The sequence below is a fragment of the Ekhidna sp. ABH4_415 genome (genome assembly GCF_056161305.1).
The window spans coordinates 1-57671 of the sequence record NZ_JBSWYW010000008.1 but is presented as its reverse complement, the minus strand read 5'-3'; the positions used below and the strand labels follow the sequence as shown (position 1 = coordinate 57671).

The 57671-nt window shown below is 41.3% G+C and carries 54 protein-coding genes (1 of these 54 running past the window's edge); 28 read left to right on the top strand and 26 right to left on the bottom strand.

What is annotated here, in order from left to right:
* Nucleotides 1-119: the 5' end (the start) of a hypothetical protein gene (locus ACXAH9_RS14830; protein WP_474895637.1), read on the bottom strand. It extends 310 nt beyond the left edge of the window; only the first 119 of its 429 coding nucleotides appear in the window; its start codon is at nt 117-119; its stop codon lies off the left edge, out of view.
* Between the two features lie 40 nt (nt 120-159).
* Between ACXAH9_RS14830 and hisS the strand changes: the two genes are divergently transcribed.
* The 4 genes from hisS to ACXAH9_RS14810 all read left to right on the top strand — a co-directional run bounded on the left by hisS (nt 160) and on the right by ACXAH9_RS14810 (nt 4496).
* Nucleotides 160-1515: a histidine--tRNA ligase gene (hisS, locus tag ACXAH9_RS14825; protein WP_474895636.1), complete on the top strand. Its 1356-nt coding sequence runs from the start codon at nt 160-162 to the stop codon at nt 1513-1515.
* Nucleotides 1516-1576: 61 nt separating this feature from the next.
* Nucleotides 1577-3169 (top strand): gliding motility-associated C-terminal domain-containing protein, encoded by a 1593-nt coding sequence (locus tag ACXAH9_RS14820; RefSeq protein ID WP_474895635.1) that lies wholly within the window; start codon nt 1577-1579, stop codon nt 3167-3169.
* A 7-nt stretch (nt 3170-3176) separates the two neighbouring features.
* Nucleotides 3177-3509, top strand: a complete 333-nt coding sequence (locus ACXAH9_RS14815; RefSeq protein ID WP_474895634.1) for a YbaB/EbfC family nucleoid-associated protein — start codon at nt 3177-3179, stop codon at nt 3507-3509.
* Nucleotides 3510-4496, top strand: a complete 987-nt coding sequence (locus tag ACXAH9_RS14810; RefSeq protein ID WP_474895633.1) for a glycosyltransferase family 2 protein — start codon at nt 3510-3512, stop codon at nt 4494-4496.
* Here ACXAH9_RS14810 and ACXAH9_RS14805 read toward each other — a convergent pair.
* Nucleotides 4493-4702 carry a PspC domain-containing protein gene (locus ACXAH9_RS14805; RefSeq protein WP_424961243.1) on the bottom strand — a complete coding sequence of 70 codons (210 nt, stop codon included), beginning with the start codon at nt 4700-4702 and terminating at the stop codon, nt 4493-4495. The genes ACXAH9_RS14810 and ACXAH9_RS14805 overlap by 4 nt on opposite strands.
* Nucleotides 4703-4854: 152 nt before the next feature.
* On the opposite strand from ACXAH9_RS14805, the gene ACXAH9_RS14800 reads away from it, so the two are divergent.
* Both ACXAH9_RS14800 and ACXAH9_RS14795 read left to right on the top strand, forming a co-directional pair.
* Nucleotides 4855-6618: a tetratricopeptide repeat protein gene (locus ACXAH9_RS14800; protein ID WP_474895632.1), complete on the top strand. Its 1764-nt coding sequence runs from the start codon at nt 4855-4857 to the stop codon at nt 6616-6618.
* 151 nt (nt 6619-6769) lie between these two features.
* Nucleotides 6770-7750, top strand: coding sequence for a pyruvate dehydrogenase complex E1 component subunit beta (locus tag ACXAH9_RS14795; protein WP_474895631.1), 981 nt, complete (start codon nt 6770-6772; stop codon nt 7748-7750).
* On the opposite strand, the gene ACXAH9_RS14790 is transcribed toward ACXAH9_RS14795, so the two are convergent.
* From ACXAH9_RS14790 to ffh, 3 genes are all read right to left on the bottom strand, one after another.
* Nucleotides 7751-11011 (bottom strand): two-component regulator propeller domain-containing protein, encoded by a 3261-nt coding sequence (locus ACXAH9_RS14790; protein ID WP_474895630.1) that lies wholly within the window; start codon nt 11009-11011, stop codon nt 7751-7753.
* 167 nt (nt 11012-11178) lie between these two features.
* On the bottom strand, nt 11179-12030 hold the full coding sequence (locus ACXAH9_RS14785) for a universal stress protein (protein WP_474895629.1): 852 nt from the start codon (nt 12028-12030) through the stop codon (nt 11179-11181).
* A 98-nt stretch (nt 12031-12128) separates the two neighbouring features.
* Nucleotides 12129-13457, bottom strand: coding sequence for a signal recognition particle protein (ffh, locus tag ACXAH9_RS14780; RefSeq protein WP_474895628.1), 1329 nt, complete (start codon nt 13455-13457; stop codon nt 12129-12131).
* Nucleotides 13458-13584: 127 nt separating this feature from the next.
* Between ffh and ACXAH9_RS14775 the strand changes: the two genes are divergently transcribed.
* A complete protein-coding gene (locus ACXAH9_RS14775; RefSeq protein WP_474895627.1) occupies nt 13585-14049 on the top strand; it encodes a hypothetical protein in 465 nt (154 codons plus the stop codon).
* Between the two features lie 36 nt (nt 14050-14085).
* On the opposite strand, the gene ACXAH9_RS14770 is transcribed toward ACXAH9_RS14775, so the two are convergent.
* The 7 genes from ACXAH9_RS14770 to ACXAH9_RS14740 form a co-directional block, all read right to left on the bottom strand.
* Nucleotides 14086-14490, bottom strand: coding sequence for a DoxX family protein (locus ACXAH9_RS14770; protein WP_474895626.1), 405 nt, complete (start codon nt 14488-14490; stop codon nt 14086-14088).
* Nucleotides 14483-15082, bottom strand: a complete 600-nt coding sequence (locus tag ACXAH9_RS14765; protein WP_474895625.1) for an SGNH/GDSL hydrolase family protein — start codon at nt 15080-15082, stop codon at nt 14483-14485. Before ACXAH9_RS14765 ends, ACXAH9_RS14770 begins: the two co-directional genes overlap by 8 nt.
* Nucleotides 15083-15115: 33 nt before the next feature.
* Nucleotides 15116-15586, bottom strand: a complete 471-nt coding sequence (locus ACXAH9_RS14760) for a pyrophosphohydrolase domain-containing protein (RefSeq protein ID WP_474895624.1) — start codon at nt 15584-15586, stop codon at nt 15116-15118.
* Nucleotides 15579-15689, bottom strand: coding sequence for a MetS family NSS transporter small subunit (locus ACXAH9_RS14755; RefSeq protein WP_349562734.1), 111 nt, complete (start codon nt 15687-15689; stop codon nt 15579-15581). The genes ACXAH9_RS14760 and ACXAH9_RS14755 overlap by 8 nt, the downstream gene beginning before the upstream one ends.
* Nucleotides 15686-17170: a sodium-dependent transporter gene (locus ACXAH9_RS14750; RefSeq protein ID WP_474895623.1), complete on the bottom strand. Its 1485-nt coding sequence runs from the start codon at nt 17168-17170 to the stop codon at nt 15686-15688. Before ACXAH9_RS14750 ends, ACXAH9_RS14755 begins: the two co-directional genes overlap by 4 nt.
* Before the next feature lie 125 nt (nt 17171-17295).
* A complete protein-coding gene (locus ACXAH9_RS14745) occupies nt 17296-19722 on the bottom strand; it encodes an ABC transporter permease (RefSeq protein ID WP_474895622.1) in 2427 nt (808 codons plus the stop codon).
* 138 nt (nt 19723-19860) lie between these two features.
* Nucleotides 19861-21840 carry an OPT family oligopeptide transporter gene (locus tag ACXAH9_RS14740; RefSeq protein ID WP_474895621.1) on the bottom strand — a complete coding sequence of 660 codons (1980 nt, stop codon included), beginning with the start codon at nt 21838-21840 and terminating at the stop codon, nt 19861-19863.
* Nucleotides 21841-22074: 234 nt separating this feature from the next.
* On the opposite strand from ACXAH9_RS14740, the gene ACXAH9_RS14735 reads away from it, so the two are divergent.
* On the top strand, nt 22075-22620 hold the full coding sequence (locus tag ACXAH9_RS14735) for a carboxymuconolactone decarboxylase family protein (protein ID WP_474895620.1): 546 nt from the start codon (nt 22075-22077) through the stop codon (nt 22618-22620).
* A gap of 47 nt (nt 22621-22667) precedes the next feature.
* Here the strand turns inward: ACXAH9_RS14735 and ACXAH9_RS14730 are convergent, their stop codons facing one another.
* Both ACXAH9_RS14730 and ACXAH9_RS14725 read right to left on the bottom strand, forming a co-directional pair.
* Nucleotides 22668-23576, bottom strand: a complete 909-nt coding sequence (locus ACXAH9_RS14730) for a DUF4097 family beta strand repeat-containing protein (protein ID WP_474895619.1) — start codon at nt 23574-23576, stop codon at nt 22668-22670.
* Nucleotides 23577-23631: 55 nt separating this feature from the next.
* Complete coding sequence (locus tag ACXAH9_RS14725; RefSeq protein WP_474895618.1) at nt 23632-25686, bottom strand: carboxy terminal-processing peptidase; 2055 nt, start codon at nt 25684-25686, stop codon at nt 23632-23634.
* 225 nt (nt 25687-25911) lie between these two features.
* On the opposite strand from ACXAH9_RS14725, the gene ACXAH9_RS14720 reads away from it, so the two are divergent.
* The 5 genes from ACXAH9_RS14720 (at nt 25912) to ACXAH9_RS14700 (ending at nt 27863) form a co-directional block, all read left to right on the top strand.
* The gene (locus tag ACXAH9_RS14720; protein WP_474895617.1) at nt 25912-26622 is read left to right on the top strand and encodes a hypothetical protein; all 711 of its coding nucleotides are present in this window, start codon (nt 25912-25914) and stop codon (nt 26620-26622) included.
* Between the two features lie 7 nt (nt 26623-26629).
* Entirely contained in the window at nt 26630-26872 is a 243-nt protein-coding gene (locus tag ACXAH9_RS14715; RefSeq protein ID WP_474895616.1) for a hypothetical protein, read from the top strand.
* A 7-nt stretch (nt 26873-26879) separates the two neighbouring features.
* On the top strand, nt 26880-27125 hold the full coding sequence (locus ACXAH9_RS14710; protein ID WP_474895615.1) for a hypothetical protein: 246 nt from the start codon (nt 26880-26882) through the stop codon (nt 27123-27125).
* Nucleotides 27126-27132: 7 nt separating this feature from the next.
* Complete coding sequence (locus tag ACXAH9_RS14705) at nt 27133-27366, top strand: hypothetical protein (RefSeq protein WP_474895614.1); 234 nt, start codon at nt 27133-27135, stop codon at nt 27364-27366.
* 104 nt (nt 27367-27470) lie between these two features.
* A complete protein-coding gene (locus tag ACXAH9_RS14700) occupies nt 27471-27863 on the top strand; it encodes a VOC family protein (RefSeq protein ID WP_474895613.1) in 393 nt (130 codons plus the stop codon).
* A 3-nt stretch (nt 27864-27866) separates the two neighbouring features.
* On the opposite strand, the gene ACXAH9_RS14695 is transcribed toward ACXAH9_RS14700, so the two are convergent.
* Nucleotides 27867-28208 (bottom strand): hypothetical protein, encoded by a 342-nt coding sequence (locus ACXAH9_RS14695; protein WP_474895612.1) that lies wholly within the window; start codon nt 28206-28208, stop codon nt 27867-27869.
* The gene (locus ACXAH9_RS14690) at nt 28205-28750 is read right to left on the bottom strand and encodes an RNA polymerase sigma factor (protein ID WP_474895611.1); all 546 of its coding nucleotides are present in this window, start codon (nt 28748-28750) and stop codon (nt 28205-28207) included. Before ACXAH9_RS14690 ends, ACXAH9_RS14695 begins: the two co-directional genes overlap by 4 nt.
* A gap of 131 nt (nt 28751-28881) precedes the next feature.
* On the opposite strand from ACXAH9_RS14690, the gene ACXAH9_RS14685 reads away from it, so the two are divergent.
* The 4 genes from ACXAH9_RS14685 (at nt 28882) to ACXAH9_RS14670 (ending at nt 31664) form a co-directional block, all read left to right on the top strand.
* Nucleotides 28882-29214 (top strand): DUF6249 domain-containing protein, encoded by a 333-nt coding sequence (locus tag ACXAH9_RS14685; protein ID WP_474895610.1) that lies wholly within the window; start codon nt 28882-28884, stop codon nt 29212-29214.
* 159 nt (nt 29215-29373) lie between these two features.
* Nucleotides 29374-29520, top strand: coding sequence for a hypothetical protein (locus ACXAH9_RS14680; RefSeq protein WP_474895609.1), 147 nt, complete (start codon nt 29374-29376; stop codon nt 29518-29520).
* Nucleotides 29521-29598: 78 nt separating this feature from the next.
* The gene (gene fbaA, locus ACXAH9_RS14675) at nt 29599-30663 is read left to right on the top strand and encodes a class II fructose-bisphosphate aldolase (protein ID WP_474895608.1); all 1065 of its coding nucleotides are present in this window, start codon (nt 29599-29601) and stop codon (nt 30661-30663) included.
* 113 nt (nt 30664-30776) lie between these two features.
* Nucleotides 30777-31664 (top strand): 3-hydroxybutyryl-CoA dehydrogenase, encoded by an 888-nt coding sequence (locus tag ACXAH9_RS14670; protein WP_474895607.1) that lies wholly within the window; start codon nt 30777-30779, stop codon nt 31662-31664.
* A 75-nt stretch (nt 31665-31739) separates the two neighbouring features.
* Here ACXAH9_RS14670 and ACXAH9_RS14665 read toward each other — a convergent pair whose 3' ends face one another.
* Nucleotides 31740-33686 carry a tail fiber domain-containing protein gene (locus tag ACXAH9_RS14665; protein ID WP_474895606.1) on the bottom strand — a complete coding sequence of 649 codons (1947 nt, stop codon included), beginning with the start codon at nt 33684-33686 and terminating at the stop codon, nt 31740-31742.
* A gap of 202 nt (nt 33687-33888) precedes the next feature.
* Between ACXAH9_RS14665 and ACXAH9_RS14660 the strand changes: the two genes are divergently transcribed.
* The 6 genes from ACXAH9_RS14660 (at nt 33889) to ACXAH9_RS14635 (ending at nt 39618) form a co-directional block, all read left to right on the top strand.
* A complete protein-coding gene (locus ACXAH9_RS14660) occupies nt 33889-36057 on the top strand; it encodes a S9 family peptidase (protein WP_474895605.1) in 2169 nt (722 codons plus the stop codon).
* Between the two features lie 164 nt (nt 36058-36221).
* Nucleotides 36222-36893, top strand: coding sequence for a VOC family protein (locus ACXAH9_RS14655; protein ID WP_474895604.1), 672 nt, complete (start codon nt 36222-36224; stop codon nt 36891-36893).
* On the top strand, nt 36887-37558 hold the full coding sequence (locus ACXAH9_RS14650) for a hypothetical protein (RefSeq protein ID WP_474895603.1): 672 nt from the start codon (nt 36887-36889) through the stop codon (nt 37556-37558). Before ACXAH9_RS14655 ends, ACXAH9_RS14650 begins: the two co-directional genes overlap by 7 nt.
* Before the next feature lie 208 nt (nt 37559-37766).
* A complete protein-coding gene (locus tag ACXAH9_RS14645) occupies nt 37767-38351 on the top strand; it encodes a DUF4389 domain-containing protein (RefSeq protein WP_474895602.1) in 585 nt (194 codons plus the stop codon).
* Nucleotides 38348-38836, top strand: a complete 489-nt coding sequence (locus tag ACXAH9_RS14640) for a magnetosome magnetite crystal formation protein family (protein WP_474895601.1) — start codon at nt 38348-38350, stop codon at nt 38834-38836. Before ACXAH9_RS14645 ends, ACXAH9_RS14640 begins: the two co-directional genes overlap by 4 nt.
* Complete coding sequence (locus ACXAH9_RS14635; protein WP_474895600.1) at nt 38833-39618, top strand: M48 family metallopeptidase; 786 nt, start codon at nt 38833-38835, stop codon at nt 39616-39618. Before ACXAH9_RS14640 ends, ACXAH9_RS14635 begins: the two co-directional genes overlap by 4 nt.
* 2 nt (nt 39619-39620) lie before the next feature.
* Here ACXAH9_RS14635 and ACXAH9_RS14630 read toward each other — a convergent pair whose 3' ends face one another.
* Nucleotides 39621-40136 (bottom strand): hypothetical protein, encoded by a 516-nt coding sequence (locus ACXAH9_RS14630; RefSeq protein ID WP_474895599.1) that lies wholly within the window; start codon nt 40134-40136, stop codon nt 39621-39623.
* A 901-nt stretch (nt 40137-41037) separates the two neighbouring features.
* The gene (locus ACXAH9_RS14625; protein WP_474895598.1) at nt 41038-41643 is read right to left on the bottom strand and encodes a hypothetical protein; all 606 of its coding nucleotides are present in this window, start codon (nt 41641-41643) and stop codon (nt 41038-41040) included.
* 79 nt (nt 41644-41722) lie between these two features.
* On the opposite strand from ACXAH9_RS14625, the gene ACXAH9_RS14620 reads away from it, so the two are divergent.
* Both ACXAH9_RS14620 and ACXAH9_RS14615 read left to right on the top strand, forming a co-directional pair.
* The gene (locus ACXAH9_RS14620; RefSeq protein WP_474895597.1) at nt 41723-42514 is read left to right on the top strand and encodes a hypothetical protein; all 792 of its coding nucleotides are present in this window, start codon (nt 41723-41725) and stop codon (nt 42512-42514) included.
* Nucleotides 42515-42564: 50 nt separating this feature from the next.
* Nucleotides 42565-43515, top strand: a complete 951-nt coding sequence (locus ACXAH9_RS14615) for a hypothetical protein (protein WP_474895596.1) — start codon at nt 42565-42567, stop codon at nt 43513-43515.
* Between the two features lie 4 nt (nt 43516-43519).
* On the opposite strand, the gene ACXAH9_RS14610 is transcribed toward ACXAH9_RS14615, so the two are convergent.
* Genes ACXAH9_RS14610 through ACXAH9_RS14580 form a run of 7 tightly spaced genes read right to left on the bottom strand, consistent with a single transcriptional unit; the run spans nt 43520 to nt 55228 of the window.
* Nucleotides 43520-44785 carry an McrC family protein gene (locus tag ACXAH9_RS14610; protein WP_474895595.1) on the bottom strand — a complete coding sequence of 422 codons (1266 nt, stop codon included), beginning with the start codon at nt 44783-44785 and terminating at the stop codon, nt 43520-43522.
* On the bottom strand, nt 44778-47642 hold the full coding sequence (locus ACXAH9_RS14605) for an McrB family protein (protein ID WP_474895594.1): 2865 nt from the start codon (nt 47640-47642) through the stop codon (nt 44778-44780). Before ACXAH9_RS14605 ends, ACXAH9_RS14610 begins: the two co-directional genes overlap by 8 nt.
* 42 nt (nt 47643-47684) lie before the next feature.
* On the bottom strand, nt 47685-47894 hold the full coding sequence (locus tag ACXAH9_RS14600) for a KOW domain-containing RNA-binding protein (protein ID WP_474895593.1): 210 nt from the start codon (nt 47892-47894) through the stop codon (nt 47685-47687).
* A gap of 14 nt (nt 47895-47908) precedes the next feature.
* The gene (locus ACXAH9_RS14595) at nt 47909-49168 is read right to left on the bottom strand and encodes a hypothetical protein (protein WP_474895592.1); all 1260 of its coding nucleotides are present in this window, start codon (nt 49166-49168) and stop codon (nt 47909-47911) included.
* A 16-nt stretch (nt 49169-49184) separates the two neighbouring features.
* Nucleotides 49185-52376: a type I restriction endonuclease subunit R gene (locus tag ACXAH9_RS14590; protein ID WP_474895591.1), complete on the bottom strand. Its 3192-nt coding sequence runs from the start codon at nt 52374-52376 to the stop codon at nt 49185-49187.
* Nucleotides 52369-53682: a restriction endonuclease subunit S gene (locus tag ACXAH9_RS14585; protein ID WP_474895590.1), complete on the bottom strand. Its 1314-nt coding sequence runs from the start codon at nt 53680-53682 to the stop codon at nt 52369-52371. The genes ACXAH9_RS14590 and ACXAH9_RS14585 overlap by 8 nt, the downstream gene beginning before the upstream one ends.
* Nucleotides 53672-55228 carry a class I SAM-dependent DNA methyltransferase gene (locus ACXAH9_RS14580; RefSeq protein WP_474895589.1) on the bottom strand — a complete coding sequence of 519 codons (1557 nt, stop codon included), beginning with the start codon at nt 55226-55228 and terminating at the stop codon, nt 53672-53674. Before ACXAH9_RS14580 ends, ACXAH9_RS14585 begins: the two co-directional genes overlap by 11 nt.
* A 552-nt stretch (nt 55229-55780) precedes the next feature.
* Here ACXAH9_RS14580 and ACXAH9_RS14575 point away from each other — a divergent pair.
* The 3 genes from ACXAH9_RS14575 (at nt 55781) to ACXAH9_RS14565 (ending at nt 57238) form a co-directional block, all read left to right on the top strand.
* Entirely contained in the window at nt 55781-56209 is a 429-nt protein-coding gene (locus tag ACXAH9_RS14575) for an HU family DNA-binding protein (protein WP_474895588.1), read from the top strand.
* Between the two features lie 97 nt (nt 56210-56306).
* Nucleotides 56307-56681 carry a hypothetical protein gene (locus ACXAH9_RS14570; RefSeq protein ID WP_474895587.1) on the top strand — a complete coding sequence of 125 codons (375 nt, stop codon included), beginning with the start codon at nt 56307-56309 and terminating at the stop codon, nt 56679-56681.
* On the top strand, nt 56678-57238 hold the full coding sequence (locus tag ACXAH9_RS14565) for a hypothetical protein (protein ID WP_474895586.1): 561 nt from the start codon (nt 56678-56680) through the stop codon (nt 57236-57238). Before ACXAH9_RS14570 ends, ACXAH9_RS14565 begins: the two co-directional genes overlap by 4 nt.
* Nucleotides 57239-57671: the final 433 nt, after the last annotated feature.

Genomic DNA, 57671 nt, shown 5'->3' with positions numbered 1-57671 from the left:
GTGTTTAGTCGCTTCATTGTAGCAACTCGGTTCTTCGCGACATTTTTATTTTTCCTTCCTTTTCGTTCTAATCTTGTTACGGCCATTTTCTTGGTCTTCTTATCTGAAATGAGCCGCAAATTTAGGGGATTATGTAGTTTTGTCCAAAACGAATTCTCAATGTCTAAAAGTAAGCCAACACTTCCTCGTGGCACGCGTGATTTTGGTCCCGTAATTTCTGCTAAACGCAGCTATATCATTGATAAAATCAAGCACAACTTTATCAAATATGGTTTTAGTCAGCTGGAAACACCAGCTATCGAGAATCTCTCCACCCTCACTGGTAAATATGGCGATGAGGGTGACCAGCTACTTTATAAGATCTTAAACTCCGGGGACTATCTCAGCAAAACATCAGAAGAAGATTATTCTCAGGGAAGCAAGCACCTTACCACAAAGATTGCTGATAAGGGTCTTCGATATGATCTCACCGTTCCTTTTGCCCGTTTCGTGGTAATGAATCAGCATGAAATTTCATTCCCTTTCAAGCGCTTTCAGATTCAGCCGGTGTGGCGCGCAGACCGTCCGCAAAAAGGCCGATATCGAGAGTTTTATCAATGCGATGCGGATATTATTGGGGGTAAAGCCATCTGGAATGAGATGGAGCTTACGCTTTTAATCAATGATGTATTCAATGATCTGGGTCTCGAAGATTATGTTATTAAAGTCAATCATAGAGAAATCCTTTTCTTGCTAGCAGATTATGTTGGTTTGAAAGGTAAAGAAATTCCTTTCTGTGCTGAGATAGATAAATTGGATAAAATCGGTAGTGATAAGGTTATTGAAAATGTACTATCCCTTGGTGGAGACAAGCTGAAGCTTTCTGAAGTCATGAAGCTGCTATCTTCATCAGATAGGTCTACATTAATCAAAAAGGTAAATGAGATCAATAATGAAAACCCTGGTGTTCGTGAAGTCATTGAATACTTCGATGGTCTTGATCAGTTTGCTGAAAAGGGCCTTAAGGTAGAATTAGACCTTTCACTTGCCAGAGGCCTCTCCTACTACACCGGTATGATCTATGAAGTAAAACCTACCAGTGTGAAGATGGGGAGTATCTGTGGCGGAGGCAGGTACGACAACCTGACCGGGGTTTTTGGTCTGGATGGTATTTCCGGAATCGGTATTTCGTTCGGGCTGGATCGAATCTATGATGTAATGGAAGAGCTTGACCTGTTCCCTGATGAAATCTCCCAACGCTTAGATATCCTGATTGTGCATTTCAGTGATACAAACCTCATACACGGACAGAAGATTGTGATGAGTCTTCGTAATGCTGGTATTAAAGCAGACCTTTATCCAGCTAGCGATAAAATCAAAAAGCAATTCAATTATGCTGATAAAATTCAGACTCCCTATTCCCTCATTATTGGAGACAATGAGATGGAGACAGAGGAATACATGTTGAAGAATATGCAGACTGGAGAACAAAAACCGATGAAAGTGGATGAAATAATCCAGCTTTTTAAAGGTTAACTTTACGATACTTGTTCGTAAAAGCTGATTGATATACCGCTGGTTACATATCGTTTTTATTTTGATTGCACCAATCATTGCCGGTGCTCAGGTATTTAGTAGCAAAGGCCGATTCTCTGTCGATTTTGATCGGGGGTGTGCCCCCATGACAGTCAATATCAGTGAACACGACTCTTTTGGGAATATCACCAGGCAGTACTACTTCTTTGAGGGGGCTAGCATAACTAACAATAAAACGTTTACCTATCAGGATGCAGGAGTCTATCAAATTGTGCAGGTCATTGGTCAGGATGGAGTTGAAAAATCAGATACACTTTTTGTTGAGGCCCTGGAGCCGCTTAAACCTGAGGTTGTGTACCGGAAGTGCAATGGGTTGGAGTTGTCTGTTACATCTGAAGACACTTATTACGATAGTGTTCGTGTGTACTTCACCGTTAATGACTCTGTTACACTCCTTTCGAATGAGACTGCAACATTTGTTTTCGCTTCAAATGACTCACAAGCCATCGGGCTAAAAGGTTTCTTTAATAATGCGGATGAAATCTGTACAACCTACTTTGATGAAATCACCCCCATTCCGGTGTTGAGCGCTCCAGAAATACAAGAAGCATTAATTAAAGAATCGTGCAGAGATGTTTTTAGTCTTTACCTGGAGCTCGCAAGCTTTGATACACTTACCAATTACCGAGTAAATCTAATCCAGGGTTCAAACTCAAAAATATTTGATGGGTATTTGGAACAAAATACAATTATCCTTTCTGACATACCATTCGACAGGAATGACGACTACTGCTTAAATGTTGAGGCGTACGACCCTTGCAATAATACATCTGATTTCGGTGAGGATTATTGTGCTGAGACCACACAACTTTCACTTTCCCCCTTTGAGTCGTTATACTCGACTTATGATTCTTCCGGTATCTATATCAATGTGGACCCGGTTAATCTTGGGACCTTTAAAGTTTACCGAAAGTTAGAGGATAATGATTTTGAATTTCGTTCTGATCAGACGGCATCATTTACAGACCCCATAGGTTCTAATGGACGAAGATATGCGTATAGAATAGATTATGTAGATAGCTGCGAACAGGTGTTGTATAGCGCTGAAACAAATCCTCCACTTGTTGCTACTGAAAAAGAAGGACTCAATCAATACAGGGTTGTTTTTACACCACCCGTAAATTCACTCACTGATTCACCCACACATGAGTATCAAACGGGGAATGATTTTTCTCAAACTACAGGAGAAATCAATCAGGCAGATTTTTCGGTTCAGCTGAATGCAAAAGATGGTAGTCCAAGACAGTTCGTTACTGCTTCATCCACCTACCCTGACAATCTGGTTCTTAGGTCTAATGCAGTTACAGTACGTCATGAATTGGTCATTTACGTGCCTAATGCATTCACACCAAATGGTGATGGATTGAATGACACCTTGGAGCTTTTCGGATTACCTACTGAAACCGCCACCACGAACATTTATACACGGTGGGGTCAACTGATATATACCTCAGACGTACCAACTACTGGTTGGGACGGAACACTTAATGGCTCGTTGGTGGAAGAGGGAACTTATCTCTATGAAATTATCTTTGAAACAGCGAGTGGTGAGATGCGAACACAAAAAGGTACTTTTGCATTAATTAAAAAATAGGAAGGATATGTTTGATATGATGAAAATGATGGGCAAGGTGAAGGAGATGCAATCCAAGATGAAAGAGGCCCAGGATCAACTAAAAGATATCAAAACGGAGGGTGAATCCGGCGGTGGGATGGTCAAAGCCACTGCAAATGGCAACAAAGAGTTGATTGGTTTGGAAATTGATGAGTCACTGGTGAATACCGACGATAAAGATATGATGCGAGACCTGATCATTGCCGCAGTAAATAAGGCAGTGGCCAATGCGGATATCCAGGCCAAAGAACATATCAAGAAGTCAACAGAAGGACTCATGCCAAATATTCCAGGCATGGACCTGTCAGGCATGATGTAAATGACCAAAACAGCGGTTGTCATACTCAATTATAACGGGAGAACTTACCTTGATAAGTTTCTTCCTGGAGTCATTGAGCACTCTTGCAAGTCAGATATCTATGTCGCCGACAATGCTTCTACGGATGATTCAGTTGAGTACCTAAAACAAGCATTCCCTCAAGTAAAGCTTATTATTCTTGAAAAGAATTATGGTTTTGCAGGAGGGTACAATGAGGCGCTTAAATCAGTCGAAGCTGAATATTACTTGCTTCTGAATTCCGACGTTGAAGTCACTGAAAACTGGATCGATCCCTTAGAGCAGTTTTTAGATCAAAATCCAATGTATGCTGCATGTCAGCCAAAAATTAAAGACTACAATCATCGTGCATTATTCGAATATGCGGGTGCTTGTGGAGGTTTTATAGACTTCCTGGGTTATCCTTTCTGCAGAGGCCGAATTTTCGATTACCTGGAAGCTGACTCAGGACAGTACAATGAACCCATTGATATTTTCTGGTCATCAGGTGCATGCATGCTGATTAGAAGTAAAATATTTCTTGAAGCAGGTGGTTTTGATGAAGATTTCTTTGCCCACATGGAAGAAATCGACCTTTGCTGGCGTATTAACAGCATAGGATATAAAATCAAATCTGTTCCTAAATCAGTAGTCTACCACGTAGGAGGGGGTACATTGAATAAAACAAGCCCATTTAAAACTTACCTTAATTTTAGAAATGGCCTGAGCCTTCTGATAAAAAATTTACCTCTTAGCAAATTATTCCTGAAAGTACCCGTCAGGATTTTTCTGGACTGGGTGGCAGCCACCAAGTTTCTATTTGAGGGAAAGCCAAGGCACATGATTGCAGTTTTCAAAGCTCACTTAGCAAATGTGACACGGCTGGGGAGAAACATCCGAAAGCGAAAGTTTACATCAGCTGCACCCAAGTCTAAGCTTATGATTCTAGAGTATTATTTCAAGAGGAATAAGCGTTACAGCGACCTCTAGTAGTACCAAAGTGTATTATTTCTTCTTCTCAGTATCTTGCGAAAGTTCATAATAAACGCAAGCCCCAAATAGATAATAACCGGAGAACCGAATGTCAGGAAAGACGCATAGATGAAAAACAGTCTGATGCTCGATGTTGGTATGCGAAACTTCTCACCCAAGCGGGTGCAAACACCAAAAGCATATTTTTCTAAAAAGTCTTGCATACGATTTGCTATACTATTACAAAGATAAACAATACATCTTTTAGATAGTTGGTTTATTAGTGCATTTAAATGATAATTTCGATTAATTTTGCGAGCACTATAACTAAGAATTATACTATTTATTGTTTGTACAATTAAAAAAACTGAATCAAATGAAAAAATTTAACCTAGCCATGGCTTTTGCTGCCGGAGCAATCTTGCTTTCTGGTTGTAAGCTCGACAAAATGATAAAATTGGCTCAGGAGAATGATCTTCAGGTAGACCCTAATCCACTTGAGGTACACGGTGGAAACGTTCCGTTTGAAATGAGCGCTGTTCTACCTCCAAAAATTCTTCCAGCAAATACAAGCTTCACACTAAATACCATTTACGTATATGGTGATCAGGAAGTAAGCGTTGGGTCAATTGAATTCCAAGCTTCGGACTTCCCTAATAGCTCTAGCACAACTTCCAGAAAAGTTGAAAACTTTTCTTTCCCTTACCAGGAAGGTATGAACCCGGGTACGCTTTACGTACAAGGCGTTGCTACTGACACGAGAAATGGAAAAACCAAAGAAACCGAACGACTAGCAGTTGCTCAAGGTTTGGTTATGACTTCTCAATGGGTTAAGGACATAGCAATGGTCTCTTATGCAGAGCATGGTTACAATGACAAAGAGGAATTGATTCCTACCAATGTTAACTTCTACTTTGATCAGGGAAGATCAAACCTTAGAACATCTCTTTCTTACGATGGAAAAACAAACCGAGCTAAGAGAGATGAGCTGAGTGCTTTTATTGCTGAGAAAAACGTTACCAGAACTGTTACCATCACAGGTACTCACTCACCAGAAGGTTCTGAAACAATCAACAGCGATCTATCTGAAAATCGTGCGAAAGAAATCGAGAAATTCTACAGAAACAGAATGGATCGATACGATTATAAAGGTGCAGCTGATTCTATCGACTTTATCCTCAAGCCTGTTATCCAGGACTGGAGTGCTTTCAAAGCTGCTCTAGCTGCATATGATGGCATTAGCGATGATGAGAAAGGTCAGTACACAAACATCATCAATGGATCTGGTTCTTTCGTAGAGAAAGAGAAAGAGATGCAGAAACTTTCTACTTACAAGAAAGTATTCAAAGACATCTACCCAGGCTTAAGATCTGCTCAAACTGAAGTTTTGACAGTTAAGCCTAAGAAGTCCAATGCAGAGATTGCTGTACTAGCTAAGGCTATCGTAAATGGTGAGGCAGACGCTGATACTCTTTCTATTGAAGAGTTGATGTTCAGCGCTACGCTTACTCCTTCTCTGGAAGAAAAAGCTGCTATTTACAAGGCTGCTGCTGATAAGTCAGGCATGTGGCAAGCACACAATAACCTTGCAGCTGCTCACATTGAGATGGCTAAAAGAGGTGATGCTTCTAAGCTTGATGGTGCTGCTACTCAACTTGAAATTGCAATGAACAAAATGGGCTCTGCTCCCGAGGTTCAGTCAAACATGGCTGCTGTTCAGGTTCTTCAAGGAGATTATGCTGCTGCGTATGAAACGCTTAATGGCGTTAGCTCTTCGTCTAATGACATCAATGGAAGAGTAAATGCAATGAAAGGTGCTGTTGAAGTGAGAATGGCTGAGTATGACAAAGCAAAAGCTTCATTCGCATCTGCTACTAACAGCGATAACGTAATGGTAGACAGAGGACTTGCACATTTGCTAAGCGGAGACTACAGCATGGCTGACGCTGAATTCAAGCAAGTTGAAAGAGCTGATGCTTACTATCTACTAGCTGTTTCTGCCGCAAGACAAAACAACGCTTCTGAAGTAGGATCAAACCTTAAGAAAGCAGTTGATGCTGAACCATCTTACAAGGATATGGCATTGAACGATCTTGAGTTCACAAACTATGCAGACGCAGTAAACGAAGCGGTTAAGTAATTCAACCCTTCTTTTAAAGAATCAAACCCCGCATTTGCGGGGTTTTTTTATGCCCTATTGCGTTTAACATTCATGAAAAGCCTAAAAAAATGAGCAGATAATCGCCCGTTCATCATTAATTTAGCACACCGAAAAAACGACGGTTGACACAATGAGAGAAATCCAGTTTAGACAAGCACTTGGTGAAGCTATGAGCGAAGAAATGAGAAGAGATGAAAATATCTTCCTCATGGGTGAAGAAGTAGCTGAGTATAATGGTGCTTATAAAGTAAGCCAGGGTATGTTGGATGAATTTGGGCCTAAGCGTGTAATCGATACGCCAATTACTGAGCTTGGCTTTGCTGGTGTTGGTGTGGGAGCTGCCATGAATGGTCTTCGCCCGATTATCGAATTCATGACGTTCAACTTTTCTCTTGTTGCGATTGATCAGGTGATCAATAGTGCAGCAAAAATGCTGTCCATGTCCGGAGGACAATATAACGTACCAATCGTTTTTCGTGGACCTACCGGAAATGCCGGACAGCTAAGTCAGCAGCATTCACAAAATTTTGAAAACTGGTATGCCAATACAGCAGGACTCAAGGTAGTTGTACCATCCAATCCATACGATGCTAAAGGTCTTTTGAAGACTGCTATCAGGGACGACAATCCTGTTATCTTCATGGAATCAGAGTTGATGTATGGTGACAAGGGTGAAGTACCTGAAGAAGAATACCTACTTGAAATTGGTCAGGCCAATGTGGTAAGGGATGGGTCTGATGTTACAATCGTTTCTTTCGGTAAAATGATGAAAGTGGCCAATCAAGCTGCTGAGGAACTTGCTAAAGAAGGAACAGAAGCTGAGGTGATTGACCTGAGGTCTGTAAGACCAATCGACTATAACACCATCGTTGAGTCGGTAAAGAAAACCAATCGATTGGTGATTGTGGAGGAAGCATGGCCATTGTCTTCCATTTCTTCTGAAATCAGTCATCACGTACAGCGAAACACTTTTGATTGGTTAGACGCACCTATTCACAGAATTACAAATAAAGATGTTTCTCTACCTTATGCTCCAACCTTAATTGAGGAGGTATTACCAAACGTAGAAAGAACCATTGAAGCAGTTAAAGCCGTAACCTATCAGAAGTAATTACTTTGGTATTTCCAAAGAAAACCTAGTCAGGGTATTGCCACTTTGCACACTTAAGTTACACCCTAATCTTTGGGCTAATTTATAGCTAAGTAATAAGCCAAGACCGGTTCCTTTTTCTTTGGTAGTGCCTAAGCGATTGATGTTCCGTTCTTCATTGAATACATTGTTTACCTCTTCTTCCGTCAGGCCTATCCCATGGTCTTCAATACTCAATTTGATAGATACTGTGCCTATTTCCGATTTTATATTTATGGATGAATTAGGGTAGCTGTATTTGATTGCATTTTTAATCAGGTTATTTATGATCACCAATAGCATTTTACGATCGCTTCTTAGCTCGATTTCATCCAATGTATTTACAATTGAAATATTCTTGTCGACCAACTGCTTATCGAAATTCCTTAGTGCCTCATCAATGAGTTTTGTTAATACTATTTTTTCATTGGTGATATAAAGATCATCAAATTGCAACTTTGACCAATAGAAGGTATTGTCCAGCAGTTGGATGGATTCGGATACATTCTGATTTAGACCATCAAGAAAATCATCTAATACATTCAATCCATTATTTTTATTCGAAGTATAGTGATAGAAAAGTGCCTTTAGAGTAGTTAGTGGAGCTCGCACATTATGAGCCAATAGATAAAACATTTGATCCTTTTTCCGATTCAAATTTTTTAATCGATCGGATGATCTTTTCAGCTGTTTATTCTGCTCTGATATCTCTTTTGTATGCTTGTCTATCTGTTCTTCCAGAAACGTTTTTCTTCTCTCGACTTTATTAATTCTATTCGATATAATCATCACACTTATTCCTATTAAGAAAGCAACAAGTGAAAACCTAAACCAATAGGTTTCCCAAATACTGGGATTGATTTTAATAAAGAGTGTAATGGGCTTATGATTCCAATTTCCATCATTGTTTGATGCTTTTAGTTGAAACTCGTATGTGCCAGGTTTAAGATTCGTATAAGTAGCACTTCTTTGATCTGTTTTAGTATAAATCCAATTATCCTCAAATCCAACCAGCCGATGCGCATATCTAATGTCCTCTGGGTTCACAAAATCCAGTGCAGTGAACTCAATGGTAAATACATTGTGATAATGACTAAGAACCACATCCGTCGAATCTCGAATAAGTTGTTTAATCGGAGGCTCTCCTTTAACGATCACTTCACCGGGAGCAACGGGCATATTAAATATTAGAAGGTCAGTAAATGCAATATCAGGTGTTGATTTGCTTTCCGTAATACTATCGGGATAGAAAAACGTTAGCCCATTAATACCACCAAAGAAAATTTCACCTGAATCACTTAATAAATAAGAGTTGGTATTAAATTCATTCCCTTGAAGGCCATCAGTAACATTGTAAGTGGTAAATGTGCCTGTTGACTGATGGTACCTATTGATTCCAAAATTTGTACTAATCCACACATGCTCTTTTAAAGGAATAGCAGCATAAGTAACATTGTTGCTCAAACCATTTGACTCTGATAAAATTGAGTAGGTGAAATCCTTTATATTCAATTTGATGACACCATTTCCATACGTTCCTATCCAAAGAAAGCCTTTTTTATCTTCATTAATACTTGATAGCAATTGTGGGAACTTCGTTTTCTTCTTATTTCCTATTTGATACCATTCATCCCCTTTGTCATTTAACCAATTCAGCCCACCGCCATAAGTTGAAGCCCAGATGGTCCCACGAGAATCCTCATAAATATTCATAATATTATTACTCGAAATGGAAGTCGTGTCTTCTGAGTCATGATAATATCTAGACAACAATTGAGAATTAGCAGGATCAATAACGGATATTCCACCCCCGTAAGTACCTACCCAAATATTTCCATCACTTAAAGAACTAATACATCGAACTCGGTTTTCAAAAATCAATTGATTCAATTGCTCGTCACTTGCATAAAACCTTTGAATTTGATAATTAGGCATTGAAATTCTGTTTAGCCCGTTATTGGTGCCCGCCCAAACATTTCCAAATCGGTCGTTTTCTATAGCCTTAATGTCATCACTACTGAGGGTGTTTGGATTATTTGGATCGCTAAAAAGAGTTTTTAAATTCTCTAGGTCTCGATTAAAAATAGTTATGCCTTTAGAGCTTCCAACCCATAGGGCATCATCTTTCTCCATTAATCCTCGAATACGATTGCTCGTTAAACCTGATTCCTGATCAGACTTTGATCTAAGCAGACCAAATCTTTTACTTACTTGCTGGATTTTGAAAAGGCCCGTTTCAACTGTCCCTACCCAAATATTTCTATATGCATCTTCAAATATTTCGTTTACAGATATTCCTTTTAAAAGTCCAAGGCTATTTTGATCATCCTTTACAGGTGTGATGCTTTCTCTTTTTGGATCGAGTAGCCATACTCCTTCCAAATGTGTACCAATCCAAACTTTTCCGTAGCTATCCTGGAATACTGATTGAACATCAAATACACCTACTGGTGGTACATATCCCTTTACCTTGCTTTGAGGTATCACCACTATTTTTTCTTCTTTCAGAAAAATCTCATTTCGTGGAATAGACCAAAGCCCATTACTAGCTCCAATCCAAATCTGATTGTCAAAGACATTGATACACCCAATAGTAAGATTACGATTCCATTGCTCAATTTTTAGTCTGTAGGCGCTAGTATCGCTGATTGCATAAATATCACCACTTCCTGTTGCGATCCATAAGTATCCTGATTTATCCATGACCATATCAATGATCTCAGAATCATCAGGAATTTGATTATACACTTTGAAATCTGGATTTGTCAGGCTAGATGCATGCAACAACCCTTTTTCCGTCCCAACCCAAAGTTCATCCCCTTGCAGCATAATATCCGTAATGACCCACCTTGAGTCTTCCATTATGGAATGATCCCCTGTTAAGTAATGACGAAAAATGCCCTTTTTATTGTCGTATTTATTAAGACCTATTTGTGTACCTAACCATAAATCTTCATTTGCATCAATGGCTATCGTACGTATATAATTATTGGTCAGTTGGGTTGTGTCATCTTCTTTTGATCGAAAGACCTTAAACTCATATCCATCATATCGATTGAGGCCGTCTTGTGTGCCAACCCATAAAAATCCCTGTGAATCTTGAACGATAGCTGTAGTTGTATTCTGAGAAAGTCCACCTCTTGAAGAAACATTAAGAATATTCTGACGATATTCCTGACCAAAAGAATACGACTGAATGAGGGAAAGAAACCCATAAAAACAACACAAAATAGCCTTCTGCACGGCGGGGATTCATTAAAAAATTCAATAGGAATCGAAAATACTAAAGACTCATTAAAAGGGGATTGTAACTTCGACGAAGTACTTATATTCCAGCACATAACTACTCAGAACATATTCATTCGGTCAAACCCCCTAACAGCTTAATAGATGTCCAACCATTTCAATAATTAAATCTTTGCTTTGTTAATTGTCATCACAGGTATAGAAGACTTCTTTGTAAGCCTTGTTGCAAACGAGTGCTGTAAGAAGCGATGAAATCCGGACCTTGCCTCTGTCAGAGTGATAATTAAACTTGCATCAGTTCCATCAGCATAATTAAGAAGTGCATCGCAAGCTTTGTTATCCTCTATTACATCAACCATGTAGTTTGAAAGACCGGCGATTTTGGCAATCTTGTTCAGGCGTTGTAGTAACTGGTCATCGTTGGTTGATTTTGTTATGTCCACAATATGTAGGCATGCTCCCAAAGGATCTGTTATCACTTTGACTTGCTCAAATACTTGCTTGGTATATTTTTCATCTTCAATGTCCAGCCCAAGTACAATGTCCTCGATGTTATGAAACTGCTGGTCCTGCAATGAAATGATCGGTACACTCAAGTGCTCAATAAGTTGTTCAGTGTGATTTCCACTAAAAAACTCCTGAATACTTTCTTCACCAGTTGTTCCAATTACTACAAGATCCCCTCCATGTTTATCAATGTAATGTACCAAGCCCTTTAAAAATCCACCACCATATTGACTTGAACTTACATTTACATCTTCGGATGTATAATCTGTTTCAATCTTGCCAAGCTTTCGTCTATTTGATCTAAACAACTGAGCATTATACAATGCATCATCAGAGACGTGACTTCCCCCGGCCTCTCCAGAAAGGTGCAAGGATAAATCTCCTACAGGAATTTCTTCAAGATGCAATACTTTAACCTCTGCCCTTAGCGGTTTAGCTATCTTAAGAGCGAATTCAAGGGCATATCCTGATAGCTTCGAAAAATCAGTGGGTACTATAATCTTCTTCATGACTCAGAAAGTTGGTTATGTCCCCAAACTACCAAGTCTTAGGTACCTGAAATAGGATATATATCAGTACAGAAGGTGCTTTTGGTCAGAATGAAAAATTATTTCATGCCACCAAGCATGTTGGCTAGAGCACGCTTCCCTCCTGACTTATTCATCATTTTCATCATCTTTCGCATCTGTTCAAATTGCCTTAGTAATTGGTTTACTTCTTGAATAGAAGTACCACTACCTTTAGCAATACGTTGCTTTCGCGTGCCATTGAGAATTTCTGGCTGAGTACGTTCTTTAGGAGTCATGGACTTAATGATCGCTTCAATGGGTTTCAGTGAATCATCATCGATATCAATATCCTTGATAGCCTTACCCATCCCCGGGATCATTCCTAGCAAATCCTTCATGCTACCCATCTTCTTCATCTGCTCCATCTGAGCCAGGAAGTCATCAAATCCAAATTGATTCTTTCGGATTTTCTTATTGATACGACGTGCTTCTTCCTCGTCGTAGTTTTGTTGAGCACGTTCCACCAGACTGACCACATCACCCATACCCAAGATTCTGCTAGCCATACGATCGGGATGAAATAAGTCAATCGCATCCATTTTCTCACCAGTGGAAATGAACTTGATTGGTTTTTCTACCTCTTTTCTAATTGATAGAGCAGCACCACCACGTGTATCACCATCAAGTTTGGTAAGAACTACTCCATCAAAATCCAATCGTTCGTTGAAAGTGGCAGCTGTATTCACCGCATCCTGCCCTGTCATGGAATCAACAACGAAGAGTGTCTCTGCCGGTTTCACAGCCTCCTTGAGATCCGATATCTCATTCATCATCTGCTCATCTACCGCCAGACGACCCGCTGTATCTATGATCAGCGATTTCTTTCCATTGTCCTTGGCATATTTAATGGCATTCTTCGCGATCTTTACCGCATCCTTGTTTTCCGGCTCTGCATAAACCTCCACTCCTATCTGCTCGCCTAAGACTTTTAACTGATCGATTGCAGCCGGACGATAGATATCACATGCAGCCAGCAGGACGGTTCGCCCTTGCTTTTTGAGGTGATTAGCTAGCTTTCCACTAAAAGTGGTTTTACCCGATCCCTGAAGTCCGGATATAAGAATTGTGTTTGGATTTCCTTCTGCACTGATGGGAACGTTGGTCTCACCCATCAACTTGGTGAGCTCTTCCTGAACAATTTTTGTGAGTAATTGACCCGGTGAAACAGCAATCAATACATCACGACCAAGTGCTTCCTCTTTGATCTTATCGGTTACATCCTTCGCTACCTTATAGTTTACATCGGCATCTACCAGCGCCCTTCTGATCTCCTTAATCGTGGTAGCAATGTTGATCTCGGTGATCTGTCCTTGCCCTTTTAGCGTCTTAAACGCTCGATCCAGTTTTACACTTAAACTATCAAACATAATTCTCTTTAAAAATCCGTCTGCAAAGGTATAAAATAGTGATCAGTAGTAGATAGTTCCTGGCATACGAAACCTTTTAAAGTCATTTGAGTATAACTAGTACCTTGCATAACAAAATACAACCAAAATGAAAAAGACAATTGCATTATTTGTATTCGCTCTTTGCATCGCATTTATAGCAGATGCACAACGCGTAAAAGAGAAAGATATCATTGGAACCTGGAAGCTGGTCATTGATATTGAAGAGGAAATGGAAGAGGAGGCAGAGGATGCCGATTCGATGCTGGAAGAGATTTTTATTAAAGCGGTTTCAGGATTTGTTGGAGGAATCATGGAGGATATTGAAATCTACTTTGAGTTCCAATCAGACAATGACCTGAAAATAACTGTAAACGCCTACGGTGAAACAGAGACTGAAAGAGGTTCCTGGTACATTAACAAACGAGGGTATCTTATCATTGATGATATTGAAGACGATGATGACGATTTTCATATCACCTCAGATGATGATGAGTGGAAATTAATTGATGGCATTCTTGTTAGCGATGAACATGAGCGGGATAGAAACGTATACATGACCAAAGTAAACTAGGACTACACTAAATCACCTACTCTACAGAAGACGACTTTAGCTAGTCGTCTTTTTTTGTTTAAGCCAGTGTTCAACACTTAAATTTCCCGATCCATTTAATATAAGAAATACAGCCCCGGCCAGCATCGAGATGGCTGGGTAAACGTTCGGGTAAGGATCGGCTAAGTGTACCATCATGATGGCTACCAGAAAATTGAAAGTCATAAGAACACCTGCCTCTCTCACTTTCCACCCAACAATGAAGAGTATTCCACATATAAACTGGGCATAAACAGAGGTGACCGCCGCCACCAAGGGTAGTGGAAATCCGAATAACTCAAGAAAATCTCTAAACTCCAGCATCCTATCCCATGAAAACACATTATCCTGAGTGCCGTAGATTAGATGAAATCCAACTGCCAATCTAATTGGCAAGTCTGCAAACTTTTTCAAATTATCCATCTCCAAAAAGTGTATCTACTATGACTTGAGCGGCTAAACGACTCCCTTTGGGAGAAGGATGAAATCCATCCGCTCCATATAGAGAGTAATCGTTGTTTTTTTCAAGGTATGCTTTCCATGCCTCACCTACTGGAAAAAGAATCGCATCATTCTCCGTAGCGGCATCTCGGTGATTTTTAATTACTCCATCAAACGTGTGATAATATGTTTGGGACGGCCAGACCATAAAGTACGCCAGCTTCACATCGTATTTATCACACAGTTTTTTCAGTTTCGCTCCATCTTCTATTAGCATTTTCCGGCCCTGGGCTTGTGATGATGGCCCTTGCTGGACCACTACGTAATCATAATTTTTGCTCATGATACGTTTTTGTAACTCGCCATCGTTCCAGTGATCAATGATGGCGTAATTGGGAAACGCAAGTGATGTTGTTTTAAGCTTGAATCCTCGCTTCTTTGCCTCCTTTTCAACCAGGTTGGGTAAATTATTAGTGTAAGTCAGACTGTTGCCAACAAATAGGATCCTGATCGTTTGACAATTACCTGCAAAGACAATTAAAGATAGCAGTACAACTGTAAGTGACTTTCGCATAACGAATTATAAACAATCGTTACTGCAGACCCCCTACTTTTCTAAAATAGATTTTAGATCAGCCGGTGAATAATTGATTGATTTCAACGTTTTATTATCACCTTTTCTAAAGACCAGATACTTACCGTCTCTTTTTTCATAGTATCCTTCAGTGTCTTTTTCCTTCTTATAATATTCCACGGTTTTTTGAGCTTCCTCCTCTGTTTTGCAAGCCTTGCTCATATTAGAGCGTTGCACTTCTTCAAATAGCTCTTTGAATTTATCGCCAAGACCAAATTCAAGGACCGCACCGGAAAGTACATACTGAATATCACATAGTGCATCAGCAATTTCTACCAGGTCATTATCATCAATTGCTTCCTGCAGTTCTTTGAGTTCCTCAGCTATGAGAGACACCCTAAGTTTGCATCGGTCTGCCGAAGGAATTTGTGGATTGTCTAGAATAGGATGTCTGAATGTTCTGTGAAAATCTGCTACCTGATTTAGCGGGTCAATTTTATCCATTGATATTACGTTCTTTTTTGATTGCTCTGGTTAAAAAATAAAGGAAGCCACCTACGACTACCGTAAGTATGACGATCATACTGATGATTGCTCCTGTGCTCATTGCTTCACAAATTTCTTGTATAAATATCCATTTAAAATCAATCCTGCGATAATCACTATCCCCCACTGGGTGATGGTAGATGCATTGCTATATACTCCAAAGAGATCCCATTGACCTTCTTCATTGAACCATGTGGAACTATAATCCTGAGACAACCACCAGTAAATAAGAAAAAAGCCAACTGCGATATTTGCGAAGATTGCAAACTTAAAAAAACCGGAAGGGAGTATCATATCTGATCCGACATCAATCGTTGATTCTTTGAATTTTACTGGGCTATTCATTGCCACTCCTATCAAAATGAACAAGCCGGTAACAATTAATCCAACACCCCATACCCAATCCTGATTGGAAAAGTAATTGAGTGACCATGCCGAAGGGAAACCGAATGCAATGAAGCAAACGATCACTACAACTAGTGTTTTTCTCTTAGAAATATTTAAGTCAGCAACATTTTGCAGAAACAGCTCGATCATAGGCAACAATGAGCTAAAAGCGGCTACAAAAAGTGCCAAAAAGAATAGTGCAGACAGGTAGTCACCTCCGGGTATATTGGCGAAGAGCATTGGAATAATGGTAAATGTCAATGCTTGATTTCCGGTCTGTAAGTAAGAAATAGCTTCAGCATCTGATGCAGCTAAGGCAAATACGGCAGGCAAAATTGCCATTCCTGAAAGCAGTGATGCAGTATTATTGCCGAAGGCTCCAATGAATGTATTGAGTGTCACATCTTCATTATCTCTGGAAAAAGCTGAAAGGGTCATCATGAGCCCCCAGCCTGCTCCTGTGCTCCATGCAGATTGGGACAAAGCCTCAATCCAGATTGTCGGGTTGCTAAACAGGGTCCAATCGATCGCAAACATATATTCTAACCCACGGACACCACCCTCCATATTTAGGGAAACGATTACGATAATGATAAGCAAAATAAAGAGGCTCGGAATAAGTAGTTTATTAGCTTTTTCCAATCCATTTTTCACTCCACGTATCAAAATGAATGCTGCCAGAAATATCACACAGATATACACGATGACTGTAATCCAATCGCCATTGGAAATCCCATTCCAAAAGTTGGCCAGGTAATCGGGATTCGCCTGCAGCGACTCCTGAAGCGTTGCTTCCTTGAAGAGGTTTCCTAATGAAAAGGTCAGGTATCTAAAGGACCAGGCAGTAACGATCGAATAGTAAAAGGCAATTCCCAAAGTGCAGATGGTAATAAAAAATCCCATCCATGTATATTTCTTTCCGGCAAACTGAGCGAAGCTTCCTATAACTCCACTTTTAAATTTTTTACCAATTGCAAACTCAGAAAGTAAAAGAGGAATGGACCAAATAAACAAAAACAATATCCATAGTAGAATGAAGGAGCCACCATATTGACCGGCTAGTCTCGGAAAGCGCCAGAGGTTCCCAGCACCGATGGCCATACCTAGTGCAGCAAGCACTATGCCCCATCGGTTACTAAACTGTTCTTTACTCATATATCAGGTGTTGCAAAATTGCGAATCCGTCAAATATATGGAAAGTTTGGCAGGCCACTGTGTCAAATTTTATAAAGAGACAGCCTGATGAAATTTCATTCACCAGACTGTCCTTAAAACCTGATTTATTCGTCTTTCAATGTAGTGGCCGGATTGATTAAAGCCGTACTGATTGTACGATGACTCACAGTCAATGCTGCGATTAGCAACGTGACTAGAAATGCCAATGCAAAGAATTCAAATCCTATTTCAATCCTGAATTCATAATCGTTCAACCACTGATTTAGAATATAATAAGCGACAGGAGCTGCAATCAAAAATGCAACAATCACAAGTACAAAAACTTCTTTGGTAAACTTCCCTATGATTCCAAGCACTGAGGCCCCTAGTACTTTTCTAATACCCACTTCTTTGGTTCGGTTTGCAGATATAAAGGCAATCAGCCCGTACAATCCTAAACACCCAATGATTATGGATACTGCAGAAAAAGTAGTCATTAGTGTCGCCACACTTTGTTCTTGCTCATAGTTTTCAGCCAGCTCCTCATCATAAAACTGCCAGTTCTGCACATACTCGGGGTACACCTTCTCCCATGTATCCTCAAAATGCGTGATGGCTTGCTTGACATTGACCCCATCTTTCGTTTTAAAAGCAACCTCGTAATACACTTCGGGATCTCTCAAGAGCATCACATACTGAAACCCTTCGCTCAAATCCTGAGAGTGAAAATCCTTCATCACTCCAATAACTTTTTTATCTCCTCTCCATCCGGTAGTAAGTCGTTCTCCAATTGCTCCTTCATAATTGTCTTTAAAACCCATTAGATCAGCTATTTGCTGATTGATAATAACATAATTCGAGCTATCGTCTTTTCGAAGATCTCTACCTGCAAGAAGTTCCAATCCATAGAGAGACATATAATGCTCATCTGCTGGTTTGAAGCTGGCATTATAGTCCTCTTCAATATCCAAAGGTGGGTAGTTGAAATTTGAATGAGAATTCGAGTTCCCGGTGGGTGAGCTCAACGAAAAAGTCACATTTTGAATGGAGGGATTTTCGAGCATCATAGCCTTAAACCGAGCGTTTTTTACTTCGTCGCGTTCAGGTAGATAGCTTTTTATAATTGCCTCTTTTTCAAAACCCAGATCTTTTTCTATGAAATATCTCATCTGTGCAGAAATGATAACCGTGCCAATGATCAAAAACTGGGAAATGGTGAATTGAGCAACCACTAGGGCCTTGCGAAGATTAAGTCCTCCGGAATGCTCCCTGGCAGTGATCTTACTTTTCAAAGCTTTAACCGTATTCATCCCGCTAAGCAAGATGGATGGGTAAAACCCTGAGAGAAAACTGACCAAAACCAAAAGAATAAGTAGAAAACCGATGGTTTCAAATCCGGAAAATAAATCCAATGTTAAACGCGTGCTGATAACGTCTTCCAGTTGAACAAATAAAAACTCAGCGATTGCCAGTGAACAAAATAATGCTACCAGGGTGATCAATGTTATTTCAGTAAAAAATTGAATAACCAACTGTCTCGAGTAGCCTCCTATTGCTTTTCTAATGCCTATTTCTTTAGATCTATTGGCCGCCTGAGCGGTAGCAAGGTTGATAAAGTTGATGCATGCTGTCAACACCAGAAAGATGGCGATGATACCAAGAGCTTTTATGAGTGCCGGAGATGTGGAATATACATAGTTTCCGTATTCATCATCGAAGTGAATATCAGCCAAAGGCTGAGTGACAAACCTTCTTCTTTCAGAGGCCTCTTCTTCGTAATGTTTCTCCACAAAGTCTATTAGCTTGGTGTCGAATGCTTCCTGGTTAAAATCATCTCCTACAAGAATGTATGTATTTGTATTTGAAGCCGTTGAATTCCATCGTTTCCCTTCACCAAAATAGGGGTTGCTGGCAGCCTGCCCATTATATTCCAAAAGAACAGTAAAAGGAAAGTTAGTTGCTTCAGGAGGGTCAGCGATAACTCCTACAACCTTGTAATCAATTAGATTACCAACATTGAAAGTTACGCCCATCGCTTTGGACTCCTCGCCCTCACTTAATCCAAAAAGTTTTCGGGACTGAGATGCAGAAATCACTGCGGTGTTTGGCTCGGTAAGAGCTGTCTTGCTGTCTCCAGCCAGAAATTCAATGCTGAATATTTTGAAGAAAGCATTCTCAGTATAAACAACCCCTTCTTCAAGCAGAAATTTTTTTATATCAACCCCGTCTTTTACATTGATCTGATCTCCATAATCATAATGGGTACGAACAACATTTTCAATATCCGGATAATCCTCTCTTAAAGCAGGACCAACAGGGTGAGGTGTGCCCATACCTTTTGAAACATCACCTGCCCGAATACCCTGACCAACCACTCGATAGATGTTTTCGAAATGTTCCTGATGCTTATCAAAGCTATTTTCGTAGACAATAACTTTGTAAATCACCAGAGCGCATCCAATTCCTAGCGCTAAACCCAACACATTCAGGATACCATAGATCTTATTACGTGAAAGGTTTCTAATTGCTGTTTTAAGATAATTCTTAAGCATGGGTTATTCGGTTTACACATTCATTCAGATCAAAACCATGCCAGACTATATAAGTATCTGATTTACAAAAAAATACACCTGCCTCCACATTGTAAAGTGAAGCCAGGTGTACACTATTCTCGTTCGTTTCCGAACAGTCTAATCTTCTTCTTTAGATACTTTGATCACCACTTTATATATGAAGTATATGATCAAGCCAAAGATGATTAAGCCAGGCCAGCTGGAAACATCTTCAAATATGCGCATGGCGTTCGGGTCACCTCCGGACTTCATCACACCTACGGTAAGACCTGCGATAAGGATCCCCATCAATGCCTCTCCGGTGATCAAACCTGAGGCAAGCAGCAATCCAGCATTGTTTCCTCTTTCTACGTTTTTGTTGGACTTAGTCGCTTTTGTTAACATATAAGCAAGCACACCACCAACAAAAATGGAGGAGTCCAGCTCGAATGGTAGATAAAGTCCCACAGCAACAGCCAGTACAGGCATTCTGAAATTCGAGCCTTTCGATTTAAGGTATTGATCAAACGCAATAATAGCAGCGGCAATACCCGCGCCGATATAAATAATATTCCATGGGAGTCCTCCTCCAAAGATTCCTTGTGCGACACTCATCATCAATGTGGCCTGTGGAGCCGCTAATGCTTCAGGCTGTTCAGGAGTTGGAGCACCGATACCATTTCCAATCAAAAGTATATTCAGTACGATTGGAATCGCAAGAGCACCTGCCACTACACCAACTACCTGCATGATTTGCTGCTTATATGGAGTTGCACCCAGGATATGTCCTGCTTTAAGATCTTGCATGTTATCACCAGCAATAGCTGCTGCACAACATACCACTGCTCCGATTAAGATAGCACCTGCTGCACCCGCCATTTCATTTCCTGTACCCATTAAAGTGAGGAGAAGGATAGATGCAAAAAGAATGGTTGCAATGGTAACTCCTGAAATAGGGTTGTTGGAGCTACCTACAAGACCAGCCATATAGCCAGCCACCGCAGCGAACAAAAAACCAGCTACTACCATAATGAGTGTCATCGTAGTAGTTACCGTCACATCATCAAGTGCAGATTGATAGATCAAAAATATTGGAACGATCAAAACACCTATGGCAATAATCACCCAGGACATTGGAGTATCCATTTCGGTTCTGATTTGATCCTTCATAGAAGTGCCACCTTTCTTGAAAGCTGAAATTCCTGCTTTAAATGCCGTTCCAAGTGAGCCTGCCAGACTTAAAAGCGCCCACAATCCACCTACTACCATAGCTCCAACGCCCAGATATCTCATCTTAGCACTCCATAGCGCATTTCCCATATTATCTACATTCACATCGCTCACACTACTAAAGCTACCTAAAGCAACCAGCTCTGCTGCTACTGCTTCGAATCCTTCAGAACCAATGTAGATTGGCATGGCAATCCACCAGGTAATGACCCCACCAAAGAAGACAAGAAATGCAATATTGAGTCCTACAATGTAGCCAACTGCCACAAGTGCAGGAGAAAGATTAAGGCTGAAATAACCATAAAATTTTTGACCGATCAGCGTTGCTCGTTCAAATAAGCCGCTCCACAGATTCAGTGCAGAATCTGAAAGCTTGAAAAGCCCACCAATGACTGAGCCCCAAATAAGGTACTTGACTGCCTTGCCTCCTTCTTCACCGGTCTTGAGAACTTCCGCCGTTGCAACGCCTTCAGGGAATTTTAGATTTTCTTCAACGATCAAGGCTCTTCGGAGCGGAATGGTGAACAAGATACCCAGCACACCACCACACATGGCTATAGCCATTGTTTCAAAGTAATTAAACTCTTCCCAATAACCCATAATCACAAGGGCAGGTATGGTGAAGATCACTCCTGCAGCCAATGATTCTCCAGCTGAAGCAGCTGTTTGCACAAGGTTGTTTTCGAGGATGTTTGAATTTTTAAAGACCTTCAATAGGGCCATGGAAATAACTGCTGCTGGAATAGACGCTGAAACGGTAAGTCCTGCAAACAAACCAAAATATGCGTTAGCAGCTGAAAGTACAACAGATAAGATTGCTCCTAGAAAAACTGCCTTTACGGTGATTTCCGGTAAGCTGGTGTTAGAATCAATATATGGCTTTTCCATATGTGCTTTTGGGTTAGGTTAAAATTTCGTCACCGGCAAAAATGTCTATTTGACAGCTATTAAACAAAAGTGGATTTTCTTCCCCTACCGGTAAGTTCCGAATAGTTCACACAAATAGTGAGATCGTCAAGGGTATGACATTGCTTTCCATTTGCCCTGAATTAAGAGAACTTCACGACGGCTGCCTTGTTTATTTGATACGATTTAATATAATATCCAATAAATGAACAAAATATGAAAAATCTAGAACCTTTAACACTGGAACAGGCTAACGACGAGACCAAAGAAATCTTTGAAGGCTTAGAAGCAAAAATGGGAAATGTACCAAATGTCTATGCGACGATCGGCAACTCATCCAAAGCCCTGAAAGGTGTTTTAGACTTAAATAATACACTCTCACATGGAGAATTTAACGGAAAAGAAGTAGAAACAATAGCGCTATCCGTTGCTCAGGTTAATGAATGCGACTATTGCCTGGCCGCTCATACTACTGTGGGCAAAATGCAAGGTCTTTCAGAAGATGAAACGGTAGAAATTCGAATAGGCGACATCAATGATGAAAAACTGAAAGCATTATCAGATCTGGCAAAACAGATGACCATTACCAGAGGAAATCCAGATCAGGAGTACATTAACAAATTCTTTGGTGCGGGATACAATAAAGCTGCTTTAGCTGAGCTAATTGGCTTTATAGCTGTTAATACGATAACAAATTACACAAACCACATTGCTGAGACGGACATTGACTTTCCAGTTGCTCCGGAATTGGAGACAGCATAATTTTCAGATTGGTCAGTAAAAGAAAGGCTGGAAATTCCAGTCTTTCTTTATTCATATTCCTGGTCACCACTGGAGGTGGTTCCCGTTATTTTTATACCTCCCCGATCAATCACCAGTCGTTTCTCGCCGGATCGATTACCAACTTCAAGGTCGCCAGATGTGGCAGTCAAATCAAAACTTAGTTCATCCAGATCATTCACAAAATCTATTTCGATGTTTCCCGAAGTAGCATCAAAGTAGCAGTTATCATTCACCTCAATGCCATACCCATCAATTTCTCCTGATGAGGTTCGAATTTTCAAAGCTCCAACCCCTTTCCTGACATCCACATCTCCTGATGTTGCCTGAATTTCAATTTTTCCATTGAAGCCGGAAACGGTGATGTCACCAGAACTGGCCCTCGTTTCGATATTTCCTCTGGTATTGTAAATTTCCTGATCTCCACTGGTGGACTCTATCTCAGAATCTCCGGTTAACCCATCAATATCAATATCGCCGCTGGATGTTTCAACTTCCAAATTAGCAATGATGCTTCTTAGTGTTATATCCCCGCTAGAAGCTTCTATTCGGGATTCTGAAGCTCTAAGATTAGCTACATTCACATCGCCTGACGAATTGTCAATATCCAGCTTTACTCCATCTGTAATTGTTATGTCAATTCGGGATTCGTTGATTCGATAGTTGCGCCAGCTTCTGTTAGTTTTTCTATCCACACGAATCACCAGTGTCTTGCCAACAATGTCCGTTTCGAATCGATAATCGCCTTCATCTCCATTACCAGTAATTATCCCTTTGAAGTACAACTTGTCACCTGAATTGACATACACATCGACGAATGATCCTTCGATACGGACTTCATCAACATTTTCAGCCTCCAGCTCAGCCTTAGCAAGGGTATTTTGGGCCAAACTTGAAAAACTTATCAGGAAAAGAGTAGCTATAATTGATTTCTTCATGTATTTATAATAATTAGGTTCTGATATAATGATGAAGAAATCCTGAAATGGTTGCCTAGCCGATCTTATATTTCTTCATTGCTGCCAAAAGTCTCAAACCTTCTTTCAGGTATGGGTCTTTCTTCAACTTCTCATCGATTTCGTCTTTCTCTGCTACATCAGTATTGTCTACAGCGGTAGCCAGATCATCTTCATCATTATTGGAATTGGCCCGTCTGGTCTCCAAATTCAGAGATACTGACTTCCTACTTCTATTTTCCTTCGCCTTCTCAATATCTTGAACCAATTTTTTCAGGTCGGGATCGGTGTTTAAATCTTCTCGGTAAAGTGCATTCAGGTAATCCAGCATTTCCTCCGAAATAGAATTTGTTGGATTAAATTTCGCACTGCTGATCTCATCCCACGGAAGCGCATTTTCACGACTAGCCTCTCCAAAATCTTCTTGAGAATAAATGGATGGGAACTGTACATCCGGCGCAATGCCTACGCGTTGATTGCTGCTTCCGGTAACCCGATAGAATTTAGCAAGCGTCATTTTTAGTTGCCCTAAGTTTAATTCTGGGTTTCTGATGTATCGACTTAAATCGATGATGTTTTGAACAGTTCCTTTACCGAACGTGCTTTCACCAATAATCACCCCTCTGCGATAATCCTGGATTGCTCCTGTGAAAATCTCTGACGCAGAGGCACTTCCTCTATTCACCAAAACGGCTAGCGGTCCATCATAAAACACCTCCCCACCATCTTCGTCATCCATCTTGTCCACAGACTGATCATAATTACGTACCTGAACGACGGGTCCGTCTGGTATAAAGAGTCCGCTCATTTCGATGGCTTCCTGCAAAGAACCTCCCCCATTGAAACGGAGGTCGATGAGTAACCCATCCATCCCTTGAGCTTCTAGTTCTGTGAGCAATTTTTTAACATCTCTTGTCGTGCTCCGATAGTCTTCTTTCCCATCTCGCAATTCGTCGAAGTTGAGGTAAAAACTCGGTACAGTGATCACCCCTAAATTGTAAGTGGTATTTCCTTCTGTAATCGGGATCATTTCCGATTTAGCAGCCTGTTGCTCCAGATTGATTTTCTCCCGAACAAGTCTCAGGGTATCTGGGAGTGCATTGACACCTTCGCTGGCTTTAAGAATTTGTAGCCTAACTACCGTCCCCTTTTCACCTCGTATTTTAGCAACTACATCATCCAATCGCCATCCGATCACATCTATAAACTCTCCATCGTCTCCTTGTGCTACACCGATAATTTTATCGTCTTTGTGAAGCTGTTTGCTCTTATAGGCCGGTCCACCAGGAATGATTTCAGCCACCTGGGTATAGTCCAGATTTTGCATAAGGCGTGCGCCAATTCCCTCTAACGAAAGACTCATGTCTATCTGGAAATTTTCTGCATCCGGCGGAGAAAAGTAATCCGTGTGAGGATCGTATGCATTTGTGTAGGCATTCATGTAACTCTGAAATACATCCTCGCTATTATATTGATAGATGGCCTTTTGAATGCGTTGATATCTTTTTGTGAGACTTTCAGAAATATCATCCCATTCCCTGCCTGCCAGCTTATAGCTGAGTGCCTGATTCTTGATGATCTTTCTCCATATCTCGTTGCGCTCCTGCTGGGTTTGAGGCCAGTTGGCATCCTCACGATCAAAGATATAGTGCTCCTCCTTTGAAAAATCGAATTCTGTTTGCAGCAATTCGAAAACATAGTCAATCTGGCTCAGTGAACGCTTTCGATATATATCAAATACATCATAGGCGAATTGTAAGTCACCTTCCGGAATCTGGTCATCCAGCTTATAGCGGTAAGACTCAAACCCTTCCACATCAGAAGCATAGAAAGTAGCTTTATTGGGATCGAGTGATTCCAAATAGTTATCAAAGATGACTGATGAAATGGAATCATTGAGCGGGAGCTTACGATAATGGATACGTTTTAAAAGATTGGTGATTACATATGCTTCACTTGGGTGCTCCTCTTTTGGAGCTAGTGTCTTAAGCGTATCCCCTTCAATGAAGAACTGAATGTCTTCACTGTATTCGGTAGAAACTCCGAATGAGGTGAGAAGTGCAAACCCAACTATCAACAACAACTTATTCATTTGCTTTTAATTGATTTATAATAATCAAATGGAATTCGCATGATAGAATATCTACTTTATATGAGATTTCAATCATGCTCATTTCATGTACTTAAATTTTAGACGTATTCTTTCAACGCAATATTGAAAAGATTGATTTTAAAAATAGCAGTTTTTTTGTGAGTGGTTCAAAGAGTGCGCCAAAACCAGTATTTTTAATAAAATTTAACCTAATCACTACTGCAAATGAAAGACTTGCTCAAATATGGTCTTCCTTGGATACTATTCACAGCTCTTTTTATTCTAAGTCAGAAGATATTTAGTGATCATATCAGTGACTCGCTGATGGTCATGCTTTTGGGAGTTCTTGTTATCTATTATTTCGTGTTGGACAATCCTCACTCTCCATGGAGTAAGCAAACAGTGATTGCATTTGCTCTGTGGCTGATTTCCATCGGCCTGAGAAACGAGTATTATGAAAACATTCCTAACTGGATACCTGCATTGATGGCTGCCTTACTAGCGTTTGTCTACTTCCAGCGATTTCAGGCACGAGAAGATCGGCACTGGGTGGACTACCTAAAACTGGTGGGCGTCATTGCTTTACTCCCTGCTACCTACTTTGAATCACCATTGACCGCACTATTTGCCACGCTATTGGCATTCATATATTTACTGGACCGACTAATCATCAGAAAACAAATGAACAAGACGACTCAAATCATCACATTCTGCCTTTTGGGGCTGATCAGTATCTCATTTCTAATTTATTCCTTCGTTAAAGCGGATGAAGCAGAGAAAGCAGCAATGGAAGCGGAAATGCAACGAAACGAAGTGGTAAGGCTAATGAAAAAATCTGAGGCACTTCAAAAGGAAGCAGAAGCTGCGGCAGCAGCAGCGCGAGAGCAAGCCGCACTCGCTGCACAGGCACTTGCTGATTGCGAAGGGTCAAAATAAAATCAAAATGAAAAAGAACATACTCATTATCATTCTATCAATGACAACCCTATTCCTAATAGCTCACGCTTACATCAAATCAGATGAAGCAGAAAGATTTGCTAATGAAGCATACGAGCTCCAGGCTCAGGTAAATGAGTTGCAAACACTTGCTGATGAACTCAAACAACAAGCATTGAATGCCGCAGCTGAAGCACGAATGGTACAAGCGGAAGCAGAAAGAGCACTAAGGGATTGTCAATCAAAATAACTTATTCATGAAAAAGAACATCATTATTATTATTCTGGCATTCACTACACTTTTCTTTTTTGTCTTTGCTTTTATCAAAGCGGATGAAGCAGAGAAGGCGGCCACTGAAGCTCAAACGCAGAGAGAAATAGCTAAAAATGCTCAGGCGGAAGCTGAGAGGCAAGCTCAGCTCGCACTTGACAATGCAGCAGAGGCAAAAAGAGCAATTCAAGAAGCCGAGCAAGCTTTAGCAAATTGCAAATCATCTAAATGATACATTAATGAAAAAGAACGTTGTAATCGTTTTTCTGGCTTTCACTACCCTATTCTTTTTTGCCTATGCATTCATCAAAGCGGATGAAGCAGAGAAAGCAGCAATGGAAGTTGAGTTGGCGCGGCAAGAAGCATTGGCGGAAAAGGAAAGAGCTGATGTGCAAGCAGAGCTTGCGAGAATGAGAGCTGCTGAAGCCACTATGGCACAGGCAGAAGCGCAAGAGCGATGGAAATGTATTTGAAGTGCAAAGACGGCAAATAGCCCCTCCCCCTTTCGGGTGATTTTTGTTTTTCATTTTTTCTGGGATGTTTTTCCAACTTTATTTGACACAAACAACAATTTCTTATGAAAAAGCGAGTGACAGGAATTGGAGGCATCTTCTTCAAGACCAATGATCCGGAGAAAATGAAAAAGTGGTATAGCGACCATCTGGGTATCGAATCTGATCAATATGGAGGTCTGTTCAAGTGGCGTGATTACGAGGATAAGGAAAAGGAATGTACCACAGCCTGGGGGCCATTTTCAAAGGATACCGAATATTTCAACCCTAGCGACAAAGAGTACATGTTCAATTACCGGGTGGAAAACCTGGTGGAACTATTGGAAGCACTAAAGAAAGAAGGGGTGCAGGTAGTTGGTGAAATAGAAGAATACGAATACGGCAAGTTTGGGTGGATTATGGATCCGGAAGGTCGCAAAATTGAACTTTGGGAACCTGTAGATAAGCCGTTTCTTTAACCATCAAATGTGAAGCATCCGATCCTTTACCAGCTTCTTGTCAAGGTATTGAATGGTGAAAATAAGTACTCCGGCAAGAACCCCTATAGGAACAATCTGTTCCAGTATGCTGGTCACACCTCCGAAACGCTCCAGTACGGTTGGCATAAAGTAAGATATGGTTGCATACCCAAAACCAAATATCACCAGTGTTCCCAATGCCATCCACAGATAAAGTCTTCGCTGGCTAGCCTTCTCCTTCCTTTTGATCGCCTGCACTACCCTGTCCTTGAAATCCTTCCTTAACTGAAACGATGGCTCTGCCTTCAGTGCCTCATCAATCAAATCTTCTATTTGTTTCTTCATAGCAATGCTACCTCCTTACTTGCTTGTTCTTCTATTATTTTCTTAAGTTTCTGTCTGGCTCGATGAATATAATTTTTCACCGTTCCTTCCGGCATTCCTGTCACTTCCACTATCTCCGGATAGCTAAATCCATCTAGGTAAAAGAGTGTCAGTACCGATTTGTAATTAACCGGTAATTGATCAACCAATTTTAGAATGAATCGTTTCATATCCTGCTCTTCGGTTATCTCAGAAACGGCTCCTATTTTAAACTGCACTTCATCCAAACCTACCTGATCCATTTTCTTCTTCTTTGCAAAATTAACTGCCATGCGGTAGGCAATGGTCGCTACCCAGGTAGATAGTTTAGAATCAAAATGGAATGTACTCAGCTTGTCTATCACTTTTACAAAAACATCCTGGCACAACTCTTCCCGATCCATATCATCTGACACTACCCTGGCTACCATATGCACAACCAGTCGCTCATACTTGCCAATGAGCAACCGAATAGCGGAATCGCTTCCACTCAATACCTGACGTACCAGTTCTTTTTCTTGCATGGATACCTATATGTCAGTGAGAGTGACAAGAATGTTGCATTCAGAAAAAATATTTTTTTTAAAGTGCAACATTTCTCCGGCGCTCCCCTGTCCAACGGGAGAAGATGTTCAAACTATAAATTACATACATTATGGAAAATTTAATACCAATTATTGCAATCATCTCCGTTTTCGGATCGGTGATTCTCTTTGTAACAACACTTACAAATTATTCGCTAAAAAAGAAACTCATTGATAAAGACATGGTAAACTCTGAAAGCGCAAACCTTTTCACAAAAAAGGACAACCGACACAGTGCTTTAAAATGGGGAATCATTGTCCTATGCGGAGGGCTTGGTTTAATAATCATTGACTCAATGGGTCTGGATGGTGATGAAGCTATGACATACGGAATTGAAGCAGTAAGCATCGCAATTGGATTCCTTATTTATTATGCGATAATGAAGAAAGAAATCGACGAATAATAATGCAAGGACTAATGGCGCAACTCTAAGGTCAATAAACTCAATTTCAATAAGTTGCGCCATTTTTTATTCGTCGAAGAATATTGGCTATTCGTCCACAAACCGTCATTTTTTACAGACCCTTTAAACCTTTAGGTTCGATGCTGTGTCCAAAAGGTCATGAAGTGGAAAATCCTAATCAAACTACTTTACCTGATCATCCTATTCGCTGTAGCCGCTTACAAGTGGGACAAGGAATCTCAGCTTATTGATTCCGATCCACAGATAGATACCCAAACGATTCAGCAGGCTTACCACGAAGCGTGATCATGCGTTTTCATTCCATGAGGTAGAAGTTATATTTGCGGAACAAAATTCTGTTAATAACCTTCAAACCCTTACACAATGAAATTCAGACCTGGTGTTCTTACCGGACAGGAAGTCACAGACCTTCTCAACTATGCTAATGAAAATGATTTTGCCCTCCCCGCGGTAAACGTTACCAGTTCAAGCACCGTCAATGCGGTATTGGAAGCTGCTCGGGATATCAATTCACCTGTGATGATTCAGTTTTCTAATGGTGGAGCTGCATTTATGGCAGGAAAAGGATTGTCAAATGATGGTCAGGCTTCTGCAATCGCCGGTGGTGTTGCTGGCGCTCACCATGTACATCAAATGGCTGAGGCATATGGAGTTACGGTTATCCTGCACACGGATCATGCAGCCCGAAAACTACTTCCATGGATTGATGGACTACTGGATGCCGGAGAAAAACATTTCGAGCAAACAGGTAAGCCGCTTTACTCTTCACATATGTTAGACCTTTCTGAGGAGCCTATCGAAGAGAATATTGGAACCTGTGTGGAATACTTCAAGCGCATGGATAAAATGGGCATGACATTGGAGATAGAACTAGGTGTTACAGGCGGAGAAGAAGATGGAGTGGATAACACAGAAGTGGATAACTCGATGCTCTATACCCAGCCGGAAGAAGTTGCTTACGCTTACGAGAAATTGAAAGAAGTCAGTGATAACTTCACCATAGCAGCAGCATTTGGAAACGTGCATGGTGTATACAAACCAGGAAACGTGAAGCTCACTCCTATTATCCTTAAGAACTCTCAGGATCACATTCAAGAAAAACACAATACCGGTCACAACCCGGTCAACTTTGTTTTTCACGGTGGATCAGGTTCTTCACGTGAAGAAATCAGAGAAGCAATTTCTTACGGTGCAATTAAAATGAACATCGATACTGATCTGCAGTGGGCATACTGGGATGGCGTAAGAGGATACTACCAGGCAAACGAAGGTTACCTGCAAGGACAGATAGGTAATCCGGAAGGTGATGATAAACCAAACAAGAAAAAATACGACCCTCGTGTTTGGGTCAGAGAAGCAGAAAAATCTTTTGTGGAGCGATTAAAAATTGCCTTTGAAGACTTGAACTGCGTAGGTAAAAACGCCTAAGATTTAATTGAGCCCTGGACTTAGTCCAGGGTCTTTTTTTGTATTACATAATCTAAAGAATCAAGAACAAGATTATTCCTCATCCTGTTTAAGGACCAAATCAAAGAATTAAAATGAAAAATATATCAGTAATCGGAAGCGGCACCATGGGTAATGGTATCGCTCATGTGTTTGCTCAAAATGGATTCAATGTTGCTTTAATAGATATCAATGAAGCGGCACTTGAAAAAGCGATAGCCACCATCGCAAAAAACCTGGATCGTATGGTCCAAAAGGAAAAGATTTCGGAAGCAGACAAGGAAGCAGCATTGAAAAACATCACAACCTTCACTACTACGGAAGAAGGTGTGAAAAATGCTGACCTGGTTGTAGAAGCAGCGACTGAAAACTTCGACATCAAAAAGAAGATTTTTGAAACCATGGATGCTCATGCACCTGAAGGTGCAATCCTGGCAACCAATACCTCATCCATTTCTATCACTAAAATCGCGGCAGCTACCAAGCGACCTGATAAAGTGATCGGTATGCACTTCATGAACCCGGTTCCGGTCATGAAGCTAATTGAGGTAATCCGTGGATATGCTACTTCAAATGAGACTACCAGTACGATCATGGAAATGAGTAAGAATCTGAAGAAGGTTCCTGTAGAGGTAAACGATTACCCTGGATTCGTAGCTAATCGAATCCTTATGCCCATGATCAATGAAGCAATCATCACCCTACACGAAGGAGTTGCCGGCGTAGAAGAAATCGACACGGTAATGAAACTTGGAATGGCGCACCCGATGGGTCCATTGCAATTGGCAGATTTCATTGGACTGGATGTTTGCCTTTCTATCATGAACGTACTTTATGAAGGATTTGGCAATCCGAAATATGCACCTTGTCCCCTACTGGTAAATATGGTGACTGCCGGATACCTGGGTGCAAAAACCGGAGAAGGCTTTTACAAATACACGCCAGGATCGAAAGATCTGGTGGTGAGCGAAATGTTCAAATAAGAAAAAAGGCCCCTTGAACTGATTCAAGGGGCTACTACTAGGTAACTACTATAGACAGTAGTAAAGAAAATCGGGTCATTCAATCAGCATTTTTTTCGTCGCGATCACCTCTCCATTGGCGATCAATGCATACGTAAAGATTCCTGTACCCAATTCGCTCTTTGTGAGTTCGATCTGATTGCTTCTCATTAAGTTGCTTACCTCTTTCACCTTTTTCCCTTGAAGATCAAATACTACCAGTCGAGCATTTCCGGTAAAATCATTTGGTAAACTGTAGCGAATCGAAGTAGTCGAACTTGAAGGATTCGGGTAGTTTTGCTCTAGTCCAAAATCTTCAGAATTTAATCCTAAGTCCAGTTTATCAGATGTAAGCTGATCGAAGTTGTCATTTGAAGCAGATAGTTGATTTTCAAGACGTTCAACCTCCTTAGTCAATTCCTTGACCGCTTCGACCAACACCGGAATAAGCGCCGTATAATTCACTGAAAGCATGCCTTCCCCATCCTCTCTTACAGCATCGGGCATGATTTTTCTCAAGTCCTGTGCAATGAAGCCCACCTGCTGGCCACCTGGCATTTTTGTTGAAGCCTTTTCGTCACTTCCTCCCATTTTCACGTCCTGCTTATATTCATATGATTTCCCTTCAATTTGATTCACTAATTGAAGCGGTGATTCAATGGTTTGGATGTTTTTCTTATACCGCTTATCTGAAGGAAGGTATGTTCCGGTTGTGTACACATCTCCATTGACAAAGAGCGTATAAGCAGCTTGTTGTGCAGGGGTAGTAATGGCCGCTATAGCCACATGGTCTTCGAGAAAGTCTCCATAAATCAATGATTTACGAGAACTTGTTGAGATATGTAGTTTATTGTCATCCCTTTCATAGTGTCCCGCGCCACTACCAATGAAGATACCATTATGAGAAGTAGCATAGGCTCCAGCTCTCCTTCCCAGATAGGTATTGTTGATTCCATTTCTATTGTTTTCTCCCGCTCCTTCTCCGATAAATGTATTACTGCTTCCGTCTTCATTATGCTCACCTGCCTGGGCACCAAGAAAAGTGTTGCTATGGCCTTTGGACTTATCCAGTCCTGCATTCGCACCAATCATTGTATTCCAGCTTTCTTTGCTGTTGTGTCCGGCGGCATCACCCATGAAGGTGTTGCCAACTCCCTGGACATTATTCAATCCTGCAGAATTACCGACAAAAGTATTTTTAGCACCTGTTGAATTATTTTCTCCGGATGAGGAGCCAATGAATGTATTTGAATTGCCAGATGCATTTAACCTACCCGCACGGTTACCAACGAAAGTGTTAAAATCGGATTCATTTGTGTAACCTGCTTCAAATCCAATAAATGTCGAGCCGGAGGCAGTGTTGTTTTCACCAGCTGAAGCACCAATGATCACATTTTGATTCTTGTCAGTATGTAGTCCTGCCCGCTTTCCAATAAATACATTATCGTTTCCAATGGTATTTTTCTGTCCCGACTCTGATCCTATAAAAGTATTGTTGATTCCAGTGGTATTGAGGTTTCCGCTAACATGTCCGATAAACGTGTTGTCATTGCCCTCTGAGGTTACACCAGTGAGATACCCCATAAATACTGAATTGGACGAGCTGGAATGAAATCCAGCATTAAACCCAACGATGACGTTTGCTTCACCGACTTGATTGCTAATACCACTGTTTGTACCCAGATACACATTGTAATCCCCAGTTGTATTAGATTCTCCGCTTCCACTACCCACAAAAAGGTTGGATTTTCCTGTAGTGTTATTGTACCCAGCCATATGCCCCAGGAAAGTATTGGACTCTCCAGAGGTATTGTAATAGCCTGAAGAAAATCCAAGGAAAGTGTTTTGATTACTTAGACTGTCTAGATTAAAGCCAGATTCCCATCCAATAGCAGTGTTCTTATCGCCACTATCGTTATTGCCCGCATTGTTAGGATAACTTACGTTTTGTCCATGGAGCGAAATCCAAATTATAAAGCCAAACAAAGTGAATAAATTTTTCATGTGATTAGAATTTAATTTTCACATGAAGCTAGGCATTGACAAAATCGAATCAATCCGAAGTTAGTATTTGGGTTAATTCACTGTGTAATTCACATGAATTATAAAGTAATCGGCATACTTGGATACTCAAATACCGATCATGTAATCATATTAGGATAATTTCGCATGATATTGGAACTTAACCAGCCTAAAACTCACTCAAATGAAAAACATCCGATCACTAGTAATGCTCGCAGGACTGGTCCTGCTTGGAGCATGTAACAATCAAAAATCTGAAGAAAAAACTATGAGACCTGATGCGCCTGTTGCAGCGAAGGCTGATACCATTTTAAAAGAGCACGGACAAACAAGGGTAGACCCCTACTTCTGGATGCGGCTGACCGACGATCAAAAGCGTGCGGAAAATCCGGATGAGCACACCAAGCAAGTGCTTGACTACCTTAATGCTGAAAACGACTACACTAAAATAGTGATGTCGCACACGGAAGACCTTCAGCAAAAGCTGTATGATGAGATCGTTGGAAGAATTAAGCAAACAGATGAATCTGTCCCATATTTATCCAATGGATATTGGTACTATACCCGATATGAAGAAGGTGGTGAGTACCCGATCTATTGCAGAAAGAACGGAAGCTTAGAAGCGGAAGAAGAAATTCTTTTGAATGTAAATGAAATGGCAGAGGGCTATGGCTACTATGCTGCCGGTGGATTGAATGTAAGCCCGGATAACAAAATCCTCGCGTTTGCTGAAGACACACTGAGTAGAAGAATCTACACCATCCGATTTAAGAACCTGGAAACAGGGGAATACCTGGATGATCGTATTGAAAACACTACCGGTGGTGGTGCGTGGGCAAACGACAACAAAACATTTTTCTACACTGCCAAGAATAAGGTATCTCTCCTATCTGAAAAGATTTACAGACACGAACTGGGAACACAACCGGAAATGGATGTGATGGTGTATCATGAGAAAGATCCATCTTTCTACATTGGTGTGTACAAATCAAAATCAGATGATTATGTGATCATCTGGAACAGTAGCACGTTGGTGAGCGATTACCATGTGCTTGACGCAAATAACCCAAGAGGAGATTTTCAGCAGTTCATCCCGAGAGATGAAAATGCACATGAATACAGCATTTCGCATTTCAAAGACAAGTGGTACATCGTGACCAATCGAGATGCAACCAACTTTAAGTTAATGGAAACACCGGTAGACAACATGGATGAATCCAATTGGCAAGAAGTCATTCCTCACCGTGACAATGTACTTCTGGAAGGGGTTGAACTATTCAACGAGTACATGGTTGTAGATGAGCGTGAAAATGGGTTGACCAATCTGAGAATAATCAACCAAGAATCAGGGGATGAACATTACCTTGACTTTGGTGAGCCTGCCTACAATGCATACATCTCTACCAATGCAGAGTTTGATACCAAAATCTTGAGATTTGGATATACCTCCATGACCACACCAAACTCCACGTACGATTACAACATGGAGACAAAGGAAAAAACGCTGATGAAACGTCAGGAAGTGGTTGGGGGACATAACCCGGAAGATTATGTAACCGAACGAATCTGGGCTACCGTCAGAGATGGTGAAAAAGTGCCCATTTCCATTGTCTACAAAAAAGGATTTGAGAAAGATGGAAACGGCCCGCTTCTTCAATACGGCTATGGCTCCTATGGCGCAACCATCGATGCAAGCTTTAGCTCAGTAAGATTAAGTCTTTTGGACCGGGGATTTGCCTTTGCGATCGCACATATTCGTGGTGGCCAGTTAATGGGCCGGCAATGGTATGAAGACGGGAAAATGTTCAAGAAAATGAACACATTTAATGACTTTATTGATTGTTCCAAGTACCTGATCGAGCAGAACTACACTTCACCAGAGCATCTATATGCGCAAGGGGGAAGTGCCGGAGGGTTGCTAATGGGTGCTGTGGTAAACCTGGCTCCAGAGCTTTATAATGGCATCCTAGCTGCGGTACCTTTTGTAGATGTGGTTTCTACCATGTGGGATGAATCGATTCCGCTGACCACTAATGAATTTGACGAGTGGGGCAACCCAAAAGAGCTAGAATCATACGAGTACATGATGTCATATTCGCCATACGACAATGTCTCTGCTCAGGACTATCCAAACATGCTGGTTACAACAGGGCTTTTTGACTCTCAGGTTCAGTATTGGGAGCCGGCTAAGTGGGTAGCAAAACTTCGGGATATGAAAACAGATGACAACACCCTGATATTGGATACCGATATGGAAGCCGGGCATGGTGGTGCATCAGGAAGATTTAAGCGTTATAAAACAACCGCGCTGCAATATGCTTTCCTTCTCGACCTGGAAGGAATTGAAGAGTAAATAAATAATTTCATTTTTATTTATCAAATGATAACCTTTTGATGTTTATTTACGTATAACGACAAATCTATCACCACTCTCATAATACGATTAGGTTAAACTATTTTAAGAGCTGATAGATCTAGCCCCGAAGCAATTCGGGGCTTTTTTGTACCTTTTAATGGATGAAAATCCAACAACTGACACTTTACACCTCCAGACTCAGGGCTGTAGATTCCTTCTATACAGAGCTACTTGAAGTGGAGCCCCTCGAAAAAAACAGGGATTCTGTAAGCTTAAAGATTGGAAGTACCATTCTTCGTTTTATACATACCGAAGAGTCGAGTTACTATCATTTTGCAATTAACATTCCCTCTCATCAAATTAAGGATGCTCTGACCTGGATTAAGAGTAAAACAACCATTCTCCCCTTTCATGGAAATGAAATTGTAGACTTCAAAAACTGGAATGCTGAAGCACTCTACTTCTATGACCCTGCCGGAAATATTGTGGAGTTCATCGCTCGAAAGAATCTCAACATACCATCAACACGAAACTTTGATGCTTCATCCTTCCAACACATCAGTGAAATCGGGCTACCCGTTTCTGACGTGAGAGTGATCTATGAGCATTTGAATAAAAGTTGCGGATTAACCAAATTTAGTGGCGACCAAGAGCGGTTTTCCGCGATTGGGTGGGAAACAGGGCTATTCATTACGATCGATTATAATCAAAAGGATTGGATTCCAAATAATGACAAGGCCTACCCCTACTCTTTTTCATGTCAAATCGTGAATGATAAAAAGAGATACGATATAATTTATAACAATGAACTACTAACGATAAAACAATGGTAGAGGCAGGCTTTTACATTCTGACTATCATAATGGTATTCACTCCATTGATCATCCTTCAGAAAAGTGATGATCCACCGAAAAGAAAAAGAGCTTATTCAGTCATTATTATTATGTGGTTCATTTATATAACCATACTATCCAACAGGGGCTGGCTGGATGATTTTGGTTTTCCTCCCAGGGTGCCTTTACTCATTGTGATACCGGCTATTCTATTTATTATTTCCTACACTTCTAAAAAATGGGTAAAGGATTCCATCTTGAAAGTAAAGGATCACCAAATCATCTATATTCAATCGTTTCGAATAGCAGTGGAATTGCTTATTTATGGAGGTTTCTTGAATGAGGTGTTCCCAAAGAAAGCCACTTTTGAAGGACTTAATTACGATATTCTGGTTGGTGCATCTGCGTTAATTATCGGAGCATTAGTTCAGAAAGGCATTCTTAAATCTAAGGGAATACTCATCTGGAATATCCTATCACTTGCCATTTTAAGCTTAACAGTTTTCAGCTTTATTTCCTCTTACTATTTCTCAGATATAATGAGCGAAAATTTTCAGTTTGTCAGGCTGCCATACATATTTCTGGCATCTATTTTGCTGCCTATGGCAGTGTTCTATCATGTGATATCCATTCGCCAACAGCTGATGAAATCACCTCTCTCATAATACGATTAGGTTAAGCATTTTAAGAGAACGATAGAATAAGCCCTGAAGAGATTCAGGGCTTTTTTATTACCAGTCATAAGCCTTTAATCATTCCTCCCTATCAAAAGCAAAATGAGACGTTTAGCATGATTTTATACCTCTCGAGCATTCTATTTTTTCTAATTCCATTTAGGTAATTAAATTGCTTTGAAACCTAACCTTAACTTAAATGAAATTAGACATCAAGTATCAGGAGCGATACTCTCGAGGAGAGTTGCTTTTGAGAACCCTTTTCGGAGCAATTTACATTGCATTACCACACCTGTTTCTTTTGATTTTCGTCTCATTGTGGGGTGCAGTTCTATCATTTATCTCATGGTGGATTGTGCTATTTACAGGAAAGTATCCCCAAAGCTTTTTCGAGTTTCAAGAGGGCCTGTATCGCTGGAATCTGAGATTAAATGCCCGATTGTATAACTTATGTGATGGCTACCCTCCTTTCGGAATCAATGCAAAGGATGATTATGTCACCCTGGAAATTCCATACCCGGAAAGACTAAGCCGAGGTGTTTTGCTTCTTAGAACTTTCTTTGGTTTCATTTATGTGATTCTTCCACATATGTTTCTATTGTTCTTCCGGTCAATTGCATCTATGGTGCTCCAATTTATTGCCTGGTGGGTGGTGCTTTTCACAGCCAACTATCCTCAAAGCTGGCATGAATTTAATGTAGGCACACTGCGATGGGCTACCAGAGTAAACGTTTATATGTCTTTTATGACAGATGATTACCCTCCATTTTCAGGAAAACCATGAGTAACGAAGTGTATCACGAAATACCGCAACCAGACGAACTAAGTGAAAGAGAACGAGATGATGCCATGGGGTCTTACCTCATGATGTTTGCATCGGTGGCCATAGGACTTCCCTTGCCCATCATCAATCTCATCGCTGCTATCGTGTATTACTTTACAAACAGGTCGAAGGGCCTGTTTGTACATTTTCATTCTTTACAATCCCTTATTAGTCAGCTTCCCACTACCATCATCAATGCCATAGGTGTTTTTTGGGCCATTCGAATCTACTTTTTCGATTGGGTGCTTACCGACACATTCAAAGGATACGTGATCATGGCGATCATCTTTAACCTCGCCTATTTCGTATTCAGCATAGTAGGTGCGGTAAAAGCCAAAAAGGGACGGATGTATTATTTCCTCTTCTTTGGTAGACTTTCATATGAGATGGTCTTTAAAAAGAAGAATGTAGAAGAAAGTAAAATTCAAAATTTACCTCCTCAATGAAAGTTTGGCGAGAGCTGCTGATCCTTGTGTTGATTTTTGGTTTGATCTGGCTGGCATTTACCTGGCGGCCACTGAGTCTTCCGGATTCTGACTTCCGCCTTAGCAAGGAAAGGGAGAAAGATTTGGCTGAACTTATCATGGAAGACCTGGAAGATGAGTTCGAATTTTATCCGGACAGTACGGTAGAAAATGTATTATCCCCTATTACCACCCGGTTGCTGGATTCGTTGCAATCCAAAAAATATGAATACAAATTTCACCTCATTGACAACAACAGTGAAGTGAATGCATTCGCCACAATAGACGGTCACATCTATGTGTTTTCCGGCCTCCTAACCTTTGCTGACAACCCGGAGCAGGTAGCGGGTATCATTGCGCATGAGATTGGCCACCATGAAAATGGAGATCTGGTTGACAGACTTATGAAAGAGTTGGGATTGAGTGTGTTAGTAGCAGTGCTTAGCGGAGGAGATGCCGTGATGATCTCAGAAATCTCCAAGATTTTGATTTCTACTGGCTTTGATAGAAAGCAGGAAAGAGAAGCAGATGAATTTGCCTATGACCTGATGACGAAAGTACAGATTAACCCCGCACGCCTTGCTCACTTCTTCACAAAACTCAAAGCAGAAGAAAAAACCTATCCGGATGATCTGGAGATCATTGCTACCCATCCCAATTCGAAAAACCGAATAGAAGGAGCTCTTTCCTACCCATTGCCCGAAGGTTTTGAAGAGAAACTATTCGATATTGAATGGGAGGAGCTTTTAGAGAAAGAGATTTAGGACTACTTAAAAATACACTCAGCATTTGATTTAGTGATCTCAACTACACCGGTTGGGATCTCCAGATCACTGAATGAGTTCTTCATAGCCTTGATCCGAATAAAAACAAGTCCTCTATTAGCAATGTCTTTCATCGTTTCCTCAGTCATCTGAAAGGTGATATGATATTCAGTTATTTTGCTGCCAAAATCATCAATAATTACGGGCTTAGCTTCTTTTAAGGAATTCATACGCACCACTGCTCCACTGCCTGTTCGCATGACGAGCTCACTACCTTGAGGAATCACATCACTGAGTTCACCGTAATCACCCACCTCGACTTCAAATTTGTAATCGTCTCCATTTCTAATGTAGCTGATGTAATAAAACGGAGTAGGTCCGGTCAGACGGGTTTTGACTGTTCGGATGATGTCATCTGTTAATGGATCCTTATCGTTGACGACATACTTACAGATTTGTGCTTGTCCATAATAGGACACGATCAATAGGGAAATTACAGCTAAGGTTTTGAATCTCATGCATGAATGTTTTAATCACTATTAAAACTACAACAATTCAATGGGTGGGATCAAGTATCAGAAACAAAAAAACTCTGGCACACATATATCAAACCTCTTATAAAGAAAGATTATGAATCAGTCAGCACATTCGATGATCCCCATAGTGGGCGTGATCTAGCGCGCCAAACAAATCCATTTAAGTTAAAATTCTCAGGTTTGTATATTGCTATACCAGAGTTGATGTAAAGGTACAATTTACTGGTTGCCAGCAAAAGATTGAGAGAAAAAAACCATAGGTTAAAACATCCCCCTCCAACCTCACATTCCATCGCACCCCCCTTTGCTAAGGGGGATATATCCACCAGAATGTTCACCAACAGGTCGTTGGTTCTCATCCGTGTAAAGACATAAAAAAACCCACTCGTTTGAGTGGGTTTGTGGAGCTCTCAGCCTGCCTGCCGCAGGCAGGTCGGATTATTCGTACGCACAACCATGCCGCACATCCCCTCATGAATTCAATCTCATGCTTCGCATTTATCTCATACCCGTAAGCCATGCCGCACTTCCTCTCGTGAACCGCAAAGCGGTTTCGAACCGGAATGTTCTATTGCACAGGTCGTTGGTTCGAACTCACAACTCCTTAAAACAAAAAACCCCGACCTAATGGTCGGGGTTTGTGTTTTAGAGCCCCCAGTCGGATTCGAACCAACGACCTACTGATTACAAGACAGGTTAAAATGACTAAAATCAGCCTCTATAAGCCATTAATCGGATTTAATCATGAAAAAATTGGAAAAAACTGTACCCTGAAACTATACCACGCTTCGGGTTTTCCAACTTAAACTTCACTTGCAATCAGAAAGCTACGTCCTTCATCGACCCTTCTTTATTGAGTGCGATTCTAGTCACTATTTTTTATTCACTTTCTTATAAGCCATTGCTGGATTTCCTTGTTAGAATCAGAGGAATTAATCGAATGTTTTTTGATCACCTTATTAGTATTCCTGTCCTTAATCTTAATTTCAATTCTTGCTGTTTCTGTACCTTGAAGAAATTGATTGAAACTAGCTTTTACTATAAGCAATCGCGGTTTATTTGTTAACTTGAGACCATACTCATTACTTCTTCCTGATTGATTGCTTCCTCTTTCATTTAAGATGAATTTATTGCCATCCTTGAGTCTGATCGTGTAATCTATGCTGTAGATAGTGCTTTCAAAGCTTATGACACATTCCCCATTTTCTAACTCAATGATTCCGGGATAACTATCATTGAATGGAGTTGTAATCGGGGGGTTGATTTCACTCTGTGCATTACCACCTGATTTTTCGAATCGTGGATCACTTTCAGCCCATACAATTAAACCAATTCCTATGATAAAGAGGACTATGGAAACCGGTCCTTCAATTCCGATATCTTTTACTGATAAAGAAAGAGATCCATCCCCCTTCCCGAACATAAAGAGAACAATTCCAACAATGCAAAGAATGATCCCTATGGTCCAAACAACCTCGTAAGATGACATGAGTTAAATGCTTTTACTCAATTTACAGTTTTCAGCAATTTTTTACATTCCAATTAAGAATTACTTTTTATCAATAACCATGTACAGTATCAACCTATCCGCATTAAATACTCGAGTTAAGGAAATCACTGATTTACACCCTTCCTACTTCACGCCAAAGGACAAACTGACAAAACCACACATATTGGTCAGTCAGACCAAGAAGGCTCTATCAAAAGCGGATAAGAGTTACGGAAGATATTCCGGCATTCTTTACAATCGACAAGAAAAGTATTTAAGTATTCAGGTTACCAAACCTCTACTTACCAAAGCGCTAAATGTTTTTAACGCCTTCACCAACCTTGCCGAAAAAAGAGGTCATCAAATAGTTCTAAGTGATTCCAACACCATTATTGAAATTGGCGATATAGTTTTTAAAATCCGATTGAGGGAGCAATACACACGAGAAAAGGTTTCCAATAAACCTTATGACACACATAATTATCATCCCTCAGGAATATTGTGCTTTTCCTTAGATGAGCTATTCAAGAAAGAGTGGACAGATAAAAGTAAGAGTTTAGAAGAACAGTTTCCGCGGATAATGGCATATCTGGAATTAAGGGCACAAAGTGAAACTGAATGGAAAAAAGAAATTTCAGAAAGACGTAAGATTGAGGAAGAACAACGACTAATTAAAGAGGCTAAAGAACACGAAGTAAGGATTGAAAAAGAGAGATTTGATACCTTAATTAATGAAACCTCCCAGTGGCACCAAGCAGAATTGATTAGAGCTTATGTTAAAGATTCTGGAGTACAAAAATCAAGAGATGAAGCATGGGTTAAGTGGGCGCTAGAAAAAGCAGATTACATTGATCCAACTATTAATAACTGACCCAATATCTCTCCTATCAATATCCGCTCAGTATAAGGTAAATTTAAAAAATGACGAAATCCCTAGCGTATCATACACCTGATCCAAGGTGGCAAAGTTTTGGATGTGAAGATTTCGATAGCTATGCTTCAAAATATATTATCCAAGCTAAATTCCACTCAAAGGTAGATGAAGAGGTTGTCGAAGATTTTAAGACTGTTGAGTACTTGCTTGCACATGCTTACTACTACTATCCTTTAATTGATGAAGCTCTCAACAAAATGCTGAGGATTCTGGAAATGGCGATTAAGAAAAGAGCAGAGAGTTACGGGATAGAATTGAAAAAAAGAACCGGTGACAGGCCACTACAAAAAATCGTTAATGAGTTAGACGGACTTGAACCAGACAAAAACCTAAAGAGAAATTACAATCTGGCAATTAAGCTTAGAAACACTCTAATGCATCCAAAACAATCCCAATTATTTGGGACTACAGGTTTTGCTGCCATGTATCAGCTCGTAAACGTTTTGAATGAAATGTTTCTAGATAATAACTACTTCATTGAAAGAAGAAAGGTTTTAAATAGCACTAGCAAAAAGCTTAAAAAGTTTAAAACGGCCAGAATACTGAAAAAGGAAAAAGAAAACCAATACTCTATGCACCACGGTATTCATCCATTATCTGTCGATCTAATTAATGGAGAATGGATCCACTTTTGGGCACTACACTCTCACTCGAAAAACCTTCCAAAAATGATTTCCCAAAACCCTTTACCAAAGCCTAACATAATGCCAGTAAAAAATTTCCGTTTTGGAAAAAATGAATTGATAATTCAAACATTAGATGATGAAGAGATACACTTCAAATTAAGCATTGACAAAGCTCAAGATGTCATGTTCGAATTATTTGAAAAGGAAATAGAAAAAATTGATGAATTAGAATTCAAAAGACATCTGCACGCAACAGAGGTTTTCCTATCTCATAAGCTTATTAAAACGAGATACGAATATTGCTGGTCTTAGCTTTTTAAAACTCTATCTTGTTTAAAATACCTCTTCCAATATCCACCCTCAATTTTTTCTCTCTATCAATGAGATCCACAAACAGCCTACCACATCTGAGATCTGAAGCAGATTGGTTTTGCTGAATAGAAAAATAATCACCTTCTTCTTTTCTGATAGATTCATCGTCCAAAGTGGCTGGATAGACCAGGTAGTTTTCTTTCGAATCAAAGTATTGTGCATAAGTAAACAACTGCCTTACATCCTCCACGGATGTTTTTGACTCATACTTCCATTTGGTGTCTAGCACCCATCGTTTGTTGAGAGAGAGGTCCTCTACCACAAGGTCAGGACGTAGGGTTATTTTGCTACCCAGGGAAGGTTTCCAAAAATTCCTACTTTGTTGAAACAGCACACGCATAGATTTATTGGATCTGCACGCTCTTTTTAGACACCAGTAGATATAGACTTCCCACAAGTCATTCATATCAAACATGATTGCAAGTAAATCATCTTTCCCGGTTGACAAATCCGGATGAAAGTTCAGTAGAATTATACGAGCCAGTGTAATAGCCCTCTTGTATCCATCCGTTTTACGATCATAATCGAGATCAAATAATCGCTCGTTAATGGTCTTTTGGTCACATTCCGGGAAATACAATAGTAGACTTTGAGCCCTCAGCTTTAAGTCTGTGCTTCCAATGGCATCAACAACCTCAAGGGTAGCCCTTAAAATGAAGTTGAATATATTGTCCTGGTCATATACCTGATGCTCCACATAGAAACGCTCAGAATGTGTGGCATTCTTCGTGACTTGTTCGTGTACAAGCAGCTTGCCCTTTAAAGACGTCCGATTCCCCTGCGTGCTTCGATATTTTTTAACTAATCCCTGATGAATTAACCTTTCTGATTCTATTAAGAATAATTGCAGGTAAGCATCTAAAACACTGTGATTTCTAAGGTTAATGCTGGCTTGGCTGGTGGTTTTAACTTCTACTTGAAAAGAGATCAAAAGCATTTGAAGCAGCACATTTTGCCAGGTGCGTTTATTATCAGTCCCTTTATCAACTTTGGGTAATACTTCAATGGTCAGATCGCCTACTTTGATAACGCCTACATGCTGATTGAATCTAACTTCCTTGAAAAAGGTAGTATAAAATGAGGAATCAGTGGTCTCTGCATATCGAGCAAGCGCCTCCAAATGACGCTGTTTAAACATAACCCCTTCATAGGTCTGCGCCACTTTCAACCTTCCCCATTCAAAGACTTGTATGGTTTGATTTTTACTCACCAATACATTGCATTACTGCCGATATGATCTCTGACTCACGCACCTTCTTCACACGATAAACCGATCGTTCCATTACCTCATCATCAGTTGCAAAGCGAGGCTTCCAATCCTCTACTTTCTCAATAAAGCCATTTCCTAGAATCAGACTGATTTTTTCGTAATCATTGTAGAAGTATTCCTTTAATAAAGGAATAACGTTGGTATTGAATGTATCCGAAAGATCAACCGGAAGGTGCTTTTCTAAAAAGTAACTGTGCCCGATTTGATGATCTTCGTCCTTCAAAAATGCAATTCGCTCATTGATCACTTTGAGTAAATCCGCGAGCGTATTTTCCGTGCCTTCAATTTTATGTTGCAACCCTTCCAGTTCATAATTAGGACCTAAGAAATCAAATTTGAAACGTCTGCGCAGGGCTACATCCAATGCTTCCACGCTTCGGTCTGCGGTATTCATGGTTCCTATTATGAATAAGTTAGGAGGAACAGAGAACGAATCCCTGCTGTACGGCAACTGCACTTGTAAGGCTTCTTTTTTACCCGCTCGCTTGCTCTCCTCGATTAAGGTGATAAGCTCACCAAAAATTTGTGATACATTGCCTCGATTGATTTCATCTATAATCAAAACGTAAGGCTTGCCTTGAGACTCGCGATATTCATCCCAGTCCATTTTTTTAACTACCTCAACCTTTTCCTCAAAAGTATAAGTCCGCTTACGCTCGGTAGCCTTAGGTATATCTGATTGATTTCGAATCGCATTTAAGACCGTCCAATAAGCCGTGGAATTGCTCCCTCCAATGATTTCTCTAAACTGATCATTGATATTCGATACGTCATCTAAATCTTTTATCTCAGCATTGAGCTTCGTTAATCGCTGTTTAGAGACCGTATATGACCTGGAACCATCGATATGTTTGATTATTACATTGCCACGATCGGATACGCTATCCACTAAAACCTTACCTCCAGTTTTTGTTTTCAATTTCATTTCTCCAGCGGAAAGCTGTTCTTCCACTTGCTCCATGAATGAATCATAGGCCAAAGAGAAATCGAGTATATCTTCTGTTTCCAAAGAGAGTTTCTCCCTTGCTATTGAAAAGGCCGCCTCTATGCAGACCTTTTTAAAGACACCTGGTACCACTTCGTATTTCACGAATTCATCTCCCTCTTCTGGTTTCAAAGGTTTGAGACCTTCAATAAAATCCTCATAGCTCATGCTCTGATGGAAGGTGGTAAACAAGATTTGACCGGCTTTCTGTAATTCATCAAATCGATCCTTCACAATTGAACGGTCTTGATTCAAATCAAAATCAGCATCACATATAGCAATTGCCTTATTGATGGTGTTGTAGGTCTTACCAGTCCCAGGTGGACCATAAAGTATTTGATTCAGAGGTTCTGTGATTTTATTCATTACCGATACATTATTCTTTTCACCATGAGAGCCTTGCCATAATTCGATTACTCTCTTTTTCGTTTTTTCTTGCTGAATAGCTCGGATCCCTTTCTGTAGCTTGTATTCAAACTGCTCATCTTTATTCAGTTCTCTCCATTTTGCTTTTGCTACCAGCAGCCAGTCTTCGATTGGAATGGAATAAGACTTGAATGGATCGTGGTGTTCCGGAGTAGTTAATACGGAAACCATATCCTCAGATACCTGTGCGATGGCTCTAGCTTGATAGCCTTCGGTTACTAATACCAAATCTCCCTTCTTAAAGCGATATTCCTCTACGCCAAGCAATATGTTGTGCTCTTTTAAATATGGATAGAAACTTTCTAGCCCGGAATCCCAATTGCATCCAAGTTTCCAAATGGTTACACTGTTTAGATCTTGCATGCGCAATAGTTTATCCTCCAAAAAATCTCGAAAGGTACCAGCGCCTTTAAAACCAGCAGGTAAATCTGCCAAGAGCTGTAGTATGATCTCCTTACTGTATTGCTCCTCCTTGAGCCATTGATCATCTCTACCAACAACCTTTTGAATAGCTGGCTGCACGTTTTCACCATAAACACGGACAGTGGATGTCGCATATTCATCTTCTTTCAGATAATCCATGTACTCAATCACCAATGGATAGTAGTTCACTTGATTGATGAATGTATACAGCACATTGTGATCAAAAGCCATCAGTTTCAACGCACTATTGGTGGTTTTGGCTTCTGTACCCCAGGTTATTCTCCCACCACTGACTGCATCGTAATATCGCCTTATGCTCGCCATTGACTCGTTCTCCATCTGATCTGGTAGATCATCCCAATTGGATAGTGTGATGGTAGCAAAAATGGCATCAATCACTCCCCCACTTTTAAACTCAAAGGTTTGCTGATAAACGGCTGAATCTATTTTTTCACTCGATTGATTGTCCAGCATAAAAGACACCTTGACCCCTTCCTTACTATCATGAAAGCTCAGAACGATTCTTTGGCCAATGATCATGCGTGCCTTTGTTCCATCAGCTATGGTAAAACGAACATGATAAGGATCAATCTTCGTTTTGCTGAGCACTTTGTTGCAAAAAAGCATGTAAGATCTAAACAGCTCTTTATCGCTTAGCTTTTTAATGAAGACATCTAATTGAGCACGTTCTGTCTGATCATAAATTTCAATTCGCTCCTCAATATCAAATCCATAAGCTTCGCAAAATCTGTATCGCGTAGAGTCGTCAGACGAAAAATCAACTTTTGCATTTTTCAAACCTGCAAGGTGATAAACGAACGCCTTAAAAGGTTGCTCCTTCTTTCCTCTACGTATATAGTATTTTGTGCCCTTGGCATTGTCCAGCTCCTTATCCCGGAGATGATCCCACTGTTCTTCTACATAGGCTGGATCTAAGATTGATATGAATTCATTAAATGTCATTTAAAACTCATTTAATCTGAAACTAAAATCATAATCACGGATCTATAATTTCTCGATTTGACTCTCTTTAGCCCAAATTATTCCCGTTGGCTTATTCAATGGTATCGCGATCTTATACCAAGTTGGCTTTCCCATAACTTCATCTCCATGGTCAGTTTTAAGTGTGTGATTCTCCTTACTTACCTCTTCTACTTTACCCTTAAGGTTTTCAGGCTTTACTCTCACAGAATCACCTGGTTTAAACTTGTTCATATTAGTTTATAATTCTATCCTCTTAAAAACTCAATAAAGTCCTCTACTGAAATCTCAGACAGATTATTCTTGATTTTCTTTAGTTGATAATGTTGTTTATTTAACCACTCTGATTCGGGTGTTCGAATGTCAATTACCTTAATATGATTTCCTCTAGATGAGTAGTACTTTTCGATCCTATCATTTATCCCTTTATCATTAAAACCATAACCTATCACCAAAAGAGATTCTGCTAAACTCAAGCTCTCCTCAAATTGCTTTAAGAGCAAATTAAAGTGCGGGTTCTCGAGGTATCTAGACATTTTCTCTGTTGTACCTGTTAGAAATTCTGGTTCCACATTATCAATAGCATAAGAGCGATCAATTCTACCTTCAATTGTATTTTCTATGTAGTAGTCTTGCACATTATAATCATTCATAATTCTGAAAAGTCTCACATCAGCTGAATTATTCGTATTGTGAATAATCTTTGTTGTTATACTTCCATGAAGCTTATATAGGCTTATAGGATTAGGGTATTCACCAGAGTAGTATGGCAATCGAATATCATATTCTTTGTGGACCTCTGGATCGTGATGATGAAAATCAACAATTACTTTACCATAAATAGGTGATCCCTTTGTCGTGTAACCATTAGAAAACTTCCCATATAGATTTGAATGCTTATAGCCTAAAAATTCCAGCAACAAATCATGATTTAATGAATGGATGTCTATATCATATGAGTCGGAAATATTTGAAAGAAAACCAATGAAACTATCATATGGAGGAAAATTCGAATAGCTTACATCATTAAACAGTTTCGCGTCAAATAGCTGACTGGAGATCAACTGATTGAAATTCCTATCAAAATTGTACAACCATTGTTTCGCATTGTATTCAAATGGAGGGTTATACTTTTCCTTAAATTCTTCAACAAATACTTCAATTTCCTTATTCTCACCTCTTCTTCTATACAAGGAATAATAATCAAAGAATACCTCATAATTAAAGTCCTCTTCACTTTTAAGGATTCTATCACAATAGAAGTCTAAGAAATCTTGAATGAACAACTTATCGTAAGGACTATTCCATGGGCTTGGATCCTTTCTTCCATTTAAAAAAAAGCAATGTAAATCGGTGTGAATTGCAATTTCTGAATGATCTATTTTTCTGAGACGCTTATTTAGTTTTGAAACACCAGGTATACCGAAAGGAATGGAAAAACCAGACCCAATTAATAACGAAATCTTTTTTCTAGGTTTCTTGTCCTTTATTGATAATAGTTCACCCATACTCACCTATTTAGCCTCACCCCCTATTCCTCTTATAATTCTCCGCTTGGGCAAAGATTTCCTGATAGACCTCATCCCGATCAACCGGAGGGTAGTCATGCTCCCCAAGGAGTAGAATGAGGTCTACTTTTAGTTCTGCTTTGATGTCGTTGCGCTTGGACCAGTCAGTGTATTTGGCTTTGTCATCTACGACCTTTTTGACTTCCTGAGCCAATGGGATCAGCTTCTCTTCCGGATACACAAAGTCATACTTGTGAGCTAAGTCATTCAGGATGTCATAGAAGGCTTTCTCTTCAAAGGAGATACCCAGCTCCTCTCCTTCATTGTAGGCTTCCTTGATGGCCATGATCATCTCCGTGAGGCTTTCTGCCATCTCATCATACACACGGCCCTCCAGCGTATCCTGCTCCTTGCGCTCATTGTATTGATCTACCAGACGTTGAAATTTATCTGTAAAGTCAATCCCTCTTGCCCGGTTGGTTTTCTTTAGGTCTCCAATGGCTTTCTTTAGAAGCTGTTGTAGGAGCTTGATCTTGGTGTTCGGTAGCTTGATCCGATCAATGCGCTCCATGTAGTCCTGATCGAAGATGTCAAACGAGCTGGTCTGGTCATCACCCAGTTTGAATATCTCCTCCACCCCATCGCTCTTGATGGCCTCCTGGATCATGTCTCTTACTTTGGCGTTCATCTGGGCCGTGTCCGGCGCATCTCCTTTTGTGAGCTTAAAGACAATAGACCTGACAGCCAAGTAGAAATGCACATGATCACGTTCATCATCCGTAAAGGTCTCGTTACCACAGCAGATGTCATACGAGGCTTTCAGACGCTTTACCAAGTCCATGAAGCGCTTCTCCTGCTGTTGAGTGAGTTGAACAAACTCTGCGGCTTTATTCAGGCACTCCAGCTGCTCTTTAGGCGAGCCTGTGAAGTAAGCAGATGTATCAAACTTATGGAAGTACTTGGACAGTACATCCAGCATGTCTCTTACGACTGTGATGGATTGCTGAATGTCCTCAAAGTTCTGCTCATCTTCCTTGGAGTACATCGCCAGGGCAATATTCATCTGACGCTTGATCCCGAAGTAGTCCACGACCAGACCTTTGTTCTTTCCTTCAAACTTTCGGTTAACTCTTGAGATGGTTTGAATCAACGAATGCTTTTGCAAGGGCTTATCCAGGTACATGGTATCCAGAAAGGGTACGTCAAAACCCGTCAACCACATATCTACTACAATGGCAATCTTGAAATTGGACTTGGCCTCTTTGAATTGACGATCCAGTTCTTTTCGATCGTCTTTTGAACCCAACAAATCATACAACTCCCGGTCATCGTCTTGCCCTCTGGTCATCACCATATTGACCCGTGCCATCGGCTTGAGCTTCTTCTTTTCTTTTTCCGTTAGTTCTGCACCCTCTTCTGCAATTTTTAATTCTGCCCACTCCGGACGCAAGGCGATAACCTTCTTGTACAACTCAAAGGCAATCTCCCGGCTGCTGCATACAAACATGGCCTTTCCCTTTACTGTAGATCCTTCGGCTATCCGCTCTTCATAGTGCTTGACAAAATCTTCCGCAATGGCTTGCAAACGATCCTTATCCCCAATGATGGTGTTCATCTTGGCGGTGGCCTTCTTGCTCTCTTCGACCTGGTATTCATTGGCCCCTGCCTCAGCTGCCTCCTCGTAGTACTTCTCAATTTGCTGGAGCTGCTCATTGTCCAATATCACTTTAGCTGCACGGCCTTCATAGACGATTCTCACGGTGATTTCATCCGTTACGGACTCATTCATCGTGTAAGCGTCCACAACAGGCCCAAAGACATCTAACGTGGCATCTACAGGCGTTCCAGTGAAGCCCACATACGTAGCATTGGGCAAGGAGTCATGCAGGTACTTAGCAAAGCCGTAGCTCTTCTTTACCCCGTCCTCTGAGACTTTGACTTTCTGATCCAGATTGACCTGGCTTCTATGTGCCTCATCGGAAATACAGATGACATTCTCCCGCTCAGTGAGCAGCTGGGTATCTTCTGTGAACTTGTGAATGGTGGTCAGGAAAACACCCCCTGAGTTTCTGCCCTGCAATAGTTCTCTTAGCTGTTGCCTGCTGGTGACGCTGCGCACCTCATTGTCTCCAATGTATCCCTTGGCTCCTTCAAATTGCTCGGACAACTGATCGTCTAAGTCCGTGCGGTCGGTGATGAGTACAATGGTAGGACTGGACAACTCTGTGGCTCGCATGAGTAGCCGGGTGAGAAAGAGCATCGTGAAGGACTTGCCGCACCCCGTGGCTCCAAAGTAAGTGCCACCTTTTCCGTCTCCATCTGGTTTCAGGTGGGCCTTTATGTTATTGAATAGCTTCCGGGTGGCATAGTACTGTGGATACCGACACAGGATCTTTTCCTCTTTCTTGCTGGAGTCTGGGAAGAAGATGAAGTTCTGGATGACATCTCTCAGACGTTCCTTCTTAAAAAGCCCTTCTAAAAGGGTGTAGGTAGAATCTATCCCTTGTTTCTCGATGGACTCATCTCCGGTAATTTTACGCCAGGCATAGAAAAACTCATACGGAGCAAAGAAAGAACCTGCCTTGGTATTGATGCCGTCTGAGATGACACAGAAAGCATTGTACTTGAATAGCTCCTGAATGTCTCTTCTGTATCGATTAGTGAGCTGCTTATAGGCATCATGGATGCGTGGCTCTTCACGGGTAGCGGACTTCAATTCAAAGACCACCAATGGCAATCCATTGATATAAAGTATCAAATCCGGGATGCGCATCTCCAGCCCTTCAATGGCCAGCTGATTGACGAGGGTGTAAGTATTGTTATCCTGCTCCGAGTAATCAATGAACTGGATGAACAGGTCTTTTTGCTGAAAATCATCCCGCTCAAAAGTAAACCCATCACTGACCTTCTTCATGATGGCCTTGTTGGTGCTGTAGAGGTCAGAGGCCGGCAGACTTTCAAGTTCTTCCCGGATAAGACGCTCAATCTCCGCATCTGTGATCCCTGCTGATTGATAGCGTTTGGAGAGGTATGCTCGTAGTTCGTCTTTAATTAGTACCTCCTCCGAAACCTTATGGCCGTACTTCTCACTGGCCTCTGCTACGCCCTGCTGGGTACGGACTTCACTTCCATGATGGTAGCTAATCCCTTGCTCTTGCAGCAGGGCAATGAAACTATCCTCCAATGATGCCTCCGTGTATTTAGCCATGCTCAGCAATGATTTGTTCAGCTTCCGGGACCTGTAGCTCTCCAGAAATGAGTTTGGGGAGAAGGGTGTCTCTTAACTCAATAAGTCTTGTATTTGCTACTCTATTTGAGGCCATCTTATTTAGGTTTTGAGTAGCAACATCATCGTAATATGATTGCAGTCGCTTTGAGGGAATCACAATTTCTAATTCGCCAACCCTTGCCCTACTTAATTCCGTTTGACCAGTACTTCCCTCGCCCATTGCCTCGATAGTAGCCTCTAAGGAAAGCATTGCATAGACAAAAAAGCCAGTGGAAAAAGACTCGTCTGCTCTTACAAGAGTGACATGAGAATCTACAACTGTTTCTTCATCAATCTCCCAAACCGGGGCTATTCTACCTAATGTACCAACTCCAGTAGAGTTAATTAAAATGTCACCTTTATCCACAAATCTACCCTCTACCTTTTTCTGATCAGGATCATTTCTCCTTGTTAAAGAATAATCCACTTCATGATTCCTAATGCACTTTTGATTGACTACTCTAACCCCACCTTCTTCAATATACTTAGGAGATATGCCTCTTCTCAACTCAAGGGTACAATCTGAAAGTAATTTCACCTCCCACCCTTCCGGAATCCAGCCCTGTTCTTCTGTGAAGGTGAAGCGATCCGGGAAAGCTGCAACCAGCTCGGGGTTGGTCTGGATGAGCTTTTTCTCGTTGGGGACAGCCTTGCGCTGCTCGGCTTTTTGTTGTAGCGGTTCAGGGATTTCATTACCAGCTGCCAGGGCTTTGTCCAGCACCGGATCAAAGTCCACAAACCAGCTCTTGAAAAGCGCCTGCGCCATCTCCTCCAGCGTCTCATTCATCTTCCGGTTCAGCTCGATCTTATCATCTAAGGTGCCAAGTATGTGGGCGATGGCTTTTTGTTCGGGGAGAGAGGGTATTTCTATTTGCAAGGATTTGAGATCAGAAATAGTAATTTGAGACTGTGCAGACCCTGTATCTAAATATTTTAAGTTTCTAAGTAGAAACTTGTAATAGAAATACTGATTGTCAATTTGCTTTTGATCAGATTCAATCTTTATGGATAAATTAGTTAGATAACACCTTTCTTTTACCAGCTTGACATCTCCTGTACCGCCCACTCCTCTTGCTACAATAATTAAATCTCCCTTTTCCACATTATAATCAGGGTATTTGTATTGGTATTTGTAACCTGAAAATGTTGGATAATCGCCAGTTCCTAACAACTCCTTCTTCGGCATTTTACCATAAGAGAAGTTAGATATATCACCTAAAATAATGGTAGCCCAATCATTCCTCATACCCCAGCATTTTTAAGTTTTCACGAATGGCGACATCTAATTTTTCGCCTTCTTTCATCTGCTCGAACAACTGAGCGGATAAGCCTTCCATCTTTTCTTCAAAAGGAATCCCATCATCTTCCAGCTCAGCCATGCCCACATACCTTCCGGGCGTGAGTACATAATCATTCTTAGCTATTTCTTTGAGGGTGGCACTTTTGCAGAAGCCAGCTACATCCTCATAGTCTCCGTCTTTCTCCTCCCCTCTCCAAGCATGATAGGTCCGTGTAATTTTGTCCAGATCCTCATCGGTCAAGTCCTTATGGACCCGGTCAATCATCGTTCCCATTTCACGTGCATCAATGAAGAGCGTTTCTCCCTCCCGGTTTCGTAAGCCTCGTTCGGGATCTTCCTTTTTATTTTTGGTCATAAACCACAGACACACCGGAATCTGCGTCGTGTAGAAGAGCTGTCCGGGCAAAGCAATCATGCAGTCCACCAGGTCGTTTTCAATCATGCTGCGTCTCAGCTCACCCTCTCCGCTGGTATTGGAACTCATGGAGCCATTGGCCAGCACAAAGCCTGCCGTGCCTCGCTCAGAGAGCTTGGAAAGCATGTGCATGATCCAGGCATAGTTGGCATTTCCCGTAGGGGGAACCTCATAGCCTTTCCAGCGTGGGTCATCCACCAGTTCATTCTTGCCCCTCCATCCACTTTGGTTGAAGGGTGGGTTAGCCATGATGTAGTCTGCTTTGAGATCAGGGTGCTGGTCTTTAAAAAACGTATCTGCCGGTACATCTCCCAGATTACAGGCAATCCCACGAATAGCGAGGTTCATCTTAGCCAACTTATAGGTAGTGGCCGTGTATTCCTGCCCGTAGATGCTAATGTCTTTTTTGTTGCCGTTGTGGTTTTCCACAAACTTGATGGACTGCACAAACATCCCCCCAGAACCACAGCAAGGGTCATAGATTTTGCCTTTGTACGGCTCCAGCATCTCCGCAATGAGGTTTACCACACACTTAGGCGTATAGAACTCTCCACCTCCTTTTCCCTCGGCAGAGGCAAACCTGCCCAGGAAGTATTCGTAGACCCTGCCTACCACATCTTCCTTCTCATCCGCAATCGTATCAATGTTGTTGATGGTATCCAGCAAAGCAGAGAGCTTGCTTGCGTCCATATTGAGGCGTGAGAAGTAGTTATCCGGCAAGGCACCCTTGAGGGAAGGGTTGTTCTTCTCTACGGTATGTAAGGCTGTATCAATTTTTAGAGCAACATCTTCCTGTTTGGCATTTTGCATGATGTAGGACCAGCGAGCCTCCTCCGGAAGAAAGAATACGTTCTGCATGTTGTAGAACTCCTTCATCTCCAGGTATTTCTCTTTTCCGTCCTCGATCAGCTCCTTTCTACGTGCTTCAAACTTGTCAGAGGCAAACTTGAGGAAGATCAAGCCCAGCACTACGTGCTTGTACTCTGAGGATTCTACTTTTCCTCTGAGCTTGTTGGCGGTATCCCAGAGGGCTTCTTCTATTGACTTCTGCTTCTTGGGCGTAGCTGTTTTTGCCATACAGGTTTATTGGTGATAATAATTCGTTGGTTTCATAAAGCTAACAAACCATTAATTATAACTCAAGCCGTCTGTATAATATCCGTGAAAATACGGACGAATTACATCATGCCAGCAACCACACGTGATTGAGCCTTTAACCACACGTCCTTACGCCTTCAACCACACGTCCTTGAAGCCGCAACCACACGTGGTTCGTGAACGGCACTGTATATGCTCCAACCAACCCCTAAAACATGCCTGTGTTTTTAACATTTTTTAGCATCAACCACGCCTTGTTTCCCATTTTTTCGGAATGATAATTGCACTTTTTTCAGTGTCTTAAGATCGTCGGTAAGGAACCCCCGACACCCCGCAAGCACAAGCCGCGCATCAGGCACGTTCCAGCCCTAAGCACCGGTAAGCAAAGCACCTTCATGTTGTACGTTTTCACACTGCAAAACCCCAGGCAGGCATAGCCACGCGTTTGCTCCTGCACCGGCATGATCCGCTCATGCACAGCTTCCCGCTTGCACTTTAAAATCAATGTTAAATTTTTAAACAGTAATTATCATGAGTGTAAAATTTAAATCCATTGCCAAAGGTCAGCCGGGAGTGGCTGGCGGTGGCACCCCGAAGTACTATGCGACCATCGTGCGTGGCACGAAAGTAGATCTGCGCACCTTGCTGGAAGACATAGCCGAGCTAAACATCGTGCATGCAGGCTCTGTATTGGCGGTATTAGAGGCTTTTCTTTCACGGGTAAACTATCACCTCACCAATGGCAGGGCCATAGACCTGGGCCAGCTGGGGTCGTTCTACCCGTCTATCAGCAGTAGTGCAGCAGACCAGCCTGAGAAGGTTGACAGCCAGAAGATCAAGCGCTTTAAGGTGGTCTTCAGACCCAGCTTCTTGCTGCGCAAGCGTATGTCTCTTGTCTCCTATGAAAAGGTAGCCGATGATGGCATCACAGATACCAGTGAGCCAGCTGATGCCGGCTAACCTGAACGTGAAGGTCATGCCCCGGCAGTGAAGGGTGTATGGGTGATACGGGTAAGGCCTTCTTTTCCTTTTTTCCACGATCAAAATCAAAAAAATCATGAAATCCATCATACTACCCCTCAGCATACTAACCCTGGTGGCACTGGTAGGGTACCAGCTGTTTTTGCAACGCCACGCCCATCAGGAGGTGCAGCAGCTAACGCTGCAACTTCAGCACCGGCTGGATACGCTGGAGCAGATCGCCTCCCGTTACGAACGTATCCATCAGCATTACCAAAAACTTCACATTCAGCTCCTCCGCTCCCATCACCGGGCGCATCGTGCCCAGGATGAGCTTACACGCCTGTCGCTGGATCATCAGCAAGAGGTGAGCGCCCTTCAGTCCGAGCTGCAGGCGCTGCTGCGCACCTATCATACGGAAGGGTATGCGCTACCCTCCCATTCCATTGACTCCTTACTCTTTACGCCATGAAAGCCGCGCTCCTACTTTGCATTTGGTGGCTGGCCGGTGTTTCCTCTATTTATGCCGCGCAGGATCGCTCCTTTCTGCCCACGCAGCACCGCATGAAGGCATACCAGGGGGAGCGGGTGCTTATCCTGGCAGACAGTGCCTTCATCGTGAGCATGGCGCAGGCGCAGCTTCTCAACGAAAAGCTGATGGCGCTCAGACACGCCCAGCAGACCCATGCGGAAGTGCTGCGGGCGCATGAAGCGTTGCTGGATAAAGTACAGGACATAGAAGCCATGACGGCCCGACTCCTTCACCGGATGCAGCTGGACCACCAGGTGGTGCATGGCAACCTTTTGGAGCTGTTGGCGCAGCTGGATCAAAGCATTGATTACCTGAAGGCCATCAACGAAGAGCTGGCCACCAATAATGTGGCCCTGCAGGATCAGCTTGCTACCATGGATGACACGATCAAAAGCTTACGTAAGACCAATCGCAAGCTTGCCTGGCGCAACACACGGGACAAGGTGGTGATCGGCGTGGTGGCAATGGGCCTGGGCTTTTTGTTTGGTAGTATGTGAGCTGAAGGCGGAATGAGATTGTTTCTTCATTCGTTCCTCATTCATTGCAATGTCGGTTTATTTCCTCCTTTAGGGGGTCAGGGGGTTGGTCAGGAGTGAGTTAGCTAACACATCCCCCTCCAACCTCACATTCCATCTCACCCCCCTTTGCTAAGGGGGAGTATATCCATTCGCTACGCTTTGATTCGTAAGGTGCTACATAAATCCATTTGTCATGCTGAGGCGGCTGCAAGCCGGGACTCGAAGCATTAGACAAATGAACGTATCTTTTTCACTTTCCAGCTCGCCATGTCATGTTGAGCTTGTCGAAACATAGACATTGTGTGAACCCATTCATAAAAACGTTTGAATTACTAATTGTCGTTTCCCTTCGACAGGCTCAGGGTGACAATTAATAATTTTTGTCATGCTCACTCCTTGTCACCTTGAGTTA

What these genes read in the sequence shown, in the direction of transcription:
- ACXAH9_RS14810 (WP_474895633.1), top strand. Translation starts at nt 3,510, where the DNA reads ATGACCAAAACAGCGGTTGTCATACTCAATTATAACGGGAGAACTTAC.
- ACXAH9_RS14685 (WP_474895610.1), top strand. Translation starts at nt 28,882, where the DNA reads ATGGAAAATTTAATACCAATTATTGCAATCATCTCCGTTTTCGGATCG.
- ACXAH9_RS14695 (WP_474895612.1), bottom strand. Translation starts at nt 28,208, where the DNA reads ATGAAGAAACAAATAGAAGATTTGATTGATGAGGCACTGAAGGCAGAG.
- ACXAH9_RS14580 (WP_474895589.1), bottom strand. Translation starts at nt 55,228, where the DNA reads ATGGCAAAAACAGCTACGCCCAAGAAGCAGAAGTCAATAGAAGAAGCC.
- ACXAH9_RS14795 (WP_474895631.1), top strand. Translation starts at nt 6,770, where the DNA reads ATGAGAGAAATCCAGTTTAGACAAGCACTTGGTGAAGCTATGAGCGAA.
- ACXAH9_RS14575 (WP_474895588.1), top strand. Translation starts at nt 55,781, where the DNA reads ATGAGTGTAAAATTTAAATCCATTGCCAAAGGTCAGCCGGGAGTGGCT.
- ACXAH9_RS14670 (WP_474895607.1), top strand. Translation starts at nt 30,777, where the DNA reads ATGAAAAATATATCAGTAATCGGAAGCGGCACCATGGGTAATGGTATC.
- ACXAH9_RS14755 (WP_349562734.1), bottom strand. Translation starts at nt 15,689, where the DNA reads ATGAGCACAGGAGCAATCATCAGTATGATCGTCATACTTACGGTAGTC.
- ffh (WP_474895628.1), bottom strand. Translation starts at nt 13,457, where the DNA reads ATGTTTGATAGTTTAAGTGTAAAACTGGATCGAGCGTTTAAGACGCTA.
- ACXAH9_RS14705 (WP_474895614.1), top strand. Translation starts at nt 27,133, where the DNA reads ATGAAAAAGAACGTTGTAATCGTTTTTCTGGCTTTCACTACCCTATTC.
- ACXAH9_RS14680 (WP_474895609.1), top strand. Translation starts at nt 29,374, where the DNA reads ATGAAGTGGAAAATCCTAATCAAACTACTTTACCTGATCATCCTATTC.
- ACXAH9_RS14630 (WP_474895599.1), bottom strand. Translation starts at nt 40,136, where the DNA reads ATGAGATTCAAAACCTTAGCTGTAATTTCCCTATTGATCGTGTCCTAT.
- ACXAH9_RS14815 (WP_474895634.1), top strand. Translation starts at nt 3,177, where the DNA reads ATGTTTGATATGATGAAAATGATGGGCAAGGTGAAGGAGATGCAATCC.
- ACXAH9_RS14735 (WP_474895620.1), top strand. Translation starts at nt 22,075, where the DNA reads ATGAAAAATCTAGAACCTTTAACACTGGAACAGGCTAACGACGAGACC.
- ACXAH9_RS14645 (WP_474895602.1), top strand. Translation starts at nt 37,767, where the DNA reads ATGAAATTAGACATCAAGTATCAGGAGCGATACTCTCGAGGAGAGTTG.
- ACXAH9_RS14700 (WP_474895613.1), top strand. Translation starts at nt 27,471, where the DNA reads ATGAAAAAGCGAGTGACAGGAATTGGAGGCATCTTCTTCAAGACCAAT.
- ACXAH9_RS14660 (WP_474895605.1), top strand. Translation starts at nt 33,889, where the DNA reads ATGAAAAACATCCGATCACTAGTAATGCTCGCAGGACTGGTCCTGCTT.
- ACXAH9_RS14605 (WP_474895594.1), bottom strand. Translation starts at nt 47,642, where the DNA reads ATGACATTTAATGAATTCATATCAATCTTAGATCCAGCCTATGTAGAA.
- ACXAH9_RS14800 (WP_474895632.1), top strand. Translation starts at nt 4,855, where the DNA reads ATGAAAAAATTTAACCTAGCCATGGCTTTTGCTGCCGGAGCAATCTTG.
- ACXAH9_RS14710 (WP_474895615.1), top strand. Translation starts at nt 26,880, where the DNA reads ATGAAAAAGAACATCATTATTATTATTCTGGCATTCACTACACTTTTC.
- fbaA (WP_474895608.1), top strand. Translation starts at nt 29,599, where the DNA reads ATGAAATTCAGACCTGGTGTTCTTACCGGACAGGAAGTCACAGACCTT.
- ACXAH9_RS14590 (WP_474895591.1), bottom strand. Translation starts at nt 52,376, where the DNA reads ATGGCTAAATACACGGAGGCATCATTGGAGGATAGTTTCATTGCCCTG.
- ACXAH9_RS14690 (WP_474895611.1), bottom strand. Translation starts at nt 28,750, where the DNA reads ATGCAAGAAAAAGAACTGGTACGTCAGGTATTGAGTGGAAGCGATTCC.
- ACXAH9_RS14625 (WP_474895598.1), bottom strand. Translation starts at nt 41,643, where the DNA reads ATGTCATCTTACGAGGTTGTTTGGACCATAGGGATCATTCTTTGCATT.
- ACXAH9_RS14595 (WP_474895592.1), bottom strand. Translation starts at nt 49,168, where the DNA reads ATGGGTGAACTATTATCAATAAAGGACAAGAAACCTAGAAAAAAGATT.
- ACXAH9_RS14565 (WP_474895586.1), top strand. Translation starts at nt 56,678, where the DNA reads ATGAAAGCCGCGCTCCTACTTTGCATTTGGTGGCTGGCCGGTGTTTCC.
- ACXAH9_RS14720 (WP_474895617.1), top strand. Translation starts at nt 25,912, where the DNA reads ATGAAAGACTTGCTCAAATATGGTCTTCCTTGGATACTATTCACAGCT.
- ACXAH9_RS14760 (WP_474895624.1), bottom strand. Translation starts at nt 15,586, where the DNA reads ATGGATAAAATTGACCCGCTAAATCAGGTAGCAGATTTTCACAGAACA.
- ACXAH9_RS14635 (WP_474895600.1), top strand. Translation starts at nt 38,833, where the DNA reads ATGAAAGTTTGGCGAGAGCTGCTGATCCTTGTGTTGATTTTTGGTTTG.
- ACXAH9_RS14775 (WP_474895627.1), top strand. Translation starts at nt 13,585, where the DNA reads ATGAAAAAGACAATTGCATTATTTGTATTCGCTCTTTGCATCGCATTT.
- ACXAH9_RS14615 (WP_474895596.1), top strand. Translation starts at nt 42,565, where the DNA reads ATGACGAAATCCCTAGCGTATCATACACCTGATCCAAGGTGGCAAAGT.
- ACXAH9_RS14740 (WP_474895621.1), bottom strand. Translation starts at nt 21,840, where the DNA reads ATGGAAAAGCCATATATTGATTCTAACACCAGCTTACCGGAAATCACC.
- ACXAH9_RS14785 (WP_474895629.1), bottom strand. Translation starts at nt 12,030, where the DNA reads ATGAAGAAGATTATAGTACCCACTGATTTTTCGAAGCTATCAGGATAT.
- ACXAH9_RS14770 (WP_474895626.1), bottom strand. Translation starts at nt 14,490, where the DNA reads ATGGATAATTTGAAAAAGTTTGCAGACTTGCCAATTAGATTGGCAGTT.
- ACXAH9_RS14600 (WP_474895593.1), bottom strand. Translation starts at nt 47,894, where the DNA reads ATGAACAAGTTTAAACCAGGTGATTCTGTGAGAGTAAAGCCTGAAAAC.
- ACXAH9_RS14640 (WP_474895601.1), top strand. Translation starts at nt 38,348, where the DNA reads ATGAGTAACGAAGTGTATCACGAAATACCGCAACCAGACGAACTAAGT.
- ACXAH9_RS14750 (WP_474895623.1), bottom strand. Translation starts at nt 17,170, where the DNA reads ATGAGTAAAGAACAGTTTAGTAACCGATGGGGCATAGTGCTTGCTGCA.
- ACXAH9_RS14725 (WP_474895618.1), bottom strand. Translation starts at nt 25,686, where the DNA reads ATGAATAAGTTGTTGTTGATAGTTGGGTTTGCACTTCTCACCTCATTC.
- ACXAH9_RS14715 (WP_474895616.1), top strand. Translation starts at nt 26,630, where the DNA reads ATGAAAAAGAACATACTCATTATCATTCTATCAATGACAACCCTATTC.
- ACXAH9_RS14585 (WP_474895590.1), bottom strand. Translation starts at nt 53,682, where the DNA reads ATGAGGAATGATTGGGCTACCATTATTTTAGGTGATATATCTAACTTC.
- ACXAH9_RS14765 (WP_474895625.1), bottom strand. Translation starts at nt 15,082, where the DNA reads ATGCGAAAGTCACTTACAGTTGTACTGCTATCTTTAATTGTCTTTGCA.
- ACXAH9_RS14745 (WP_474895622.1), bottom strand. Translation starts at nt 19,722, where the DNA reads ATGCTTAAGAATTATCTTAAAACAGCAATTAGAAACCTTTCACGTAAT.
- ACXAH9_RS14655 (WP_474895604.1), top strand. Translation starts at nt 36,222, where the DNA reads ATGAAAATCCAACAACTGACACTTTACACCTCCAGACTCAGGGCTGTA.
- ACXAH9_RS14570 (WP_474895587.1), top strand. Translation starts at nt 56,307, where the DNA reads ATGAAATCCATCATACTACCCCTCAGCATACTAACCCTGGTGGCACTG.
- ACXAH9_RS14650 (WP_474895603.1), top strand. Translation starts at nt 36,887, where the DNA reads ATGGTAGAGGCAGGCTTTTACATTCTGACTATCATAATGGTATTCACT.
- ACXAH9_RS14665 (WP_474895606.1), bottom strand. Translation starts at nt 33,686, where the DNA reads ATGAAAAATTTATTCACTTTGTTTGGCTTTATAATTTGGATTTCGCTC.
- ACXAH9_RS14730 (WP_474895619.1), bottom strand. Translation starts at nt 23,576, where the DNA reads ATGAAGAAATCAATTATAGCTACTCTTTTCCTGATAAGTTTTTCAAGT.
- hisS (WP_474895636.1), top strand. Translation starts at nt 160, where the DNA reads ATGTCTAAAAGTAAGCCAACACTTCCTCGTGGCACGCGTGATTTTGGT.
- ACXAH9_RS14805 (WP_424961243.1), bottom strand. Translation starts at nt 4,702, where the DNA reads ATGCAAGACTTTTTAGAAAAATATGCTTTTGGTGTTTGCACCCGCTTG.
- ACXAH9_RS14620 (WP_474895597.1), top strand. Translation starts at nt 41,723, where the DNA reads ATGTACAGTATCAACCTATCCGCATTAAATACTCGAGTTAAGGAAATC.